This is a genomic window from Lacibacter sp. H375 (assembly GCF_037892425.1).
Taxonomy (GTDB): Bacteria; Bacteroidota; Bacteroidia; order Chitinophagales; family Chitinophagaceae; genus Lacibacter.
In genome coordinates, this window is the sequence record NZ_JBBKTT010000001.1 from 3,805,777 (window position 1) to 3,863,447 (window position 57,671).

Genomic DNA, 57,671 nt, shown 5'->3' on the forward strand with positions numbered 1-57,671 from the left:
CCAGTTTACTGTTAACAATGATGCGAATATGATGCCAATGGGTTTGCCAAACAGACCGATTTGGTGGGAAATGCGAACTCCGCCTATTGTTAAAGGCAAGTATAAAGTATGGATGTGTTACCGCCAGCAAAAACCTTCAGCAAGTACAAATGCTTTATGTCAGGTTTCCGTAAATGGTGAAATCATGCAACGAACTATGAATTTCACTGATACTAGACCAAGCGGTACTGATGCCGAGTTAGAAGCAATAGGCTGGAAACGTTATACAGAAACTACAAGCAACTTATTGTGTGGAAGGCAGGTTGGCGTAATTGAGTTTACTACTACACAACAACAAATAGTAAGAATAACGCCATTAGCAGGAACGATGGATAATTATAATCTGGATATGATCCATTTTATTCCAATTGATGAGAATCAGATATTACCAAGGTTCAGACCGGATGGAACAAAGGTTTATCAATAATGATCATACAAAACGATTCGCTGATTAAAATAAAATAATAGTAAATGAAGAGCAGGTATAAAAATTTGTTACTGGTTGCGTTTGGATTGATGATGCTTTATGGATGCAGTAAAGTAAGAGAAGACCGCAATACCATAACGGATGAATCTTTAAAAGTTACATTGTTTGAATTGGTAAATGCCAACCCGGATCTGAGTACGTTTGCAAAATATCTCGTGCAAACAGGATATGATAAAGTGTTGAGTTCTTCCAAAAATCACACAGTTTATGCTCCGGTTAACAGCGCACTGGCAACATTGGATCCTGCTATCGTTAACAATGCGGCAAAGCTTAAATTGTTTGTAGGCAACCATATCGCAGGTCAGCTTTACCGAATTACAGATGTACCGGTTCTTACAAGAATCAAAATGCTCAGCAATAAGTACAATAACCTGAAGGGCACGCAAATTGGAGACGCCGTAATAAAAGTTGGAGATAAATATGCTGCAAATGGGTTATTGCAAGTGGTTGATAAACCTCTTCCTGCTCTTGATAATTCCTGGGAAGTACTTTCAACGAATGCCGATATCCCGTTAAAGCAAAAGGCATTCATGCTTTCGCTGTTCAGAAATGTATTCGACACAAGTAATGCCGTTGTTATTGGAATTAATCCAACAACGGGAGAGCCAATATATCAACCCGGAACTGATTCAGTTTACACTAATCTTTTCTGGAACCGTGTTCATGACCTTAAAAATGAACAGAAGCAATACACTTTGTTCGTACTAGCGGATGCTGCATGGGATGCTGAGATAACAAAGTTTAAGCCTTACTATACCGTTACGAATAATGCAGATAGTAATACGCTGGTTACAAGCTGGAATGTTGTGAAAGACTTTGCAGTTGACACTTTGTATGGTAATCCGTCTGCAATTCCCGATACTGTATTGTCAGAATTCGGAACAAAACTTCCTGTTGAACGTTCGGCGATCGTAAAGACAATCAAAACAAGTAATGGCATTGTGTACATTATGAACAAGATGAATGTACTTCCTGCTTCAAAAATGAAAACGATTTTGATTGAAGGAGAAAACTATACGTCCACAAGCCACGACAGAAGGGGAAATACGTATTTCCGTGATCGCATTAATACACTCACCGGTAAAGATTTTCGAGATCTTCTTGTATTAGGGCATGGCGTTTCAGCATTCAATGTTCGTTACGAACTAAAAGAAGTGCCCTCTATCAAATACAAAGCTTATTGGATGGCTTATAACGATTTTCAGACAGCGACCTATACACAAAAACTGGCTATTGGTTCAACTGCTTCAGCAACGTTTGCATTAACAAATGTTGTTGCTCTCAACTTCAATGAAATATACCTTGGAGAGTTCACCATGAGTCAATACGCACCGTTGTTTAATATTTATTTAGTCGCTAACGGAACCAATCCAATAGTATGCGATTACATTAAACTCGTACCAAGCTTATAATACCAGGAACAAAAAAAGATATTCGTAATGACAAAAACTAACTTACATAAACTGCTTTTAATATTGTTGCTGTCGGGAGGAGCTGTTTGCACGCAGGAATTAATAGCGCAACAAACTCAAACTGTTAAATCAGATACCACTAAGGCAAAAATAAAATTGCCGTTAACAGGTGTTGTTACAGATGCAGCAACTAAAAAGCCACTTAGTGGAGTGCGTGTTGCCGTAAAAGATTTTTCTGCAGCTATTACAGATGATGCTGGTGCATTTACAGTAAACGTGCCTTCATATACTGTGGACGTGGAAATAGTGGCCGAGGGATTTGCAAAAAAACAAGTTTCCTTAAAAGGGAGCAAGTCAATTTCTGTTGCACTGCTAAGTCAGCCGGCATCCACTTTCCAGGATGAAGTAACACTGCCGTTTGGCAAGATCATGAAACGCAACTTAACCGCAGCAGCTGTTGGTTATGATGCTAACAGTGAGTGGCGTCGTCCGTTTGAAATTACTGATGCTGCATTGCAGGGCAAGGTTAGTGGGTTAAATGTTATTCGTCGTTCAGGCACACCCGGTATTGGTGCTAATCTGTTTTTAAGAGGGTTCAATTCCCTTTATACCAGCAATTCTCCATTGGTGGTGGTAGATGGAATTGTATACGACATTAATGATTATGGAAGCAGCATCATTGCCAACAACTACACAAATCCTCTTGCACTTGTTAATATTCAGGATATCGACAACTATACGGTTGTAAAAGATGCATCTTCAATTTATGGTGTAAAAGGTGCAAACGGTGCCATTATCATTACAACATCAAGAGCTAAAGAAGAAGCGACAGCCATCGACTTTGGTGTATATACCAGTTATAACCAGGCTCCGGATCTTATGCCGGTGATGAACGCCAATAACTACAGGATCTATTTAAGTGAAATCTTACAAAGTAAGGGCTTGTCATCTGCTGATATTGCTGCGTTACCTTATATGAATGACGATACGGCATCAAATTCTTCTTACTATCGTTATCATAACAATACTAACTGGCAACGTAATGTTTTCAATAATAGTGTTAATCAGAATTATTATCTGAAAGTAACAGGTGGAGATAATATTGCTACTTATGCATTGAGCGTTGGCTTTAGCAAAAATGCCGGTGTAATAACTAATACCGATCTTACACGTTACAATACACGCTTTAATGCTAAGTTTAATTTTACAAAGAAATTTACCGGAGAAGCCAACCTGGCTTTCAACTATAATCAAACAAATTTAAAGTACCAGGGTGTGGTTGAAAAGACCGGTGCATTGTACACTGCTTTAACAAAGTCTCCTTTCCTTGGCCCTAATGAAGTAAATGAAAAAGGGGTGCTTTCACCTAACCTGGAAGATACTGATATACTTGGTGTAAGTAATCCTTCTGCATTGATCAATAATATGCAGGCTTATAACAGGTATTACAGGTTCATGGGTTCATATAAATTCAGTTACGACTTTAATAAATCATGGTCAGCTTCAACACTCTTTGGACTTGTGTTCGACAAAGTGCGTGAGAATATTTTTGTGCCCCGTAAAGGTGTAGCCAACGATACATTAAACAGTTTTGTTGCTGACAGCCGTCTTGGCACACAGGTTAAACGCTTGTTCTCTGTGTTCTCAGATTCGAGAATTGAATTCAGAAAAACATATAACGCTCGTCATAGCTTTGCATCAAGATTGGGATTACGCTACCAGCACAATAAAGCACAACAGGATTTTACATTGGGGTATAACTCTGCTACCGATGAGTTAATCAGTGTGCAGAACGGTATTAACGCATTGCGTCAAACAGGCGGTGGCATTGGTGAATGGAACTGGATGAATACTTACTTTAATGTTGATTATGGCTACAGAGATCGTTTGTTCTTCTCTTTTAATGCCGCAATGGATGGTTCTTCAAGATTCGGATCACAAGTAAAAAATGGCGTAAACATTGGCGGAAACAGATATGCGGTAATGCCATCAATTGGTGCAGCATGGTTAATTTCATCGGAAGACTTTATGGCTAACACCACGCTTGACCTTTTGAAGCTTCGTCTTACCTACAGCATAGCGGGCAATGATGATATTGGCAACTACACGGGCCGTCAAACATATGCTTCACAAAACCTTCTTGGCATGCAGGGGCTTGTGCGTAATAGTATTCCTAACCCGGCCATACAATGGGAAACAAACAAGAAGTTAAATGTAGGTGTTGACTTTGCATTCTGGAACGAGCGAATTAACGCAAGTGTGGATGTATATCATAACAAAACAGAAAACATGCTGGTGTATGAACCACTGGCAGCTGCAACCGGTTTTGAAAAAGTGCTTACTAACAGCGGCAGCATGAAAAACAGTGGTATCGAGTTGGCTGTGAATGCAAGACTGATTAATCATGATAAATGGAAATGGGATGCTGGGTTGATGATTGCAAAAAACACAAATAGAGTAGTGTCGATTCCCGGTGGGCAAATGACAACTGAATATTCAGGTGCAACTATTCTTACACAAAACTCTCTTCAGTCAACCCTGTTTTATGGATATGTTGCAAAAGGAGTTTTCAGTACTGAACAGGATGCAGCAAATTCAGGATTGAAGAAAAAAAATGCTGACGGTTCTTATACAAATTTCAGAGCTGGTGATGTTCGTTTCTTTGATGTAAACAATGATAAAATTATCGATGAAAAGGACAGAACTATCATCGGTATACCAACCCCCGATTTCTTTGGGAGTGTAAGTACAAGAGTTGAATACGGTCGATTCTCATTAGATGCCTTATTTACCTTCTCACAAGGAAATGATATTTTCAACTTCTTGCGCTACAGACTTGAATCTGCAAGTGGAATCGAAAATCAATTGAACAGTGTTGCAAACAGATGGAGAGCTGAAGGTCAAAGAACCGAAATGCCAAAAGCTACTTATGGAGATCCGATGGGTAATAACCGTTTCAGCACACGCTGGATCGAAGATGGCTCCTATATTCGTTTGCGCAGTGCCTCTATCACTTACGCTATTCCGTTCAAAGATAAATTCATCAAGAATGCATCTGTATACTTAAGCGGAACCAACCTCTTTACACTTACAAGGTATACAGGATACGATCCGGAATTCAGTGCATCTCCTAGTCTGTTTGCACAAGGTATTGACACGGGTCTTGATCCATTATACAGAAGTATTACGCTTGGTGCAAGGATAGGTTTGTAACAAAGGATGTGTGCCGTTTTTAAAAATTGAATCTAAAATCTTACTTCAGTTATGAAGAATATAAAGTTGATAAAATCTGTTTTGTTTGCAACGCTGCTGTTGAACCTGTCCAGTTGCAAAAAAGTGTTTGACATTAAGCCCGAAGAGCAGCTTGATGCAAGTAATGCTTACCAGAATGTGTATGATGCTGATGCCGCAGTGGTAGGTATTTATGGCAAGTTTATGGGCTTGGCTGAGCAATACGTTGTTTTGAATGAGTTGCGTGCCGATCTCCTTGATGTAACTGTTAACTCGAACGAGAGTCTTCGTCAGTTAAGCACGCATAGTGTAACAGAGAATAATCCTTATGCAAGCCCAAAACCTTTTTATGAGTTAATTCTGAATTGTAACGATGTGCTTGAGAATTTCAAGGTAATGGTTGCTCAGAAAAAAATGACGGAGGACCAGTTTAATCAGCGTTACTCTGATATCGGTGCATTACGCTCTTTTATTTACCTGCAATTGGGTATTCACTTTGGTTCTGTACCATATGTAACCAGTACATTGAAAAATGTGGATGAGGTAAAAAATGCAGGAAATTTTCCCCGTCTCTCATTTAACGTACTGCTCGACAGTCTTGTAAATTTTACCGAAGCACTGCCATTTAAGGATTTATATCCAACAGGCACCAATCTAAATATTACGGTAGACGGATATCCTACAGAAAAGTTTTACATCAATAAGCGTTGTTTGTTAGGTGACCTGTACTTATGGAAGAATGACTTTGTGAAAGCTGCAACCTATTACCGCCAGGTAATGGAATATGCAACTGTTGGTACCCAGGGCGAAAACTATTATTCGCAATACAAATTAGGATGGGCCGGAGGTTTTAACCATTACATTAGTTATGCAAGGGCAGGCGATGCTTCTTCATTGAACTATAGCGATGGTTGGAGAATTATGTTTGAAAGCGCCTGGACGGCGGATGGTTTCCGTAGGGAATGGATATGGGCTTTGCCTTTTGACAGTAAATTCAAACCAGAGAATACACTCATCAAATTGTTTTCTCCTGTAGGCGGACAGTATCTCGTTCGTCCCTCACAGGAAGTGTATGATCTATGGGATGGTGAAACGCAACGTACTGCACAAGGTGGTTCTATACCTTACGATGCAAGAAAATTTTTGAGTACAATGAATATTGGCGGACAGCCGGTGGCAATGAAGTATCTCTATAATTACATTAATTGGTCAACAGGTACTGCACTCAATCCTCTACAAAAAAATGGCAAGTGGTTTCTGTACAGGCAAACACATCTGCACATGCGTTTCGCAGAAGCTGCGAATCGTTTAGGTAAACACAGGCTTGCTTGGTCACTATTAAATAGCGGTTTCGAAAGGGCCTTCCCTCCGCCAAGTGGTGTTACTGACGTAACGAATTACCATAACACATTAAATGAACCGTATCCCTTCAACTTTGATGGAAGAAACAGTAACAACTCTGTACCTTATTTCCGTGCAGATTGGTATCGCAATATCGGTATCCGCAACAGGGCGCTTGTTACAGATATACCGGTGCCGGCAGGTGACAGTCTTAATACCATAGAAACAGGCTTAATGAAGGAGATTGCATTGGAAAATGCATTTGAAGGAACACGTTGGCCCGATCTGTTACGTGTAACCTTACGTAGAAACGATCCTTCATTCATTGCAGATAAAGTTTACAACAAACTGATCAAATCAGGCATATCATCAGGTGCTGCGTCAACCGCAAGAGCAAAACTGTTAGCAAAAAATTATTATCTGCCTTTTAAATGGTAAAATAGCTCTAAGCAAGCAATCGATAGAAAAGGGCAGGGAATAAAGTACCTGTCTTTTTCATTTAACGAATTTCTCACTTTGATCCGTGCGACTAACGAAAACGATTAAGGTGAATACCTGGTTCTATTCGGGAAAGACATGATATATTTAGCGTATTAACAAGAAACCAAATTGCCATGCAAAAAATAATTATGGGTGCATTGTTGCTTGCAGCAACAGTTGCTAATGCACAGGTTAAACCAAAACCAAAACAAAATGATGTAACCACCCCCTTACATGCCATGAAAGTGGACTATCCATCTCCGTATGGCGCTCCTTCTAAAGAAAATGTAAAATCAGTAGTTGACAAAGTTTACAACTATCTCAATGCTGTTACACCTGCAGAGATGATGAACAAGAAAACTGGTGCAGCTGTAACCGATGTAAATGCATTAGATACCAACACTGTGTTGAAGCAAGGTGATTTTCGTTTAACGAGTTACGAATGGGGCGTTACGTATTCTGCTTTTCAACGTGCAGCTGAAACAACAGGCGATAAAAAATATGCAGAGTATGTAAAAACGAGATATGATTTCCTGGCTAAATGGATCCCTGCTATTAAGAATAAATTCCCGTTAGACTATATACGCAAAAAAGGATTGTTATCTCAGCCAATCAATCCACATGCATTGGACGATGGTGGTGCAGTTTGTGCATCCATGATCAAAGCGCAGAACAGCGGCTTAAGTAACAATCTCCGTCCGATCATTGATCATTTGTCTGATTATGTCATTAACAAAGAATACCGTTTAAAGGATGGAACACTTGCACGTATGCGTCCGCAGGCAAATACATTATGGTTAGATGATCTGTACATGGGTGTGCCAACCATGGCGTTTATGGGCAAACTCACAGGCGAAACAAAATATTATGATGATGCCGTAAACCAGTTGCAGCTTTATACCAAACGCATGTTCAATAAAGAGAAAGGTGTGTATATGCATGGCTGGGTGGAGAGTATGGAACATCATCCTGAATTCCGTTGGGCTAGAGCAAATGGTTGGGCTTTGATGACCATGAGTGAAGTGCTGGATGCATTACCTGAAACTCACCCAGGCAGAGCATTTGTGTTGCAACAGTTTAAAGCACATATAAATGGTTTGATGCAATACCAGGATGGAACAGGCTTCTGGCACCAGTTGTTAGACAGAAGTGATTCATATTTGGAAACATCAGCAACAGCTATTTATGCTTACTGCATTACACATGCCATCAACAAAGGATGGATCGACGCAATGACATATGCACCAACTGCCATCCTTGCATGGAATGCAGTAACCACAAAAGTAAATGCAAACGGACAGGTAGAAGGAACATGCGTTGGTACAGGTATGGCTTTTGATCCTGCATTTTATTATTACCGCCCGGTGAATGTATTTGCGGCACATGGTTACGGCCCCGTTATTTTAGCAGGTGCTGAGATGTATCAATTACTCAATCAATTTAAATTCGAGATCAACGACAGTTCGTTGCAGCTTTCGAAAAAATAAACTATGAAGTCTTCTGCTGTTTTAGTCGCTGCATTATTGCTGAGTGTATGTTCAAAAGCACAAACATATAAGTTCGATTTTGGTAACGGTAGAGTGAAGAAAGGTTATACGGCTGTTACACCCGAATCGAAATTTGCGAATGAAAAAGGGTATGGTTTTACAGCTGAATCGGAAGTAACAGCTGTTGACCGTGGAGGTAAAACGGTGAATGATGATTATATCACATCCACCAAGCCGTTTTATTTTTCAGTAAAACTGCCCGATGGAAATTATGATGTAAAAATAATTCTCGGCGATAAGAAAGGAACATCTGCAACAACGGTGCGTGCAGAATGCCGTCGTTTGTTTTTAGAAAATATCCGCACAGCAGAAGGGAAGTTTGGGACTGAAACATTTACAGTGTATGTCAAAGACAGTATGATCCGTGATGCTTCAGGAATGGTGATAAGCCAGGTTCGTTTGAAGCCGAGAGAATCGGAATATCTGCATTGGGATAATTTGCTCACCATTGAGTTTAATGATTCGTTGCCGAAAGTTTGTGCAGTAGAAATTACTCCCAACAAAACAGCAACAACCATCTTTTTAGCAGGCAATTCAACAGTTGTTGATCAAGGCAGAGAACCATGGGCAGCATGGGGACAAATGATTCCACGATTCTTTGCTCCTGGAACAGCAGCAGTAGCGAACTATGCAGAGAGTGGTGAAGCATTGAACTCATTCATGAGTGCAAAACGTTTGGAAAAAATATTGAGTGTTATGAAACCCGGTGATTATTTGTTCATTGAGTTTGGTCATAACGATATGAAACAAAAAGGAGAGGGCATCGGGCCTTTTACTTCTTATAAAAAAAGGCTACATCAATATATCACCGAAGTACGCAGGAGAGGCGGCATACCTGTTCTTGTAACTTCCATGCATCGTAGGAGGTTTGATTCAACAGGGCATATTGTAAATACATTGGAAGAATATCCAGATGCAGTTCGGTTAACCGGAAAAGAAGAAAATGTTGCTGTCATTGATTTGAATGCAATGAGTAAAGTATTGTATGAAGCATGGGGGCCGGAAAAGTCCATTAAAGCATTTGTACATTATCCAGCTAACACTTTCCCCGGACAAACTACAAAGCTGGAAGACAATACACATTTCAATCCTTATGGTGCATATGAACTTGCGAAGTGTATTGTGCAAAGTATAAAAGATCAGAAGCTGCCATTAGCGAAACTATTATGTTCAGATATTCCTGCATACGATCCTGCAAAGCCATTGGCATTTGATAAATTTTATTGGCCCATGAGTTCGTTTGTTACGGCGACAAAACCGGATGGAAATTAAGATCAACTAAAATAAAACTTATGAAACGATTACTGCTTGCACTTCTCCTATGTTCTGAAGCATTCGCACAAACTGCAACCATCAAAGTTGACTTGAAAAAAGAAACTGGTGATATGAAACCCGTTTGGGCATGGTTTGGCTATGATGAACCGAACTATACTTATATGAAGGACGGGAAGAAGTTGCTCACAGAGATTGCAAAGCTCAGTCCTGTTCCTGTGTATGTACGGGCGCATAGTTTATTGGTTACTGGTGATGGCACACCTGCATTGAAATGGGGTAGCACTAATGCTTATACAGAAGATGCAAACGGTAATCCCATCTATAACTGGAAGATCATCGACAGTATTTTTGATACGTATGTTCAACGAGGAATGAAACCATTGGCACAGATCGGTTTTATGCCCGAGGCATTATCAACCAATCCGCAACCATACAAACATGATTGGAAACCCGGGGATCCTTATTTTAAGATCATTACAGGTTGGGCATATCCACCAAAAGATTATAACAAATGGGCCGAGTTGGTTTTTCAATGGGTAAAGCACAGTGTGGATCGTTACGGTAAGAAAGAAGTAGAGAGCTGGTATTGGGAATTATGGAATGAACCAAACGGTTACTGGAAGGGAACAAAAGATGAATTCTTTAAACTATACGATTATACAGCAGATGCGGTAAAGCGTGCATTGCCCACTGCAAAGATCGGCGGTATCAATATTGCAGGCACTGCGAGCAAAGGTGCACAGGAATGGTTACATGCATTTGTAAAACATTGTTACAGCGATACGAATTATGTAACAAAGAAAATCGGTTCACCTGTTGATGCCATATTGTTTCATGCAAAAGGATCACCTCGTGTTGTCAATGGTCATGTGCAAATGAATATGGGAACACAACTGAGAGATATTAATGCAGGGTTCAAATTTGTTGCATCCTATCCGCAGTTAAAAAATCTTCCCGTTATCATTGGTGAATCTGATCCTGAAGGTTGTGCAGCTTGTGGTATGCATACCAATCCTGAGAATGCATATCGTAACGGCACGATGTTCTCCAGTTATACGGCTGCTTCTTTTGCACGCAAATATTTACTGGCCGATTCGTTCAACGTAAATTTTCTCGGTGCTGTATCATGGGCATTTGAATTTGAAGATCAGCCCTGGTTCTATGGCTTTCGTGATCTTGCAACCAACGGTGTAGATAAACCGGTGCTGAATGTGTTTCGCATGTTTGGACTGATGAAAGGAAAACGTGTATTGGTGCAAGGCAACCAGATGTATGACTTGAAAACAATGGTTGACTCCAGTGTAAGAAGAAAATATAATGATGTAGGTGGATTGGCAGCAAAGGATAAACGTTCTGCTACGGTGATGTTGTGGAATTATCATGATGATGATGTAAAAAATGCGGCATTACCAGTTGCAGTAAACATCAACGGAATAACAGCTGCAACTGTAACAGTTACAGAATATCGTATTGATGATGAACACAGCAATAGCTACGAAGTGTGGAAGAAAATGGGTTCGCCGCAAAACCCGACAAAGGAACAGATTGCGACATTAGAAAAAGCCGGACAATTAAAAACATTCGGTGCAGAAAAAAAACTAAAAGTTACAAATGGAATACTGAACATCACAATTTCATTACCGCAACAAGGCGTAAGCTTGTTGAAGTTAGATTGGTAAAGTATTTAAACGAATCAAAATGAAACAGATTTTTATTATTGCAATAGTATGTGTGTCAACGTTTGCATCGGCACAGATCGGCAAACGTTTTCCATCTGAGCGAAAAGAAGTGATTGATCCTGTTACAGGAACAAAACTGTTGTTCTTAACAAGTACTCCTGCAGGTGATTCAAAAATTTATCAAACGCACAATCAATGGACGAGTGATGGCGAGTGGCTTATTTTCCGAAGTAACCGTGCAAGAAACGAAGCCCTGGCTGTGAATGAAAAAACAGGCGACATCGTGCAGGTAACCGAAGGCGGTTACACGGGTATGTTGAATGTGGCTCGCAAAAGCATGAAGTTATATTTTATGCGTTCATCACAACGGGATACTGCAAGAAGAACACCCGGCGATACAGCACGCAGAAGAAATCCTGTTCCATTACAAATCGTTGAAGTTGACCTGGCAAAAGTATTTGCTGATAGCAAAGCTGGTAAGATGAAAGCAGCCAGTGAATATCAACGCATCTGCGGAACAATTCCGTTAGAACTCGAAGGTGGTGGCGATATGGCATTGGATGGTGATGAAGAGTGGGCTTATTTCCGTGTTGGTAAAAATGCAGCAGCAAAACATTTAGCAGCAGGAACAAAACCTGCGGATAATTTCGGGCCACGTAACATGGGTGCAGGGCCAAATGGTATTGCAGCAATGAATGTATTTACAGGCGAAATAAAATATGTTGTGTCTGTTCCGTTTCAGATCGGGCATATACAAACCAATCCGTGGATGCCCGGTGAAATTGTGTTCTGTTGGGAAACGGGCGGCAAATCACCGCAGCGTACATGGACGGTGATGCGTGATGGAACTGGTCTTCGTCCTCTTTACCCTGAATCAGAATATGAATGGGTAACTCATGAAGCCGTGATTGGTAAAGATGAAGTTGCAATAGCGATCATGGGTCACCGTAAGATAAGTGGCGTTGATACAACAGGTACAGCTGTTGGAGGTGCTAATCCCGGGCAGGATCCTGCATGGGGACCAAGTGGTACAAGAGAAAAACCAACCGGTCTGGCGATTGTAAATCTTCGCACAAGAGAAACTTATATTGCAGGACAAACAAAAAGCGGTAGTGGTTTGTGGCATGTGAGTGGCTCACCCGATGGACGTTGGGCAGTGGGTGATGATTTTACAAGAAACATTTATCTCATCGATCGACATACAAATGAAATGATGTTACTATCAACAGGTCATAAAACAACTGCAGGTGATCATCCGCATCCAACGATGAGTCCTGATGGAACAAAAATTCAGATACAGTCAGCGATGTTATCTGCTGATGGAAGATCAATGAACATTTGTATTATTGCTGTACCAGAAGAATGGTTAAAAAGAACATATAAATGAGAGTAAAAATTTGGCAACTGGTAGTTGTAATAAGCTGCTTACTGTTAGAAGCGGGAGCGTTGTATGCACAACAGACAGAGATCCGTTATCTCTCAGGTATAGACAAAGACAAGACTGTCAACTGGGAATTCTTTTGTACAAGCGGCATGAACAGCGGAAAATGGACAACCATACCTGTTCCTTCGAATTGGGAACTGCAAAGCTTTGGTGCATATAATTACGGGCATGATGAAAAAGGCAATGCCAAAAAGAAAAGTACGGAGCAGGGCTTATACAAACATCGCTTTGTAGCAGATAAATCATGGGCCAATAAACAGATCGAAATTGTATTTGAAGGAGTGATGACTGATGCAGAAGTGAAAGTGAACGGGCAATTGGTTGGGCCAATACACCAGGGAGGTTTTTATCGTTTTCAATATAACATCACAAAGTATATTAAACCTGGCGTTGAGAATTTATTGGAAGTAACAGTTAGTAAAGTAAGTGCAGACAAAACAGTGAACAATGCAGAACGTGAAGGTGATTTCTGGGTCTTTGGTGGTATTTATCGACCGGTGTATTTAAAGATTCTGCCGGCTTCTTTTATTCAACGTGTAGCGATTGATGCAAAAGCAGATGGAAAGTTTACAATGGATGTATATGCTGAACAAACAAAAGAAGGGGATGAAATAACTGCACAGGTAAAAACATTGAAAGGTGTTGCATTTGGAAAACCATTCACTGCAACTGTAACAAATACCACTGATAGAATTCAGTTGCAAAACAGTTTTACCAATCCCAAACAATGGAATGCTGAATTTCCAAACTTGTATAAACTAGAAGTAAGCATTCGTCGTAACGGGAAAGTCGTACATGTGTATCATGAGCGTTTTGGTTTCAGAACAGTAGAAGTAAGGAAAGGAGATGGCATCTATGTCAATGGAGTTAAGATCATGATGAAAGGTGTTAACCGTCACAGCATCTGGCCGGAGAGCGGAAGAACACTAAGCCGCAAGATTCATTTGAAGGATATTGAATTGATCAAGGATATGAATATGAATTCTGTTCGTATGTCGCACTATCCACCCGATCCTGAGTTTTTGGACCTGTGCGATTCATTGGGCTTGTTTGTATTGGATGAACTAACAGGCTGGCAGAATAAATATGGAACTCCGGTTGGCGAAAAACTGGTGAAGGAGTTAGTGATAAGAGATGTCAATCATCCTTCTATTTTATTTTGGGATAATGGTAACGAAGGCGGATGGAACACTGACCTCGATGATGATTATGCATTGTACGATCCGCAGCAACGGGTTGTATTGCACCCATGGAATAATTTCAATAACGTTGATACCAAACACTATCCAGATTACAGTTATGTAGAAAAAGCTTTTGATAAGGGAGATGTGTTGTTACATACAGAAATGATCCATGGTTTGTATGATGGTGGACACGGTGCAGGACTGGATGATTACTGGAAACTCTTTCGCAAAAATCCACGGCATGCAGGCGGTTTCTTATGGGTGTTAGCAGATGAAGCTGTTGTACGGAAAGATTTGAAGGATAGTTTAGATACCGATGGCAACCATGCACCTGACGGTATTGTGGGGCCGCATCATGAAAAAGAAGGAAGCTTTTATACCATCAAAGAAATATGGAGCCCTGTGCAGGTTACAAAGCCAACGCTCGATAAAAACTTTACAGGAGCACTTTCGGTTGAAAATAATTATATCTATACCAATCTATCTGCATGTAAATTCAGCTGGCAACTAGTAAAGTTTCCATTGGCAAAAGAGAAGAAGACCGGCCGTACAATTATTCAATCCGGCAAAACATCTGTTGCATTGGCCCCGGGAGAAACAGGAACAGTTCAAATAGCACTGCCTGCCAACTGGATGAATGCAGATGCACTATCATTTACTGCAACAGATCAATACGGTCGTGAATTATATACATGGACATGGCCCATTCAACAACCGGCAGCTATTGCAAAAATAAATTTAGCCGCTACTAAGAAACCGGTAACTGCAATAAAAGAATCAACCGAAGGAAAAACAATTTCAATTCTTTGCGATGGCATCAGCTACAGGTTTGATACAACAACAGGTTATTTAACTACCGTCGAAAAAAATCAACAACCAATCCCTTTTGGTAATGGCCCTGTTATTGCCGACGGAAAGCAAACACTGCAAAAGTTTACACATGCTAAACAAGGCAGCAATACCTATGTTGTGGAAGCTGAATATGGAGGTGATGCTTCGCTTAATGTGAAATGGATATTCACAAGCGGTTTACCTGCTAAACTTGAATACAGTTACACGCAATCAACTGTTGCTGATTTTTACGGTATCACATTCAATGTTGATGAAACAAAACTGAAAGGAATGAAATGGTTGGGTGCAGGCCCATACCGTGTCTGGAAGAATCGGTTAAAAGGAGCACCGCTAAATGTGTGGCAGAAGAAATACAATAAAGCTATAACAGGTGAAGTGATCAGCTATCCGGAATTTTCAGGTTATCATGGAAATGTGTATTGGGTAACTGTTGAAACAGCAGCAACATCTTTCACTGTTTATACTGATAAAGAAGATCTGTTTGTTCAAATGCTGAAACCAGGGAAAGCATCAACCACATTTATTCCGCATGTGAACCCGCCGTTCCCTGAGGGTAATTTTGGATTCTTAAACGCAATTGCGCCAATAGGTACAAAATTCCGGGCAGCGAATACAATGGGGCCGCAAAGTCAGAAGAATGATCCTGTTTCAGGCAGAATAAGCGGGAGGTTGTGGTTTGAATTTTAAAGACGGATGCAATTGAATAAGTATATTGCAGCTCTTACATACTCCAAATTCTTATGAGAAAAGTCATTAATCCGAAATTGTTTACACTGGCACTCACCATCATTGCGCTGGAGTGTACCATGGTCAGGTTTCGCTCAAGACTGCCATTCAACGTAGCTTACGTTATCATAGTCGTAAATTTTCTCTATTTCAATTTTATCTTTTTCCCCGATGTGCGCAAGCGCTACCGAGCGCTGAAACAGGCGGAAAAATAGCAGGACTGTACAGGATAACCGTCCTGCTTTTAAGTCTTTACTTTATAGGCTGTTTAAAAGCTGTATAAATGAAAATCTTCTCAACGGTTGCTTTGCTGTTCGCTACTGTATTGTCCCTGCATGCTCAGGAAGTCCTCGAAACCGGTGGTAAGAAAATGCCGGACGAATGGATCGATAAAGACACCAAACATCGCATAGTCAAATTAACAAGAATGGACGGCAGAAGCAATCTCAGCTTCTACTTTCACAACAACCCCTTCATTGGTAATTCGATGGTGTTTTACAGCAGCAACAAAAACAACGTTGACAGTGTACGCAAACAGGAAATCTCCACTGTTGTATCCGGTAACCGCCAGATTCATTTACTTGATCTCAAAACATTAAAGAGCGAACAACTAACTAATCATCGCCTGCCGATGAACGGAGAGATCGTTGATAATAAAAAAGGAATCGTTTATTACCAGATAAGAGATACTGTGTTTTGTGTAAATGCAAAAACAAAAGAAGTAAAACAGGTATTTGTTTTTCCTGACGATTTTAAAGGAACAGTTACGGCGATCAATGCTGATGGTACATTGTTGGGTGGTGCAAAATCAAGTGATGAAGAAAAAGAACTCTTTAAAAAATATCCCAACAAATCCAGCTACTTCGATATCATTTACGAAGCAAAGCTGCCACGCACGTTGTTCACCATCAATGTAAAGACGAAAGAATTAGACAAAGTACACAGCGATAGTGCATGGCTCAATCATGTGCAGTTCTCAACCACTGATCCGAACTTATTAATGTTTTGTCATGAAGGGCCCTGGCATAAAGTAAACCGCATCTGGACCATTGATGTAAAGACAAAGAAGATCACACAGATTCACAAGCGTATCATGGATATGGAAATTGCAGGACATGAGTGGCCCAGTGTTGATGGTAAAACGATCTGGTACGATCTGCAACAACCACGCAGCACAAAGTTTTATGTGGAAGGTCACAATGTAAACACGGGACAAAAAACAAAATACGAGTTGCAGCGTGATGAATGGAGCATTCATTTCAACAGCAACAAGGATAATACATTGTTTTGTGGTGATGGTGGTAATTCAGGACAGGTAGCAAGAGCAAAAGATGGGATGTGGATCTATTTATTCAAACCTGAAGGAGATAAATTTGTGTCAACACGTTTGGTGAATATGAAACATCATAACTATCGTCTTGAACCAAATGTGCACTTCAGTCCGGATGGGAAATGGGTCATCTTCAGAGCTAACTTTGAAGGCATCGAAAACGTCTATGCCGTAGAGATCAACGAATCAAAATAAACATCAGCTTATCAACATACGAATGAAAAAATTAATCACGCTCCTTTCTTTTAGTTGTTCGATCATCATTGCACAGGCACAATTAAACTGGCCATCTGTAACCAATGTTACCAAACCATGGACACGTTGGTGGTGGGAGGGTAGCGCAGTAAACAAAGCCGATCTTACATGGAACTTACAGCAATACCAGCAAGCTGGGTTAGGTGGTGTGGAGTTAACACCTATCTACGGAGTAGAAGGAACTGAAAAACAATTCATCGATTTTCTTTCGCCGAAATGGATGCAGATGTTTTCGTTTACATTAAATGAATCAAAACGTTTGGGTCTTGGTGTTGATTTGGCAAACGGAACCGGTTGGCCTTTCGGCGGACCATGGGTAAAAGAGGATGATGCGAGCAAAAGTATTTTCTATAAAACATATAAAATTAATGGTAGCGAACAATTAAGTGAAGCTGTTGAATACAAACAGGAAGGCTTTATTCGCACAGCCAATAACAAACCTGCAACATTCGACCAGGTGTTGAAACCTGTCTGGACAAATAAAAATCTGCAGGCATTGGCATTGGATCAGATTCAATATCCCGGCAAACTGCCTTTGCAAACATTGATCGCTTATTCTGATAATAATGAATCGATCGATCTCACAACAAAAGTAGAAGCAAACGGAAAATTAAACTGGACTGCTCCAACCGGTAACTGGACCTTGTATGCATTATTCCAAGGCTTGCATGGCAAGATGGTTGAACGTGCAGCACCCGGTGGTGAAGGTTATGCCATCGATCATTTTTCGTTAAATGCAGCCACCAACTATTTCAAAAAGTTTGACGCTTCGTTTAAAGGTTATGATATTTCTTACCTGCGTTCTTTCTTCAACGATTCATATGAAGTGGATGATGCAAGAGGACAAAGCAACTGGACACCAACTTTCTTTGCTGAATTTAAAAAGCGAAAAGGTTATGATCTGAAAACTCAATTACCTGCATTGTTTGGAAAAGATACACCCGAGAATAACAGTCGTGTGATCTATGATTACCGTTCGGTGATTGATGAACTCTTGCTGGAACATTTTACCATGACATGGAAAAAATGGGCAGGAACAAAAGGAAAGATGCTGCGCAATCAATCGCATGGTTCGCCTGCAAATACATTAGACTTATACAGTGTTGTTGATATTCCGGAGACAGAAGGAACAGATATTCTTCGTTTCAAGTTTGCAACCTCAGCTGCGAATGTATCGGGCAAGCAATTGGTATCGTCTGAATCAGCTACATGGCTGAATGAACATTTCTTATCAAGCTGGGCTGATGTAAAGAAGATTATCGATTTGTATTTCCTTGGCGGTGTGAATCATATATTTTATCACGGTACAGAGTATTCGCCGAAGGAAGCGAAATGGCCCGGCTGGTTATTTTATGCTGCGGTTCATTTTCAACCAACCAATCCGCAGTGGAACCATTTTCATGCATTGAATTCTTACATAACTCGCACACAAAGCTTTTTACAAAAAGGCAAACCCGATAACGATGTGTTACTGTATTATCCAATTGTAGATCGTTATGCAGAACCCGGCAATGTGTTGTTGCAGCATTTCGATGGCATGGAACGGAATTTTGTGAATACAGATTTTGAACATGTATCAAAATGGATGGTGGAAAAAGGCTATAGTTTTGATTTCTTCAGCGAACGACAGTTGCAGAAGTTTACCAACAGCGGTAAGAATATCATCAGCAGTGGAAATGTGTATCGCACCATTATGTTACCTGCAAACAAGCTCATCACTGAAAAAGCATTTCAGCAATTGTTGAAACTTGCACAACAAGGTGCAACGATATTAGTTTATAAAAATCTGCCGAATGATGTACCCGGCTTTAACCAGTTAGATGCAAGAAGAAAAACATTTCAGCAACTCATCAGTCAGTTGAAATTTTCAAAATCAGATAACCTGCAGAAAGCAATTGTGGGCAAAGGTGCGTTCATGATCAGCGATGATCTGGATGTGTTGTTGCTGGCGGCCAAAGCAAGAAAAGAAAGCTATACCGAAAAAGGATTGTCTGTTCTTCGCAGAAAAAATGCAGAAGGCACCATGTGGCTCATCAACAACCGAACAGACAAACCTTTTGAAGAATGGATCGAACTAAATACCAATGCTGCATCTGTTGCATTGTTCGATGCAATGAATAACAAAAAAGGTTTGGCATTGTGGCGCAAAAATAGCAAAGGTGCCGTTGAAGTATTGTTGCAATTACAATCGTATGAATCCATCATTATACAATCGTATACAACAAAGAAAACAGGTGATGCATTTCCTTACAAAGAAAGCATTACTCATCCACAGGAAATAAAAGGAGAGTGGACGATCAACTTCCTCGATGGTGGCCCAACCATTCCTGTTGCTATTAAAACTACCACATTAAAATCATGGACAGAACTCGGCGGCGATGATGCAAAGAATTTTTCCGGTACAGCAAAGTATACGATCTCCTTTGCAAAACCAACGGGTAATGCTGGGTCATGGTTGCTCAATCTTGGTACTGTAGATGAAACAGCCGAAGTAATCCTCAACGGCAAAAAGATCGCAACAGTCATCGGACCGGTTTTTCAATGTGTGATTCCTGCATCTGGCATGCAAGCCAATAATAAACTGGAGATTATTGTTGCCAACTTAATGGCCAACCGGATTACTTATATGGATAAGAATAATCTTCCGTGGAAAATATTTTACAACACCAACATGCCTGCACGTAAACCGGAGAATGCAAAGAAAGGCATATTCACTGCGGCAGATTGGAAGCCATTGTCATCAGGTTTACTTGGGCCTGTAACAATAACGGCGTTGAAGTGATAAGTGGCTCCGTCTGACGCCCTCGTCTGACGGAATAGAATGTGAATGATAAATAATCGGGTTGTTTAATATTCGATAGGGATGAAGCCTTAACTTTCAAGCTGAAATAATTTTAAGCTATGTCTTACTCAGCAAACGAACAACGTTATCAGCAAATGCAATATCGCCGTTGCGGCAAGAGCGGTATACAGTTATCGGCTTTATCATTGGGTCTTTGGCAAAACTTCGGTGATGTGAATGATGAAACAATTTATCGCAAAACATTACACACAGCTTTCGATTGTGGCATTACACATTTCGATCTTGCAAATAATTACGGCCCAACACCCGGCAGTGCAGAAACAAATTTCGGCAGAATACTCAAAGAAGATTTTGCTGATCATCGTGATGAAATGATCATCTCCACCAAAGCCGGCTATACCATGTGGGATGGCCCTTATGGCGACTGGGGATCAAAGAAATATCTTGTTGCAAGTCTTGATCAAAGTTTAAAACGCATGCAACTCGATTATGTTGATATATTTTATCATCATCGTCCCGATCCTGACACGCCGTTAGAAGAAACAATGACAGCATTGGATTTGATTGTTCGCCAGGGCAAAGCATTGTATGTTGGTCTTTCCAACTACAGAAGTGCAGATGCTGCAAAAGCATTTGCGTTGTTAAAAGAATTAGGAACGCCTTGCTTAATTCATCAACCAAAGTATCACATGTTTGAGCGTTGGGTGGAAACAGATGGATTGCTGAATGTATTGGAAGCTAACGGTGTGGGTTGTATTCCCTTCTCACCATTGGCGCAAGGGTTGTTAACGAATAAATATCTCCATGGCATTCCCGAAGGATCAAGAGCAGTAAGAGGAGGATCGTTGAAACAGGAACAGATTACTGAAACTGTACTGGCAAAAATACAATCGTTGAATGCTATTGCCACAACACGCAATCAAACGCTGGCACAAATGGCATTGGCCTGGTTATTAAAAGATGAACGTGTAACATCGGTGTTGATTGGTGCAAGCAGTAGTGCACAGTTGCTTGACTCTGTTGCCTGTTTAAATAATCTTTCCTTTAGCAAGAATGAATTGGCGAAAATTGAAGCGATTCTGGGGTAAGGGAATAACCGTTGTAATTCTTGTTCCCGGCTTCGGCTTGGGCCTGACCACGGGCAGACGTTCGGCCATTATATTTCGATTAACAGTGTTGAAGTTGTTGAATAAATATATTTAGAACTATTAAGTAAACTCAATTGATATGAGAAAAATAAGCTTGCTCCTTCTTGCTTTTCAATGCATCGTCTTATCTGTATTCGCACAGGTAAAAGTTGATCATCTAAAAACTGAAAACCTAACCAATCCCATCGGGCTTGATGTACTGCAACCATACTTCAGCTGGCAGTTAAGTTCCAATCAACGCAATGTGATGCAATCAGCTTACGAAATAAGAGTAGGTGTAGAAGCTGCAGCTTTAGTAAAAGGCGAAGGCATTTGGAAGAGCGGTAAGATCACATCCGATCAATCGATTCATGTGCCGTACAAAGGCATTGCCTTGCAGTCGGGCAAAAAATATTACTGGCAGGTGCGTGTGTATGATAACAAAGGAACCGCATCAGCATGGAGCACAGTTGCATCATGGCAAATGGGTTTATTAAAACCATCAGACTGGAAAGCACAATGGATCGAACCCGGCTATACCGAAGACAAAGAATTTGCAGCACCATTAATGCGCAAAGAATTCAACAGCGGTAAAAAAATAAAATCAGCAACAGCCTATATTACTGCACATGGTTTATACGAAGCACAGATCAATGGCAAACGTGTTGGTGATGCTTATCTCACTCCCGGCTGGACGAGTTATAACAAACGCCTGCAATACCAGGCATACGATGTAACCAACCTGTTGAAAGATGGAGCCAACGCTATTGCTGTTACATTGGGCGATGGTTGGTATCGTGGTAACTTCTCTTTCGATCACCGCAGAAACATTTTCGGAAAAGATATTGCACTGTTGCTTCAGCTCGACATCATTTATACCGACGGAACAACGGCAACCATTGCTTCTGATGCAAGCTGGAAATCATCAACAGGTGCCATCCGCTCAAATGGTATTTATCAAGGTGAAGTGGTGGATGCAACAAAAGAAAAAATTGGTTGGACAGTTGCAGGCTATGATGATAAGAACTGGACAGCAGTAAAAACATCCAACGCATCAAAAGATATTTTGATCGCCACCTATAACGAGCCCATTAAAAAACATGAAACCTTTGCAACACTGAAAGTCATCACCACACCCAAAAAAGAAAAGGTGATCGACTTCGGACAAAACCTTGTGGGTTGGGTACAGGTAAAAGTAAAGGGCAAAGCAGGCGATACCATCAAACTATCGCATGCAGAAGTGTTAGACAAGAACGGAAATTTTTATACCGAGAATCTGCGTAGTGCAAAAGCACAGGCTGTTTATATATTAAAAGGAAACGGCGAAGAAATCTTTGAACCGCATTTCACCTTCTTTGGTTTCCGTTATATAAAAGTAGAAGGTATTGCAACTGAACTGCAGCCGCAAAATTTCACCGCCGTTGCGTTGTATTCTGATATGCAAAAAACAGGCAGCTTCACTTCATCCGATACACTCATCAATCAACTGCAGCATAATATTGAATGGGGATTAAGAGGAAATTTTTTAGACGTGCCAACCGATTGTCCGCAGCGTGATGAACGTATGGGCTGGACAGGTGATGCACAGGCTTTCTTCCGCACCGCCACTTTCTTACGTGGTGTAAATAATTTCTTTACCAAATGGATGAAAGATGTAGCGGCCGATCAAATGAAGACCGGCAGTGTGCCGCATGTTATTCCGAATGTATTGGGCGAAGAAGGAGCGAGTGCAGGCTGGTCTGATGTTTCAACGATCATCCCTTGGGAAATGTACCTGGTGTATGGCGATAAACGCATTTTAGAAAACCAGTACAGCAGTATGAAAGCATGGGTGGGTTATATGCAAAGCCAAAGCACAAATGATCTGTGGAATAAAGGCGGTCACTTTGGCGATTGGTTGTTTTACACCATGGCCGATGATAATGATGGTAACGCAGCCATCACCAATAAATACTTGATTGCACAATGCTTTTATGCATACTCCACGCAACTGCTTATTAATGCAGCAAAAGAATTAGGTAAGGCCGATGATGTGGCCGCCTACACGGCGTTACTGCAAAAAATAAAAACCGCTTTCTTAAAAGAATACACCACGCCCAATGGTGCCACCATGAGCAACACACAAACATCGTATGTGCTGGCACTGCAGTTCGATCTGTTTCCGGAAGAATTACGTCAGCAGGCGGCCGATCGTTTGGTGAACAACATCAAACAATACGGCAATCATTTAACCACCGGATTTTTGGGCACGCCTTATTTGTGTCATGTGTTGAGTCGTTATGGTTACAGCGATGTGGCGTATACCTTGTTGCTGCAAAAAACTTATCCATCGTGGTTGTATCCTGTAACAAAAGGCGCTACTACTATTTGGGAACGTTGGGATGGTATCCGCACCAACGGCGATTTCCAGGCCATCACCATGAACTCCTTTAACCATTATGCATACGGTGCCATCGGCGACTGGATGTATCGTGTAATGGTTGGTTTGGATATCGACAAAGATGGTATCGGTTATAAGAAGATCCGTATACAACCGCATGTGGGTGGAAAGTTCACCCATGCATCTGCCAGCTACCAAACACAATACGGTACACTCAGCAGTGGCTGGAAAATAGAGAATGGTAAACTGATGCTGCGTGCAGAAGTGCCAGCCAATACAACTGCTACTATTTATATTCCTGCAGCTGCTGCAACTGATGTGTTGGAAAGCGGTCAGCCGCTGGCGTTAGTAAAAGATTTACAAGTTGTAGGTAAGGAGAAAGAATATGTGGTTGTGAAAGTTGGTTCGGGGAAATATGAATTCAGTACGAACTACGCTGCCAAATAACTGTACTGCAGTTGCAATATAGTTGTCATCCCGAGGAACGAGGGATCTGTTGGGTTGTAGTGCAAGCGATAGACAGATTCCTCCTGCGTCGGAATGACAAAAAACATCAACGTCCTCTCGAATGCCGCCGGCCCTAGCCGACCCCGGTTGCTTAAAAGGCCTTGGGATACATTAGAAAAGGTCTTTTCATACATGCGAGAAGGACTTTTCATAGTTTACCGAAGGGCTTTGGATAGTTTACCAAAGGGCTTTTCATACATGTGAGAAGGGCCTTTCACAGTTTACCGAAGGGCTTCGGATAGTTTACAAAAGGGCTTTTCATACATGTGAGAAGGGCTTTTCATAGTTTACCGAAGGGCTTTGTATGGTATAGCAAAGCGCTGTGTATAGTACAACAAAGGGGCTTGTATGGTATAGCATAGGGCTTTGTATGGTACAACAAAGGGCCTTTTTCTTCTCTTTAATCCTGCATACTCGCAACCTGTGGTAGACTATCGACCGTTGACCGTTGACTGCTCTCCCATGAACCATGATCTATGAACCATGAACTTTTCCCCATATAAGTATTTTGCCTTACTTTAGAGTTGCGCCAGCAAGTGAACCTGCAACCGTGAACACCGGAACAGCCAGAGCTAACCCAAACTCCACGCTTTACCCCGGACAATTTTATTTTGATTGCTGCGCAGGAGAAGAACAGAGATTATGTGCCGGGATATTCCAGGAAAGTTATTTATGTAAATGTATTACAGCATCGCCTGAGTACAAGCATTTTGAAATGTTTGTACTTGAATAATGAATGAAGAATATTGTATTAACAACAATAAAAAATAAAGCACCGATTATTCAAATATCAATAACACTTATCTTAAATATATGTGTTAAGCGCAATTCTAAATTAGCTTCATATGAATACAAAGCTTTTTAATACCCTACTAATAATACTATCATTAAGTATTATTGCTTGTTTGCTGAGTGTTGCACTCACAGATTTAACACCTAAAGAAACAACTTTGTTAGGGATAGTACTAACTATATTATCATTTATAGCATCTTGGGTTGTTTCAAAATATTTTGCAGATCGTTCACACAAGCAAGCAATTGAAGAAGTGAAAGAGCAGCATCTTTCAAATCTTCGGACATATGCTTTAAATGCAGCTGAAAAAGTAAATAATCTATCTAACGAATTAGCAAAGCTCTCAGTCTATTTACAACAAGAATTAGAAGATGATGATGAAGATTTAAATACTGAGGAACTTTATCTTTCAAGCTATGAAAGAATAGAAAGTGCTATTCATATAATTAACACTTTAAAATCTGTAAATGATACATATTTAAGTGATTGGAAGGGGGTTATTGGAGAAGAGCTTGACGAAAAAATGGAAGAGCAACAAGCTCGGGAAAACGATTTAAAGCAGTTAGTTGAAAGAGTTGAATCGGTTATAAAAGCCAAACCAATCGAACAAAATCAGAATTTGCATGATGTTCAAAATTTAAGCAAGCAAATTACCGACCTTAGAAAAGACTTAAACATTACTTTGAACAGTGTAAGCGGCACATTTGTAAGAACTTCAAGGACACCAGCCAGAGCAAGAAAAGAAGACGTAAAAAAACATTGTCCCAAATGTAACGTATCTGTAGTTTATAAGCAGCGGCCTTCACAAACAAGCTTTAAGTATATCAGTTGCAAAAATTGTTCGTCCAAATTGTCTGCTACTTGGAATGAGTTAGATGGTTTTAAATTAGAGCCAGAAATAAAAAAGCAAGAAATATATAACTGTCCAACCTGTAAATTGGAAATCAAATGCGAATTAAGCAATTTTCTAAATTCTAGGACTCAGAATATTTGCAATAATTGTAAGGAATCTAGTCAAATCATTAGGACAATTAAAGGTTATACAATACATAACATTCCGAAGGTCTCTTTCGTTCAAAAAAATGATACTGGGGAAAAGCAAACTCCCCCTGATAGAATCGAAATCGATGAAACTATATTGGAAAAAGTTAGAGAAATCCTTCCACAACAGCCATGGCCAAAAGGAACACATAAAGAAGTTGCAGAAAAGCTAGGATTGGCAGCAAGTGTAGTTAGTAGATATATTTATGAATTAATTAGAAAAGGCGTTTTTAAGCCTCAGGTCGACGGTGTTCTTTATGAACCAATCAAAAAAGAAGTTCCTTAACTAAAACGCATAAAGGAAACTCCAACAATTAAAAATTAATAAAATGGGCTACAATTTACATATCACAGGGAAAGAAAATTGGTATGATGGAAATGAACAATATGCATGAATTATTTCAAACAACTATTAAGTGAAAAATGAATGAGAATAGAATTTGACATAGCGGACGAGAAAGTCCAAAACTTTAGCCAAGATGCAAAAACTGAATTGCAAAAACAATCTTCGAGAATTGCTGAAGAAATTGTCGATGAAGCAGGACGCATTGAAGCAAGTCGACGGTTACCTGAAACAAATTCAGAAGTTACTCAATCAAATGTAAAAGAGGCAGCCACGCAACCCAGAATGATTGTAGCTAGAAAAAAAAGTTGGAAATCAAAAATAATCCAGATTATAGCATTCGGCTCGTCATTAGTTGCTGGAAGCTTACTTGATACCGAGAAATTTAAGGATACAAATCATGTTATTTGGTTCATTATTATGTCCTTTATTGCTGTTGGGACATTTGTTTACCTAACTTTTAATCAAGAGAACAATGGATAAAACAGTTTACAATAAACTTACAGAGTCAGCTAGAGTTGCTCTTGATGAAACTTCTAACGAAGTTGTCGAAATGATACTCGAAAGGGCATATCAAAATGCGAGTCAAAAGAACACAGCCGATAAAGAAATTTCACTTAGAGACATAATAGAGGCAAAGGAAGAAATTCTTTATAAAAAGGCAGATTTGAATAAACAAGAGTCAAGGAAAAGGCGGATGGTTTTAACATTGTCAATGGCGGGTGCGTTATATTCTATGTTAGGTATATTATTTTACTTGTATCAAAATAAACAATTTGACACTACAAAAGACGTTGGGCTACTAATCGCAGCTTTAGGCATATTGGTTTCAATAGCCTCATACTTCTATTCTCAACTAGCATTTAAGCGAAAAGTGGAGTTGATTAAGGATAATACGGTCGTTGAAAAAGACAATTCCGAATTTGAAATCGTACGCAGGTGGCAGACAATTGAAAAACTTGGAACCGAATTGATGTTAAAAGATGGCATTTCCGATAACAAGGCAAGATCATTTAATTATATCCATAATTATTTGTCTGAAAAACTTTTGGACAATTTAAAATCAGATAGTTTGAAGCGATTGCTGTTGATAAGAAATCAAATAGTACATAGCAGCACGAATTTGACACGAGAGGAGATCGAAGAGATGATTAAAATAGCCGACCAAATCATTGACGAACTTGAAAAACAAATACAGAAGCACTCAGAGTAACAAGATGCCTTTTCGTCTGCCCGGGGTCTGGCCTCAGCCGACCCCAGGGAGTTAGAATACATCTTTTGTATCTTCATAGCAATTCACAAACAATATAAGCAGGAAGCAAACTGAATTTTGTGATCTGCAATTCTTTAATCATTCATCTTGAAATCACTTTTATTTTTATTTTTCATCCTTGCTACTATCGCAAGTTCCTTTATTCTCAGCAACGTCTCCCAATAGATAAAGATGAATATGTGCACTACGTTAAATGGGGAAGTTGCGTACTACAATCGAAACACAGGTCAATCGCAACGTCCTCCTCAGGCATTTGTGCAAAACAGCAGCTAATTACATGGAGAGACGTTGCTAAGAAGTAGGGGCTACTTCCTAAAACCTGAGCAGACAGACAATTAATTGCTTTAACTTTATAAAAGGCACAGATTTGCAATTCATGAGACTAACCTTATACTTTTCGTTGTTTGTGTTAATAGTAAGTTGTAAAAAAGCTACCGATAATACACCCATGTTTGATGGAGTTAATTGTAGCGGCAACTGTTTTATTTTGCGAGGTGTTGTAACTGACACACCAACAAATAAGCGATTGAGTAATGTGGAGGTTCGGTTTTACTTAGGTAAACTCACCGTAGGTCAGATTCAATGGCCACTTCCCGATCCGGACGAAGTATATTACCTGGGTAAGACCTACAGTAACAATAATGGCGAGTATGAATTTAAGTTTAATGGTACCGGGCTCAAGTATGGTTCGTCTCTTTACTATATTCAGGCAACAAAACAAGGATATATCTACGGGCCAACTCCCGCTCATTACAAGGTTCGCAACTTTTACTTAGACAGTAATAATTTTGATATTCCCTTCGTTCAGAATTTTCATCTTTTTTTTCCGGCAACTATGAAAGTTCGTATTAAAACGTCAACCGTTACTAATTATAAGTTTATTGCTTTTGGATATTCTTATGGCAATGGAATAGGAAACGGTATTAATATTGAAGGGGGCCGTCAAATTGATACAACTGTTACTTTTAAAACTGCCGGAGGCATCCAGTCGTTTTTAATGTATGGGATTTACGGCAATGGTATTTCGATTGAAAGAAGAGATACATTGCTGCCTCCTGTTAATGGAGTAAAAGAATACATGGTAAACTTTTAGTTTTGTCATTTCCTTACCGGTTGGTGCCTACAGCAACCGGTAAATAAATTGTTCAATTGCTGCACATGAAAAAGAGCATCGTTTTCCTGTTGTTGTTATCAGCAACCGGATGTAAGAAACTAACCAGTTCCGGCACCTATACTATAAAGGGGCAACTATTGGAGAGCAGCAGTAATCCCATTCCTGTTGCAGATTACACACTGTCATTTTATCAATCATCCATTGGATCGCTGCTTGGTGTGGTAAAGGGATTTGATAAAACAATTAAAACGGACGGTAATGGTTCGTTTACGTTTCGCTATAGTTCATCATCCAACGATGGCACTATTTCGATGACAGGAACTGATACTATAAAATATAAAAATATGTACCCTGAGTGGTTTCCAATATACGGGCTCACCAATGTTGATTTAAAAAAGGTTTACCTGTTTAAGAAAATTAACCGGCTTGTTCGCAAGGTACAGTTTACTAATTCTCTTAACAGCGGTGAAGTTTTAGAAGTTATAACAAGTGACTCATCGGGGGCAAGTTATAGTTCTATAAGCGGTCCTGTAAATGCAGGAACCCTGCTAACGGTTGATACGATTGTGGACTGTAAACTTTCGAGATTAAATATTTTAACAAGAACGTATGTGCTATGGGCTGTTCTAAAAAAGCCCTCTTACCAGAAAAACTTCGATGTTGTATTAACAGAAGGGGATGAACAGTATAGAGAAGTTCTGATGATTTATTGATTGTTTCGTCGGCCCGGGGTCTGGCCTCAGCCGACCTCAGTGAATTAGAATACATCTTTTGTATCTTCATAGCAATTCACAAACAATATAAGCAGGAAGCAAACTGAATTTTGTGATCTGCAATTCTTTAATCATTCATCTTGAAAACACTTTTATTATTATTTTTCATTCTTGCTACTATCGCAAGTTCCTTCTCCCAGCAAAAGGACTTTAAATGTGCATGTTCACAAATAGGAATCGATTCCTTATGGGCAGACAGTAATAAGATTGCATGCTATTCAATTCCTGTAGTGCGGGATGTTTCAAATAAGGCAGCCGGTAAATTTTATTTATCTGTAGTGGTAGCACCTTCCATCAATAAAACCAATGACGACCCATTGTTGTACCTGCATGGCGGACCGGGAATTGCCACATTAGAAAATGTGCCCCGTTATTTAAAATCAAAAACATGGAAACTGATAAGAGAAAACAAATCACTTGTTTTTTTTGATTACAGAGGAACCGGATTTTCAGAGCCGGCCTTATGCCCTGGCTTACAGGATTCACTGGCTGAATTTTCAAAAAATAACAATTCGCTGCAGGCAAGGCAGTCTTATAAAACAGCTTTGTATAAACGATGTCGTTCACAACTTTTATCAACCGGAATTGATGTTTCGGTCTTTAATTCCTTTCAACTTTCAGAAGATGCCGAAGCGATAAGACAAACCTTACAAATAAAAAAATGGAACGTTTATGGTGTTTCCTATGGCACTACAGTTGCACTAAACCTGTTACGTAATCATGGAAAGCCGATCAGCGCTATGATCCTGGATTCCCCTTATCCACCAAATGCACCATGGCTTGATTTTGTTCGCCCGTTTGATACTTGTTTTAAAGTATTGGAAGCTAAAATAGCATCCGACCCGGTTGCTTTTTCGCATTTCCCTTCTATTAGAACTGATTTTGTAAACGCTGTAACACGTTTGAATAAAAACCCCGTCAAAATAAAAAACAAGAATAGTGAATATGACTTTACCGGAGATGACTTTGCCTGGAGCGTTTGGACTGCCCTGTTAAAACCTGATGCCATTCCTTTAGTTCCATTGGCGATTAGTGAGGTTGGAAAGGGGAGTGATTCCATACTTTCAAAATGGGTTGTTGCATTTAACGATCCTAATGCTCATGGTACGTTTTCAGAGGTACAGAGCAAAGCAATCTTATGTTATGAAGGAAAGCCAAGGACACAGGCAGATACGAAAGCATCACTGCTTGCAAAGTATCCTGATTTTTCTTCATTCAATATCGATTTTGAAGGAGATGTTTGCGAAGCATGGCAACCAAATAGTGCCGGGGAAAAAGTATTTGAGCCTGTAGTAAGTAATGTGCCCGTATTAATATTGTCTGGCGAGTATGATCCTGTGTGTCCGCCTTTCTTTGGAGAGATCACGGCGAGAACGTTATCAAAATCTACGTTTATTAATGTTCCATCTGCATCTCATGCAGCGATTCATGCAGATGAATGTGTTCAGAATATTGCCGTTGCTTTTTTAAACAACCCGCAAAAGAAACCGGCTGTTGATTGCGTGAACAATCGGCCACAAATAAAATTTGTTACTGACAGTTTAATGACAAGACTGGTGAACTTTAATAAAAAGTAAATCTTTTGAATCTCCCGAACGGTACAGGACGTTCCTTTGTCCCAACAGCATTATTTTTATCCGATTGCTACAGCACGCTGTATGAAAAGTTTTTATCAGCTCAGGGTCTGGCCTTAACCGACCCCGGGAGTTAGCATACTCTTCCTTCGCTGCCTAGTCTCCCGTACTTCACAGGCGATCCCGCATAGACGGGACAAGTTGTGTCAGATAGCTTGTGCGTTGGCCATGTGGCACTCGTCGTCATCAATAAACAAAAGCTCTATTTATTTCTGCTCAAATAGTCATCGTATTCCAAACCAATATATCCTGTTGAAGTAAATGATGATTATATTGCTTATTGCAAAACAAGCCTTTTTAATTAGAAACCCACCTGATACTGATTTTTATGAATGAAAATACTGTAACAACCGTAAAGCCATTTCTTACCGTAAACAATGGAGCGAAAGCAGTTGAATTTTATGGAGCTGCATTTGGAGCCATTGAAACAAAACGATTTGAAATGCCGGATAATAAACTGTCGGCTGTAATTGAAATTGATAAAGCAGAATTTTATGTTGGCGATGAGGAACCGGGTAATGACAATTTTAGTGCAACCCAATATGCTGGCAGCCCCGTTAGAATAATCTTACACACTAAAAATGCTGACGAATTATTTAAAAATGCACTGAAGTTTGGTGCAACAGAAATTTGTCCCATGACAACAGAAGACAATTGGCGAATCGGAAAACTGAAAGATCCATTCGGGCACATTTGGGAAATCGGTTACACTTTGTAAAATTGAAATGATGTTCTCCTCTCTGGCGCAGGTTTCCGACCTGTGTCCAGCGTCACTCATCTAACCACAACATACTTTTCCAAAATAAGTACCGGATAGGTACAGGTCGTGAGAACTGCACCAGTACAACCGACATTTTCATTGCAGGACACCGCAGGATAGCTTAGCAGCACAGTAGTTTAAATTTACATGCTGTTTTCAAACGATTGTGTATGCTGAAGATGTTTAAGTCCTTGTTCTGCTGTCTGTTTTTTCTTGTGACTATTTGCAGGGCACAAACCAATACACTCGTTGTTTCTGAAAAACCTTCGTCCTTTTCTTTATTTACGCCTTCAACTGTTGCAAACATCTGTACCGATGAGCAGGATGCCAAAGTGGTGAGCATTGCTGCAACTGCATTTGCAAACGATATTCAGTTGATCAGTGGAAAACAGATGCAGGTGTTGCATACGGTTCCTGCAAAAGGATTCAGCATTGTTGCCGGTACCATTGGTCAGTCGAAACTGATTGATGACTTGATCAAATCAAATAAAATCAATGTTGCTTCCATTAAACATAAGTGGGAGCGTTTTTTCATTCAAACAGCGGGTGATAAACTGTTGATTGTTGGGAGTGACAGAAGAGGAACAGCATTTGGTATTTTTCATTTGTCGAGACTAATGGGTGTATCGCCTTTTGTGTGGTGGGCCGATGTAACGCCACAGAAAAAACAGCAATTGTTTGTTTCCGGTTCTTATATTTCAAATGCACCTTCAGTACAATACCGTGGTATTTTTATTAATGATGAAGACTGGGGATTGCAACCCTGGGCTGCAAAAAATATGGATACCGATATGAAAGACATCGGCCCAAAGACCTATGCCAAAGTGTTTGAGTTATTATTGAGGCTGAAGGCAAATTATATATGGCCGGCCATGCATCCCTGCACAAAAGCATTTTATTATTACAAGGATAACCCGAAAGTAGCAGATGATTATGCAATAGTGGTTGGCGGAAGCCATTGCGAACCCATGCTCCGCAACAATGTTTTTGAATGGGCCGAAAACTATGAACATGAGTATGGGAAGAAACCGGGTGAATGGCGATACGATTTAAACAAGAGCGAGATCTTCAATTACTGGGATGATCGTGTAAAAGAAGCGGTGAATTATGAATCGGTGTACACCGTTGGTATGCGTGGCGTACATGATGGAAGTATGCCCGGACCGAAAGACCCGAATGAAAAATTAAAACTGCTGCAAACAGTCATCAACGATCAACGTTCGATACTTACAACACGTTTAAACAAACCTGCATCAGAGGTGCCGCAAATTTTTGTTCCGTATAAAGAAGTGTTGAGTTTGTATCGAAGAGGTTTGGAATTGGATGATGATGTAACGATCATTTGGCCCGATGATAATCATGGTTATATCCGCCAGTTACCCAATGCAACAGAAAGAGAGAGAAACGGTGGACATGGTGTGTATTATCATTTATCGTATTGGGGTGCTCCGCAGGATTATCTCTGGTTATCATCTATATCACCTTCGTTGATTGCTTATGAAATGGGAAAGGCCTATCGTTATGGTGCACAAAAATTATGGGTGTTTAATGTGGGGGATATTAAACCTGCCGAAATGGAAATGCAGTTTGCATTAGATATGGCTTGGGATATAAAACGATGGAATGCGTTAACAGTAAATACATACATTGGAAATTGGGCTTTTGAAACGTTCGGAAAGGAATATCGAAATGATATTTATGTGATCAAGTATCTCTATTATCAATTGGCAGCAGGAGGAAAGCCGGAACATCTTAATTCAATTCCGTTTTTAATACCGGAGATGCACAACCGTTTGAGAACATACAAGGAGTTAGCAAATAGAACACAAAAACTGGGAGCAAGAATACCCCCTCACTTACACGACGCTTTTTATCAACTAATATTATATCCCGTACTTGCGGCCAAACTGATGAATGAAAAATTCTTTTATGCCAGGATGAGTATTGCACAAAGTGATACTGCATTGGCTACGCAAGCTAAACTTGCCTATGATTCTATCCAGCTTCTTACAGATAAATACAATCAACAGATCAGCAATGGTAAATGGAATGGGATGATGAGCTGGCACCCACGTGAACAGGCGGTATTTAAAATGCCTGAAACATTTTTAACTATTGATGGCAAGAAACGGGATTCGCTTAAAACTGTATATACTGTTTTAAAATATCCCAGAATTTCAATGACGGCCTCTTTGTTTAAGAAGAAAAGTGAATCCAAAAGTTTTGGATTCAGCGTTATCTATGGGTTGGGTATCAAAGGAAGTGCATTGACAATTGCCAATTTAAAGAATGATTTGTCAGATATCCCGTCATCTCAACAGCCTTATGTTGAATATGATGTTTCAATTTCAAAAGACAGGTTGATTGAGCCGGGCAATTATGAAATTGTAGTCAAATGTTTACCTGTGTTTGATGTAAATCAGTCAAAGTATTTGCAGTATGGCATTTCTGTTGGAGAAGATGATATACAAACGGTGAATGTACATGCAGAAGCAGACAGTAAAGCATGGCGTGAAAATGTATTGAAAGGATATTCAGCCGGAACAACCACTCATACCATCAAGACCGGACTGGAAAAGATCAGGATCTATTTTAAAAATAAAGACATCGTCATTACGAGTATCGAAATTTATAAAGCGAACAAATAAAACGAACATGAAGTTATTCAAACTGGCATCATTCATCGTAACGGTATTGTTGCCATTTAGTTTCACCATCGCACAGCAAAAACAAATTCAATATCTCTCCGGTACCGATGCAAAGAATACGGTGCAATGGGATTTCTTTTGCACAGCCGGTCGTAACAGTGGCGAATGGAAAAAGATACAGGTGCCGAGTTGCTGGGAGCAGCAGGGCTTTGGTAATTACAACTACGGTCGTGATTACAAAACCAACGGCAAGAATTTTCGTTTCTATGATGAGAAAGGGATGTACAAATATCAATTCAAGGTGCCTGCATCATGGAAAGGAAAGAACATCAACATTGTGTTTGATGGCAGCATGACGGATACGGAAGTAAAGATCAACGGGAAAAGTGCAGGGGAGATTCATCGTGGTGCATTCTATCGGTTTAAATATGATGTAACGTCGCTGTTGAACTTTGATAAAGCCAATACGCTTGAAGTAACCGTAAGCAAAATGAGCAGCGATGCCAGTGTAAACAATGCAGAACGCCTGGCTGATTACTGGGTATTTGGCGGCATCTTCCGTCCGGTGTTTTTAGAAGCAACACCGAAACAATACATCGACTATGTGGGTATTGATGCAAAGCACGACGGCAAGTTCGCCATGCAGGTATGGACAAAAGGTCTTGTACAAAATGCTGCTGTTGTTACAACCATCACCGATGTTAATAAGAAAGTAGTTGCCACAACAAAAACAGCTGTTGCAAAGTCGGCTGAAAATGTGATTGTATCTGCACAAGTAAATAATATCAACGCATGGACTTCTGAAACACCAAACCTGTACACGGCGACTGTAGTATTGCAGGATGCGGCAGGTAAGAAGTTATATGAACTGAGTGAGAAGTTTGGTTTCAGAACCATTGAAGTAAAACAAGGGTTGGGAATTTATATCAACGGCACACAGGTGAAGTTTAAAGGTGTGAATCGTCATTGCTTCTGGCCGGAAACTGCACGATCATTGTCGAAAGAAAATGAATTAAAAGATGCCTTGCTGCTGAAAGAGATGAACATGAATGCAGTACGTTGCAGTCATTATCCACCTGATAAATATTTTCTTCAGTTGTGCGATTCATTGGGCATTTATGTGTTGAATGAATTGGCAGGTTGGCAAAAGGCATACAGCACCAAGGCAGGTGAGCCATTGGTAAAGGAATTGGTGTTGCGTGATCTCAATCATCCTTCGATTGTTTTCTGGAGTAACGGAAATGAAGGTGGACATAATAAAGAACTGGATGATGATTATGCGAAGTATGATTTTTCGAAGAGAACGGTTATTCATGCACATCATAAACCTGGTAATGCATTCAACGGTATTGATTGTAATCATTATGAAGATTATTACAGCACACAAAAAATATTGAATGATTCGATGATCTATATGCCCACCGAAATGTTGCATGCACAGGATGATGGTGGCGGTGGTGCAGCGATGGAAGATTTCTGGAACCTGCATTGGAAATCGCAGAAGAGTGGAGGTGTATTTATTTGGGTGATGGCTGATGAAGCCGTAATGCGGACTGACCTGAACAATGTACTTGATGCAAATGGTTTGAATGCCAATGATGGTATTCTTGGTCCGCACAGGGAGAAAGAAGGAAGCTTCTACGCACTACGTGAAATTTTTTCACCGGTACAATTGAATTTGTCTGATGCATTACCTGCTTCGTTTAACGGTGAAATAGAAGTGGAGAACCGTTTTCATTTTCTCAATACCAATCAATGTACATTCTATTGGGCCCTGGTTGATTTCAGTAAACCATTCGACCGTTTTGATGGATACGTAGTGAAACAAAAAGGCACTGCAACTGCACCAAATATTGCTGCCAAACAAAAAGGAATCTTGAAAATTCCACTGCCTGCTGATTATAAAAATTATGATGCACTTGTGATCGTTGCAAAAGATAACAATGGCAATGAACTGTACAAATGGACATCGAAGATCAAAAGCAATGCATCGCAGCTCACTGGTTTTGTAACAGTAAAAAATGATGCAACTACCATCAAAGAAACAGATACCGTGTATGCGATAACAGGTGGCGATGTAACCGTTGTGTTAGATAAGAAAACAGGAAATCTTGTTACCACAAAAAATACAGCCAACGATTATGTACTGTCGTTCAATAACGGGCCGGTGCTGGTGAAAGGTTCAGCAACCGTTGTTTCATCAAAAACATATAAAGAAGATGCAAATACCGTAGTTGAATTTTTATACAGTGGTGACATGAAATATGTTCGCTGGAAGATCAATGCAAGCGGCTGGACAACGATGGAATATGAATACAGTGCAGAAGGTGATCAGCCGTTTACAGGTATCAGTTTTAATTATCCGGAGAATTATGTATTGGCAGCACGTTGGTTGGGCAAGGGCCCTGTTCGTCAATGGAAAAACCGCATTGCAGGAACACCTGTAAATGTGTGGCAGAATTTATATAACAACACACATACGGGATATTCACCCGTGGCATATCCTGAGTTCAAAGGTTATTATGGCGAAGTGAACTGGATGGAGCTGAGTACAGTGGAAGGGAAATTTTATATTGCATCACCTGACAGCGGTTTGTTTGTGCGTTTGTTTGATGTCTATGCATTCATCACTGGCACAAAACCACATCCTGAAGTTCCAACTGGCAATATTTCATTTCTTGATTGTATTCCTCCTATTGGGACTAAACTGGCGAATACGTTTACCACTAACACAAGAGTATATGGTCCAATGAGTGAGTTGAATCATGTAAGCGGAAGCAAGAAACGAGTATTGCAATTCTATTTCGGACTGCCAAAGACAACTGATTCAAAAGAGAATTACAGTCGTCCGGCAATCGACAATGTATTCTGATTTTTACCACAGAGACACAGAAGCACAGATACATTCTGTGTCTCTGTGTTTTGAGTGGAATAAAAACTATTAAAATGAAATGGATTTTTTCTTCTTTTCTTCTCTGTGTACTCTGCGTCTCTGTGGTTCAATCACAAACCATCAACCGTGAAGCAGTGGTGAAGCGCCACAATGTAAAAGTGAATAAAGTTGATTCGCTTTCTTCACTCACAGTAGGCAATGGCAATTTTGCTTTTACTGTGGATGCAACCGGTATGCAGAGTTTTCCCGAGGCGTATGCAAAGGGTGTTCCGTTGGGTACTCAATCAGCATGGGGCTGGCATAGTTTTCCAAATACAGAAAACCTGAACGTGAAGGATGCTTTAAAAACCTATGACCTCGAAGGAAGAAAAATTTCTTACACCGTGCAGGTAAAAGAACCGGAGCTTGGCAGAAAGACCGTTGATTATTTTCGTGTGAACCCACATCGGTTGCAGCTTGGCAATATCGGTTTGGAAATAAAGAAGAATGATGGCACACTTGCAACAGCAAAAGATATTCAAAAGATCAGCCAGGAACTAAATGTCTGGACAGGTGTCATCACAAGTAATTTTTCAGTTGAGGGCGTGCCGGTGAAAGTAACCACTGCTTCCCATCAGGTACACGATGCTGTTTCATTTCGTATTGAATCCCCTTTGTTGTTTAAGAATCGCATTGCTGTTCGTTTGCGTTTCCCTTATCCCAATGGACAGTTTAAAGATGTGGGCGATAATTTTAAGAGTGATGATAGACATAGTTCATCTCTATCAACAAACATCGGTTCTGGACTCATCAAACGTATGCTTGATACAACTAATTACTATGTAGATGTGAACTGGACTGCTTCTGCAACTATCAAAAAAACAGGCGCACATTATTTTATCTTGCAACCAACGGCAAAAGGTTTGTTTGAATGCAGTTTCAGTTTTTCGGAGAAGAAGCCTGTAACAAAAATCACCAATTTTTTCAAAACAAAACAAAGCAGTGAACTAACCTGGAAGAAGTTCTGGTTAAGCGGTGGTGCTGTTGATTTTTCTGCAACAAAAGATCCCCGTGCATTTGAAATGGAAAGGAGAGTGGTGTTATCACAATACCTCACTAAAGTAAATTGTTCTTCTGCTTATCCACCGCAGGAAACAGGATTAACGTATAACAGTTGGTTCGGCAAACCACATTTGGAAATGCATTGGTGGCATGCGGTACATTTTGCACAATGGGGCAGGCCTGAGCTGATGGAAAAAAGTTTAGACTGGTATTTCTCTGTCGCTGAAAAAGCAAAGCTCATTGCAAAGCGCCAGGGCTTTGAAGGTGTACGTTGGCAAAAGATGACGGACAATAACGGTGATGAAGCGCCATCATCTGTTGGTGCATTTCTCATTTGGCAGCAACCGCATTTTATTTATATGGCGGAGTTGCTGTATCGTCATAGCCCCAACAGTAAAACATTAAATAAGTATAAAGAATTGTTGTTTGCTACAGCCGATTTCATGGCATCGTTTCCTTCTTACAATGCAGCAACAAAAAAATATAATCTTGGTAAAGGCTTGATCCCTGCGCAGGAATGTTTTGATGCAGTATCAACATTCAATCCAACCTATGAATTATCGTATTGGAGTTGGGCATTGGAAGTGGCACAACAATGGAGAGTTCGTTCGGGTTTGCCAAGAGAAAAGAAATGGGATGAGATCATTAACAATCTTGCACCATTGCCACAGTTGAATGGTGTTTATCTTGCTGCAGGCAATACACCCGATTGTTATGAGAAAGGTTCGAAGTATTTAACCGATCATCCTGCCGTGTTAGGAGCATACAGTACGATCCCTGCTGCAAACGGATTGGATACTGTGGTAATGAAGAAAACCTATTTTACCGTATTGGAAAAATGGGATTGGAATGAAACATGGGGTTGGGATTATCCGCTGATGGCGATGACGGCTGCACGTTTGCACATGGGCGAAGAAGCAGTGAATGCATTGCTGATGCCGGTCAGAACAAATACTTATTTAATTAACGGACATAATTTCCAGGATGATCGTTTAACGATTTATCTTCCCGGTAATGGTGGGGTGCTGAATGCAGTGGCGTTGATGTGCACCGGTGCAGATGCAGATAAAGGAATCAATATCGGTTTTCCGAAAACATGGAATGTGAAATGGGAAGGGTTAAAGAAAATGTTTTAATGAAGAGATTTGTTTCAGTTATAATTAGTTTGTTTTTTTTGTTAACTGCAAGTGATGCGCAGGAAACAAAAAAGCTATGGCATGGTATTGAACGGGAGTTACGGTATCGTCCTGAAGGAAATGATATTGTCATTGAAAACGGAACAAGACGTTTCAATCGTGCGTTGTATGGCGGCAATACGGCGTTTCGTGCAGAAGCAGGTGATTTGCCTGAGTTTGCATTATATATGCCGGGCATGGGTGGTAATCTGAAGTTTGGCATTCTTGTAAACGGTAAAAGTAAATGGCTGATCGAGTGTAAAAAGATCAAAGCGATCTATCGTGCAGGCTCGATGCTGTACGAAATAAAAGATGAGTTGCTGGGTGAGGGTATTATTCGTCTGCATATAATCGCCTTATATGCAAGCGAAGGAATGATCGTTCAACTGCAAACAGAAAATATTTCAACTGCTGTACAGTTAGTGGCCGTATATGGTGGTGCTACAGGAAAAAAGTTTTCACGTGATGGTGATATTGGTGCTGACCCTGAGTCTTCGTTTTATTTGAAACCTGAGTATTGCAAGGATAATATCTACAAGATCAATAAAAATAATTTCAGCCTTCTATATGGTTTTGCAAAACCGTTGAGTGAAGAGGAGCGATACGAAGTGCAACATCTTCCTGCAAATACAACTAATTCTTCAGCAGCTGAAAAAGGAAAAGAACTTATTGGAATTTTTCCAAAATCATCAGTACTGAAAATTAAGGATGCCACTCAGCAGCAATCGCCTGCAAAATTATTACAGGCTGATACTAATGTAACAGCGCCAATAGCAACCGCAACTCTTCAATTGAAAAATAAGGAAATTTATTACTTCACAGTACAAAAACCTGCAAAGAATACAATTGTTTATTATGATGTATTACCACAATTGTTTCAGCAGGCAGAAGCAGCAAGAAAGAAGCTCGCAGATCGCATTAAAGTATCAACACCTGATCCGTTCATCAATACATTAGGTTCCGTATTAGGCATTGCTGCTGATGCGGTGTGGGAAGATCCAACCTTTATGCATGGTGCCATTGCATGGCGTATGCGTTTGAATGGTTGGCGTGGTGCTTATATTGCGGATGTGTTTGGCTGGCACGATCGGGCTAAAAAACATTTTGACAGTTATGCATTATCACAAATAACCACGCCTGCAAAAACGGGAGTAGTGATGGATACTGCTTTACATCTTGCCCGGCATCAGGAAAAAGTGGGCACACAACTATTCAGTGATGGATATATCACACGCAATCCAAATGGTTATGTTGGTGCACATCATTACGATATGAACCTCGTGTTCATCGATCAGTTGCTCAATCATTTTAACTGGAATGGTGATACAGCTTATGTTAGGCAAATGTGGCCATTGCTTGTTCGTCATCTTAATTGGGAGAAACGAAACTTTGATGCAGATGGCGATGGCTTGTATGATTCGTATGCAGCGATATGGGCAAGTGATGCATTGCAATACAGTGGAGGAGGTGTTACACATTCGTCGGCGTATAACTATCGTTCAAATAAAGTGACTGCACAGCTTGCAAAGATTGTTGCTGTTGATGGCAGCAAGTATGAAGCAGAAGCAACAAAGATTTTAAAGGCCATCAATCAACAATTGTGGATGAGGAATAAGGGCTGGTATGCTGAGTATAAAGATCTGTTGGGAAATAAACTGCTGCATGAATCGGCTGCATTGTGGACGATCTATCATGCGCTTGATGAAGGTATTGCTGATCCGTTTCAATCGTATCAATCATTGCAATATGTAAACTATTACATTCCGCATATTCCTATTGTTGCGAAGGGATTGAAAGATTCATCGCTTTATACATTGTCAACCACTAACTGGCAACCTTACACCTGGAGTTTGAATAATGTAGCCTTGGCTGAACTGCTGCACACTGCATTGGCTTACTGGCAGGGTGGAGATAAAGAAGAAGCGTATCGTTTGTGGAAGAGTTCGTTAATGGAGAGTATGTATCTCGGTGCAAGTCCGGGGAGTATTCAGCAACTAAGTTTTTATGATGCGATAAGAGGAGAGTTGTACAGGGATTTTGCTGATCCGATCGCCATGGCCGGCAGAACATTGGTGGAAGGTTTGTTTGGTGTATTGCCCGATGCGTTGAATGATCGGTTGGTTATTAAACCGGGCTTACCGAAACAATGGAATAATGCAGCACTCACGACACCCAACATTCAGTTTGTGTTCAAACGCACACGCTTAACCGAAGAATATATATTGCAGCCAAACTTCAGTAAGCAGCTGAAGCTGCAATTGATCATTCCTGCTTACAGAGAATCTGTCGAATCTATTACGGTAAATGGTAAGCCAGTACAATGGAAAGTCGTTGACAGTGTTATCGGCACACCATCTCTACAGATCGATGCTGCGCCTGCAAAATCCTATGTGGTTGTTATTAAATGGAAGGGAGAAGGATTTGAAAAACCCGTTCATGAACAAGCATACAACAGCAAAGAACTGGTACAGGTGAAATTGAATAGGGCGATCATCACAAATACCTATCAACCGGTGGAAGTGCTGCGGAATTTAGTGCGTACACCAAATGCGGTATCGGGTAACCTGAACAATGCAGGTTTAAACAGTTTGTACCTGCAGTTGAAGCAAGGCGATTTCAGTTGGTTTGAGCCATTAAGTTTTTCATTGTTCGAAGATGAACCATTTGTTGAAACTGTAACGATCACTCCCGAAACAAAATTCGAAACAGTTGATATTACGCAGCATTTCAATGATGCAGTCACAAATATTTTTAAGAATGAATATTTATCGCCCCGTCCAACTGTTCCAACGTTGCAATTGCCAACACAGGGCATTGGCAACTGGGCTTACCCACTAACAACGGCCAATATCAATGATAGTGGTTTGCGTGTAAAAGCAGGGGTGAAGAATGAATTGCTGATCAACAAGATTCCATTTAAAACAACCTCCACCGAAAAAAAGAATATCGTGTTTACATCCATGTGGGATAATTATCCTGATTCTGTTGTACTGCCGTTGAGCGGAACTGCATCGTATGCGTATTTCTTAATGGCAGGCAGTACCAATCCTATGCAGAGCAGACTGGTGAACGGAACGGTTGTTGTGAAATATACCGATGGTACATCTTCAGTGCTTGAATTAAAAAACCCGGAGAACTGGTGGCCAATTGAACAGGATTATTTTGTGGATGGATTTGCATTCACTACTGATGCAGAAAAGCCAACACGGGTTTTATTAAAAACAGGAGAAGTGATGCCGGCAAATTACAGATACACGGGCATCAAAGGTTTTTCCAACTTTGGTATTGAGGGCGGAGCAGCAACTGTGCTGAATTTAAAACTGAATCCTCACAAACAATTAAAAAGTCTAACACTGAAAACCATTGCCAATGATGTGGTGATTGGGTTGATGAGTGTTACATTAGTTAAAAGATGAAACGATTAATTTACTTCTTGCTGATCTTGTTGCCCGTTGTGGTAAATGCGCAGAACGATTCTGTGTACATCTTTGCTTATTTCAAAAACAACGGACAGGATGGATTGCATCTTGCTTACAGTACTGATGGTTTTACATGGATTGCATTAAAGAAAGACAGTTCATTTCTCAAACCAACTGTTGCAAAAGATAAACTGATGCGTGATCCCTGCATCATCCGTGGTGCAGATGGGTTGTTTCATATGGTATGGACAGTTAGCTGGAACGATAGGGGCATTGGTTATGCTAATTCAAAAGACCTGATCAACTGGAGTGAACAACGTTTTATTCCTGTAATGATGCATGAAGATTCAGCACGCAACTGCTGGGCACCTGAAATCACTTACGATTCAAAGAGCAAGCAATACATGATATATTGGGCAACGACAATCGCTGGCAAATTCAAAACAGATCCGAAAGTAGAGAATGGTTACAATCACCGGATGTATTATGTACTGACGAAAGATTTTTCAACTTTCAGCAAAACAAAAATGCTGTACGATAAAGGCTTTAATGTAATTGATGCAACAATTGTTCCCGATGGAAAACAGTTTGTAATGTTTCTCAAAGATGAAACCAGAGAGCCCGTACAAAAGAATTTGAAAATTGCTATGAGTAAAAAGATCAACAAGGGTTACAGCAATGCATCTGTACCCATCACCGGTAATTATTGGGCTGAGGGGCCAACTACGTTGAAGATCAACGGTACTTGGATCGTTTACTTTGATAAATACAGGGATCATAAATATGGTGCGGTACAATCAACTGATTTAAAAAACTGGACAGATGTTTCGGATAAATTAACTATGCCCAAAGGAATTCGTCATGGAACGATCTTTACGATCAGCAAAGAAGAGTTTGAATTGTTGCCGAAGTAGGATAGTTAGAAAATATTATAGTTATTAAAACACCTAAAACTTACTTATGAAGAAAAGCAGTTTCTATCGTTCCGTTTCTCAAACCTTATTTTTAGCAGGAATACTTTCAGCGGTTATCATAGTCAAGTACCCACTTACAATTTTTATTTGGGTTTTGATGTTACTTATTGCAGCGGAACAACTGATCATTTACAAACAACTTTACGTTGTCGAGAATAAAGTTTCGGAAAGTGAATCAAAGAAAATGGTGAGTACCCAGAGGATGGTTGCAAGAATTATACAGATTGTTATTTTGATCAGTGGCGTTTTAATGGCAAGTCAAACTTTTCACAAGATCAAATTCTGACAGGCTACGTAAGTTTTAACTTGCTGATCATATAACTGATCACCAAACCCAGCAATGCAATCACTGCAAACGAGGCACGCAGTCCTGCCAGTTCAGCTATATAACCAATCAATGGAGGCCCCATCAAAAAGCCTAGAAAGCCCACACCGGAAACTGTTGCAATGGCAATCCCACTCGCCACATCTTTTACTTTGCCTGCTGTACTATATACTAAAGGAATAATGCTGCTTACACCAAAGCCGACAATTAAAAAGCCAATGGTTGACATGATGATGTTCGGGAATAAAACCGCTGTCATCATTCCTGTGAAGATCAGCACCCCACTTATCTGTACCATTTTTGTTCGGCCAAAACGTTCGGCAAGTTTATCGCCTGTAAATCGTCCCGTAGCCATCATGATCATAAAAGAAGCATAACCCAGCGATACCAGTTCGCCTTTTACTTCTACCACTTCTTTAAAATACACACCGCTCCAATCGAACATACAACCTTCTGCACTCAAACAACAGAAAGCGATCAGTCCTAGTTGCAATAACAAACCTTTCGGCATCTGGAATCGTTTAAGCGACGAAGCTTTGCGACTGGTTGGCGTAAGGATTAGATATTTCTGAAAAAAGATGTTCAGTGTAATTACCATTGCGGCAACGATCATGAAGTGATACATCGGCACTAATTCCAAACGCATCATCAATAAGCCAACTAATGCCCCGGTAAAACCGGCAGTGCTCCATACACCATGAAATGATGCAAGAATGGATCGTCCATACAATGCCTCAGCATTCACGGCTTGTGTGTTCACTGAAATATTACAGAGGTTACCAGTTAATCCAAATACATACAAACATAAAGCTAACAACCAAGGTGAGTTGGCCATGCCGATCGTGATCAATGTTAATGCATAACCTACAGCAGCAAGGCGTAAAATATATTTACTGCCAAACCGTGTCACTAATTTTCCACTGAAAGGCATCATGGTTAATTGCCCGGCAGGCAATGCCAACAAAATACTTCCTAATGCTGCTTCTGATAAATGTAAAGTTGTTTTAATGTCGGGTATTCGGCTTGCCCAACTGGCAAAGCAAATGCCCTGGCAGAAAAAGAATACAGATACGGCAATGCGCATCTGAAGATTTGTGTAATGGTTGGTTGCTGTTGAAATAGTAGTCAAATTCTGTAATAAGTGACAAAATTACCCCAAAAACAACGGTTAGTCGCTGCATAATCGTAATAAAATCAAGTAAACGTTTTCGCAAACGTTTGTACAGGATGAAGCAGGATAGATGTGGCTCATTCAGTGGCTAATTTGTGAACCAAAGATTGCTATGCTGCTTGTTTGTAAAACAAAAACTGTCTGTTTACTTCTGTTCTGTTGTATTGTATTGCAATTATCAGCACAACGGAAAATGGAAAAACTAAACCGTGGCACCGTTGCAGTTCGTGTAAACAGTTCGGAAGTTTTTCTCAGTTGGCGATTGATGGGTACAGAAACATCAACCACTTCCTTTAATATTTATCGTGACGGCGTAAAGATCAATGCAACACCAATTACAGGTGCAACCAATTACAAACATAGTACAACAACAAATGGTATTTACATGGTTAAGGCCGTGATAGATGCTGTTGAAGAAAGTAATAGTGTGGAAGCTTCTGTGTGGGCGCAACAATACAAACAGATACCGATACAACAACCGGCTGGTGGTACAACTCCCGATGCAGTTGCCTATACTTACACAGCAAATGATGCCAGTGTGGGAGATCTTGATGGTGATGGCGAATATGAGATCATCCTGAAATGGGATCCTACTAATTCAAAAGACAATTCACAATCAGGTTATACAGGCAATGTATATCTCGACGCCTATAAAATGAACGGTACCAGGTTGTGGCGTATTGATCTTGGCATTAACATTCGTGCAGGTGCACACTACACACAGTTTCTTGTTTACGATTTTGATAGCGATGGTAAAGCCGAAGTGGCCTGTAAAACTGCAGATGGCACAAAAGATGGTATTGGATCAATCATTGGTAATGCATCTGTTGATCATCGTAACAGTAATGGTTATGTATTAAGTGGCTCAGAGTATTTAACGGTGTTCAATGGAATAACAGGTGCTGCAATGGATACCAAACCTTATACACCAGCAAGAGGAACTGTAAGCAGTTGGGGTGATAGTTATGGTAATCGTGTCGATCGTTTTATTGCAGCTGTTGCATATCTCGATGCTGTTCATCCAAGTATGGTGTTTGGTCGTGGTTATTATACACGGCTGGTACGTAGTGCCTGGGATTTTAAAAACGGGCAATTAACACAACGCTGGATATTTGATAGTAATACAAGTGGCAATAGCAATTATGCCGGTATGGGTAATCATCAAATGACAGTGGGTGATGCAAATGCTGATGGAAAAGATGAAGTGTATAATGGATCAAGTGCAGTGAATTATGATGGTACAGGATTTTTTTCGAATGGTTTAGGTCATGGAGATGCATTACATATGAGTGATATGGATCCAGATAGACCTGGATTAGAGTTATGGCAGTGTTACGAAGAACCATCAAAGTATGCAGGTAAGGGCTTGCGTTTGTTTGCCGCTGCAACAGGTGTGCCTGTGTGGGGTGTAAATGCAACCGGTGATATTGGCCGGGCCTTAGCAGCGGATATTGATCCCCGTTATAAAGGATATGAATGTTGGGGCTCTGCCGGTTATCTCTACAATGTAAAAGGCGATTCTATTGGTCCGTCAAGACCAACCATCAATCATGCTGTATGGTGGGACGGTGATCTGCTAAGAGAAATACTGGATGATGAGAAACTGGAAAAGTGGGACTATCTCAATAACAGGCTCAATCGTTTATTGACCTTATATCTTGCAAATCTGGGTTCAGCATCAAGTAATAATTCCACGAAAGCAAACCCTGCATTAACAGCAGATATATTGGGCGATTGGCGGGAAGAGATCATCATGCGTAGCGGCGATAATCAATTCCTCAACATTTATACGACTGTAAATGAAACAACACATCGTATTTACACACTTATGCACGATCCACAATATCGTTTGGCCATTGCATGGCAAAATGCAGCATACAATCAACCGCCGCATCCGGGTTTTTATTTGGGAGATGGTATGAATGCAGCGCCAACACCCAACATTCAACTGGTGAATGCTATAACAACTCCGGTTAGCGATCAAACTGTTTCTGCAATAACTGTTGATGTATTTCCTAACCCTTCCGTAAAAACTTTTTTCATCAGAGCAAACGGAAGCTTTAGTTTTCACATCTATGATGTTAATGGGAAACTGCAGCAACAAGGTTGGGCTGTAAATCAAACCGAAACAGGAGCAGGGTTAGCGGCAGGTGTGTATTTCGTGAAAGTAACAGCAAAGAAGCAACAAACAACAATTAAGATCATTAAACAATAACATGACTACAAGTAAGCAAGGCAATTTGATCGTTCTCTTTTTATGCGCAGTGCTATCTGTCACGGCACAAACATCACTTGCGCCGGAGTGGACAAAGAACGTTGGTGCAAGAAGTTTTCCTTCAGGTAAAACAATTTATTATGTGAACAGCTATGGAGCCGTTAGTGATACAGTAACGGTTAATACAAAAGCCATTCAAAAAGCAATTGATGAATGTGCCGCAAAGGGTGGTGGTATTGTTGCATTTAAACCGGGCACGTATGTAATGGGTGCTATCTTTTTAAAGACTAATGTCCATTTGCGAATTGATAAAGGGGTATTGATCCTTGGTTCACAAAACTTTGATGATTATCCGGATATGGATACTCGTATTGCAGGATTAGAAATGAAATGGCCTGCAGCATTGATCAATGCACTCAACGTAAAGAACGTTGCGATCACAGGAGAAGGAATTATAAATGCAAGAGGAAAGTTCTGCTGGGATAAATATTGGGCGATGCGTAAGGATTACGATACAAAAGGTCTGCGATGGATCGTTGACTACGATGCAAAACGTGTTCGTACACTGCTTGTGCAAAATTCATCTGATGTTTCTATAAAAGGGTTAACGTTTAAAAACGCCGGCTTCTGGACTGTGCAGTTGCTCTATTCTTCATACCTAACAGTAGATGGCGTTGTGATCAAAAATAATGAAGATGGAAGTGGGCCAAGCACGGATGGTATTGATGTGGATTCATCGAGCTGGGTGTTGATTGAGAATTGTGATATTGATTGTAATGATGATAATTTTTGTTTGAAAGCCGGTCGTGATTGGGATGGCTTAAGAGTAAACCGTCCGACAGAATATGTTGTGATCCGTAAGTCGATTGCACGAAGAGGAGCAGGGCTAGTTACGTTGGGCAGCGAAACATCGGGCGGCATCCGTCATATTTATTGTACTGATCTCTATGCAAAAAATACAGATAATGGTTTACGGATCAAATCTGCAACAACACGTGGTGGTACCATTGAAGATATCTACTTCGTGAATTCTGTTTTAGATTCTGTTCGCAACGCCTATCAATTCAATTTAAACTGGTATCCTGCTTATAGTTATTCTGAATTGCCGAAAGGCTATACTATGGAAACGGTGCCTGCCCATTGGAAATCGATGTTGCAAAAAGTTACACCTGCTGAAAAGGGAACACCTTATGCAAAGAAATTCATCATTCGCAATGTGAAGATCACAAACGCACAAAAAGCATTTGAAATAAATGGCTTGCCGAAATCATTGCTGGAAGATTTTCAGTTCATCAATTCGTTTATTTCAGCCGGCACAATCGGCAGCATGGAATACACGAAAGGCTGGAAGTTCATCAACACAACCATAGATATTTCAACCAAACCTGTTGAAAAGAAGAAAGAACCAACAGGAATTGAAGAACAGGAGCGTCTAAAAGGATAATCATTTTATTATGAAACGATTTGTATCATTCACTGCTGTTTTTGTTTGCTTAAGTATGTGTGTGTTTGCACAATACCAGATGGAATTCCTTACCCGTGGTGTGCATGCAGTGCCGGCAGGTAACGGAAAAGTATTTGTGAGCTGGCGCTTGCTGGGAACAGAAGATCAGTCGCTTCCATTTAATCTCTATAAAACCGTTAATGGTAAAACAAGTAAGTTGAACAAAGCTCCATTGCTGAAAGCAACGGGCTTTACTGATGAAGCGGTTGATACAAATGCAGTAAATGTTTACACTGTAAAAGCCATCATCAACAAAAACGAAGAAGCAAAGGGTGAATCATTTACGCTTGCGGCAAATGCAAAGCCCTATGTGTCTATTCCATTAAAAACCCCAACAGGCTATTCAGCGAATGATGCCAGTGTTGGTGATGTGGATGGTGATGGTGTGTATGAGGTCTTTATTCATATGACAGGAAGAGGAAGAGATAATTCACAAGCCGGCTTGACTGATCCGCCGATTATTCAATGCTATAAACTCGATGGAACATTTTTATGGGAGATCAATCTTGGAAAAAATATTCGTGAAGGTGCACATTACACACAGTTCATGGTGTATGATCTTGATGGCGATGGTAAAGCAGAGATCGCTATGAAAACGGCAGATGGAAGTATTGACGGAAAAGGAAAAGTGATCGGCGACAGCACAAAAGATTACCGCAATCAACGTGGATATATTTTAAGTGGTCCTGAATTTCTCACTGTGTTCAATGGAGAAACAGGTGCTGCTATTTCAACAGTGAGTTATGATCCTCCAAGATTTCCAACTTCACTCAACCCAACAGAAGCTGAACTAAAAACAATGTGGGGTGATGGCTATGGCAACCGTATGGATCGTTTTATTGCAGCCATTGCCTATCTCGATGGCAAGCATCCATCGTTGGTGATGTGTCGTGGTTACTATACAAGAACTGTATTAGCTGCATGGGATCTCAAAGGAAATCAATTAGTGAAACGTTGGGTATTTGACAGCAATGAACCGGGTAACAAAGAGTATGCAGGACAAGGCAATCATAACATCAATGTATCTGATGTTGATGGCGATGGAAAAGATGAAATCATTTATGGTCAAATGACGATTGATGATAATGGGAAAGGTTTATACAGCACAGGTATTGGTCATGGTGATGCATTGCATACGAGTGATATGGATCATGAACGTCCGGGATTGGAAGTATTCGGCATACAGGAAAAATTTGGTGATGCGGGTGCAAATTTCCGTGATGCAAAAACAGGTGAGGTAATCTGGAAGAAAGCATCTGTAAAAGCAGGTGATGATGGTGAAGGCCCCGGTCGTGGGTTGGCATTGGATATTGATCCACGTTATCCCGGCTTTGAATGTTGGGTGGCAGGTGCAGGCATCGCCGGTTTGTTTGATAATAAAGGGAATAAGATCGCAGATAAAACACCACCCTGCAACATGGGTATTTATTGGGATGGAGATGCGTTGAGTGAAATTTTGAATGGTGTGAACATCAGTAAATGGGATTATGTCAACAGTGCAATGATCAAATTATTTGATGGCAGAGATTTCGGTTGTGTAAGTAACAATGGCAGCAAAGCAAACCCCTGCTTGAGTGCCGATCTGTTTGGTGACTGGAGGGAAGAGATCATTTGTCGTACAACCGATAGTAAAGAGTTGCGTATTTATTCAACTTCTATTCCAACAGAAATAAAACTGTATACGTTGATGCATAATCCGCAATACCGATTAAGTATTGCCTGGCAGAATGTGGCTTACAATCAACCGCCACATGTAAGTTATTTTATCGGTGAAGGAATGAAGATGCCACCTAAACCGAATATCACAATCATTACAAAAAAATAAAATGACCAGCGCATGAAATGGATCAAAGCAAATGCACATATACTTCGATTGCTGTTATTGTTTTTTGTGATGACTTCGTTTGTTGTTTTCAGCAACAATAAACCAACCATCTATATTATTGGCGATTCAACGGTTCGAAATACAAACCGTCCGCAATGTGGCTGGGGAGAAATGATCGGCGAGTTCTTTGATTCAACACAGATCAACATTAGTAACCAGGCAATGGCAGGAAGAAGTACAAGAACCTTTATCAAAGAAAAACGTTGGGATAAAGTAATGTCAACGCTTACAGAAGGTGATTATGTGATTATGCAGTTTGGCCATAATGAAGGAAGCAAACCGGATACGTCAAGAACTGGCTACCGTGGTGTGTTGAGAGGAACCGGTGACGAAACGGTTGAACTGACATGGAAAGATGGAACTGTTGAAGCCGTACATACCTATGGTTGGTATTTGAAGAAGTTTATCAAGGATGCAAAGAGTAAAGGAGCAAGACCCATCATCTGTTCTATGATTCCACGTAATCAATTTGCAGATGGCAAAGTAAAACGTGCAAATAATGATTTTGGTAAATGGGCAAAAGAAGTTGCAGAAAGCGAAGGTGTTTTCTTTATTGACTTGAATGCAATAACTGCAGATAAGTATGATGTGTTGGGGCCGGATGAAGTAAAGAAACTTTTTCATGGTGATCACACGCATACCAATGTTGATGGGGCAAAGATCAATGCGGCATCAGTTGTAGAAGGTATCCGCAACCTGAGTAAAGAATTGCCGCTGGTAACATATCTTAAAAAATAACTCTATCATATAAACTTGTAGTATGAAATTAAGTAAGTTGTTAGCACTTGTTGTTGTTCTTGGGATCATTTCATTCACCATGATGCAAACCAAGCCTGTGTTTTATATCATTGGCGATTCAACAGTTCGTAATGGTGATGGTAGCGGAAGAAATGGTCAGTGGGGTTGGGGTAGCTTTATGGCTGAGTATTTTGATACAACAAAAATATCTGTACAGAATCATGCCATTGGCGGAAGAAGTAGCCGTACATTTATCACGGAAGGGCGTTGGGAAAAGATTACTGCCAATTTAAAGAAAGGTGATTATGTAATTATGCAGTTTGGTCATAACGATGCGAGTCCGTTAGATGATACTGCAAGAGCAAGAGGAACCATACGTGGTATTGGTAATGATAGTTCTGCGATTTATAACCCTATTCGCAAGATCAATGAAACAGTGTACAGTTATGGTTGGTACATGCGCAAATATGTTCGTGAAACAAAAGCCAAGGGCGGCATTCCGATTGTCTGTTCATTGATTCCACGTGATAACTGGAAGAATGGAAAAGTAACACGTTCGACAGATAACTATGCATTATGGGCTGAGCAAGTTGCCAAAGAAGAAGGTGCATATTTTATTGATCTCAATAAACTGGTTGCAGATAAGTATGATGTGTTGGGGCAGGAAGAGGTGAAGAAACTTTTTCATGGTGATCATACACACACCAGTCTGGATGGAGCAAAGATCAATGCAGATGTTGTTATTCAACAATTGATCTTACAGCATCCCGGTGAATTAACCCGGTACATCATCAAAAAATAATTCCACAACTAAACTAAGTTGATATGCCACGCATTGCATCACGCATGAAAATATTTAAAGGCCAGGAAGAAGAATACAAACGTCGTCATGATGAACTTTGGCCCGATCTTGAAAAATTACTTCATGAAACAGGCATCAGCGATTACAGCATTTTTCTGGATGAATCAACTGGCGACTTGTTCGCAGTATTACAAGCTGAAGATCCTGCAAAGTTGGGCGATCTGCCCAATCATCCGGTCATGCAAAAATGGTGGGCGTATATGAAAGATATCATGGAAACAAACCCGGATAACTCACCTGTGAGCACGCCGTTAAAGGATGTGTTCTATATGAAGTAATCCAAAAGCCGATTACTTCTCTACTTCCAGATGATTATTCAGGTTGGGAATGAATTTCAGTACCGAATGGAAATTCTTCTTGTAATGCTTTTTATCAAGCTTATAATAGAAGGCGCCTTTTTTTGAATTCGTTTTATCCTTGTCTTTTTGTTTGATCAAGAGACCGGTTGAAATGATCTTACGACTGAAGTTGCCCTTATCAAAATTTGTTTCATACACATCTTCAAACAAACTCTGCAACAACGGTAAAGTGAATTTTGCAGGCAACAATTCAAACAGCAGGGGATGCAAGGCTGCTTTATATCTTAATTTCTCTCTTGCCATTGCTACCATTTGTGAGTGATCAAAGATCAGCTCGGGTATCTGATCGAGCTGGAACCATTCAGCATGATATTCTTCGCTGATCTGCTTTTCATATTGATGAATATCAATTAAGGCGAAATATGCTACAGAAATAGTACGTTCGATGGGGTCTCTGTCTTTTGCTGAAAAGGTATAGAACTGTTCCAGGTAAACGCCATCGAGCCCCGTCAATTGTTTTAATACCCGGTTAGCCGCCTCGTCGGTACTTTCTGCGGGTTGCACGAAACCACCCATTAAACTCCAGTGGTCTTTCTTGGGTTCGAGGCCTCTTTTAATCAATAAGATCTTGAGTTTATTACCATCAAATCCAAAAATGATACAGTCAACTGCAACAAGCAAGCGGGTCTGGTTTTGATACTTCAGCATGGCTTCGAAGTTAAGGAAGTAGAAATGAGGATAAAAATAAATGTAAAAATGACAATTACTATCAAAAAAGTATTTATTTTCATTTTTTAAACCAAAAGGCTTCCGGCCAACTGCTGAAAAATTGCTGATCAGCAGGGAGGCTTTCAAAAAAACTTGCTATCATGATTGTTGCCATTTGCAAAAGAAAGTATGCTCCATGCAGCACATCCGGGCTTAATCTGCCAGGAAACTTCATTAAATCTTTATTCGTTGTCGCTCTTGTCTTTACGCAACTGACTACCAGTGCGCAGAATTCTGTTGTTATCAACGCCGATTTAGGAAAAGACAAGATCAGTAAACATATCTACGGTCACTTTGCTGAGCATTTAGGAACCTGTATTTACGGAGGTTTTTATGTTGGAGATACCAATAAAGTGATACCCAATACAAATGGTGTGCGCAATGATATTGTGGACGCATTGAAGAAACTGAAGGTGCCCAATCTTCGCTGGCCCGGTGGCTGTTTTGCTGATACCTATCATTGGAAAGATGGTGTTGGTCCAAAAGCAAATCGTCCGGCAATTGTTAATCGCTGGTGGGGTGGTGTTACAGAAGATAACAGCTTTGGAACACACGACTTCCTTAATATGTGTGAGATGATTGGAGCAGAGCCCTATCTCGCAGGAAATGTTGGAAGCGGAACCGTTCAGGAACTTGCTGATTGGGTGCAATATGTAAATGGTAAACCCAATACAAGTCCGATGACCACATGGCGTGTAAAAAATGGCCGTGAAAAAGGATGGAATGTAAATATCTGGGGTGTTGGAAATGAAGCATGGGGTTGTGGAGGAAACATGAAGCCCGAGTATTATGCAAATATCTACCGTCAGTATGCTACTTATATGTCTGACTTTGAAAACGAGGCTAATAAATTCAGAGTAGCATCGGGCGCAAACGGTAATGATTATAACTGGACAGAAGTATTGATGCGTGATATTCCACATAATATGATGGAAGGTGTTGCATTGCATCATTATGCAGTGATCAACTGGAACCAAAAAGGTCCGGCAAGAGATTTTACTGAACAACAATATTTTGCTACCATGAAATCGGCCTGGCGCATGGAAGAATATGTTACACGCCACAGTACTATCATGGATAAATATGATCCGAATAAGCGTGTAGCGTTGGTGGTTGATGAGTGGGGTGGATGGTACGAGGTGGAGCCTGGTACAAATCCCGGATTTTTATTCCAGCAGAATACAATAAGGGATGCGATGATTGCAGGTATGACGCTGAATATCTTTAATAATCATGCTGATCGTGTACGCATGGCTAACCTGGCACAAACAGTAAATGTGTTGCAGGCGGTGATCCTTACAAACCAGGAGAAGATGTTGCTTACACCCACTTACCATGTAATGGAAATGTATAATGTTCACCAGGAAGCTACGATGCTTCCCCTGCAACTAAAAACAAATGACTATGTTTTAGGCAATGAAAAACTGCCGGCTGTTTCTGCATCCGCTTCAAAAAATAATAATGGAACAACACATGTATCACTTGTAAATATTGATGCATCGAAAACACAAACCGTAACAATTGATGTGCGTGGATTAAATATCAAAACGGTATCAGGCAGAATTCTTACATCAAAGAAACTGCAGGATTATAATTCATTTGATCAACCAACAAAAATTCAACCAACGGCTTTCAACGGTGCAAAACTGAATGGTAATTCATTAGAAGTTCAGTTACCTCCTTTTTCAGTAGTAGTTCTTGCCCTTAAATAATTTTTATCGATGCAGTATCAATTCAATAAGATATTCAGCAAGAGGATGATCATTGCTATAGCAGCAGGGTTTATTTTCTCGGCTACTTCATTCGCTCAGCAGAAAAAGACATTTGTCATTAAGGTCAACCAACCGGCTGCAGAAATACAACCTACCATGTGGGGTGTGTTTTTTGAAGACATTAACCTTGGTGCAGACGGTGGTATTTATGCTGAACTAATCAAGAACCGTTCATTCGAATTCTTTAAACCATTGATGGGATGGAGAGTGGATCAACGTCCTTTTGTTGAAGGCGCAGTTACTGTACAGAACAGGCAGGGAGCAAATCTCCCTAATCCACGTTTCCTGCGTGTGCAATTAAACAATGCAGCAAAAGGAAACCTGAGCATGACGAATGAAGGTTTTCGTGGCATGGGTATTAAAAAAGATCTGCGTTACGATTTCTCGGTGATGTATCGCACTGCAGGGAATGTAAAACTGCATGTTGAATTACTGAATGCGAAGAACCAGGTGATCGGCAACAGTGTTGTTGATGCAACAGCAACAGGGGATGGATGGAAGAAATTAGCAAAGAGTTTTCAATCAACTGATACAGCACAAAAAGGACAGTTCAGAATCTGGTTTGAAGGAACAGGCACAATAGATCTTGATATGATCTCTTTGTTTCCTGAAGATACTTGGAAGAAGCGTCCCGGTGGAATGCGTGCTGATATGATACAGTTGCTGGCAGACATGAAGCCTGGCTTTATCCGTTTTCCCGGCGGTTGTATTGTAGAAGGTTTTGATCTTTCGAATCGTTATCAATGGAAAAAAACGATCGGGCCAATTGAAGAACGTCAGCTCATCATGAACCGTTGGAATATTGAATTCCCTCATCGTCCTGCTCCTGATTATTTCCAAACATTTGGTTTAGGTTTCTTTGAATATTTCCAATTGTCAGAAGATGTAGGTGCAGAAGCATTGCCTATTCTCAACTGTGGCATGGCTTGCCAGTTTAATTCTGCTGAGCTTGTTCCGTTAGATCAACTCGATCCGTATGTACAGGATGCATTGGATCTCATCGAATTTGCCAATGGCGATGTAACAAGCACATGGGGAAGGAAACGTGCAGAGATGGGACATGCAGCTCCATTCAACTTAAAGTTCATTGGTGTTGGTAATGAGAACTGGGGCCCGCAATACATTGAACGTTTAAAGATTTTTCAAAAAGCAATCAAGGATAAATATCCGAACATTAAAATAGTTGCAAGCTCAGGTACAGGACCTGATGGTGATCGTTTTGAATTATTGAATACAGAATTGCGTAAGATGAATACCGATCTTATTGATGAACATTATTACCGCAGTCCTGAATGGTTTTTCAGCAGTGTAAGACGTTACGATAATTATCCAAGAACAGGTTCAAAAGTATTTGCGGGTGAATATGCATCGCATGTTGATAAAACAAATGGTGCACAACGCAACACCTGGCTGGCAGCGATCAGCGAAGCAGCATTCATGACAGGTTTGGAGCGCAATGCAGATGTAGTGAGCATGGCATCTTATGCGCCCCTGTTCTCACATATTGATGGATGGCAGTGGGCACCTGATATGATCTGGGTTGATAATCTCCGCTCTTACGGGTCGCCTACTTACTATGTCCAAAAACTGTTCTCCTTAAATAAAGGTTCAAAAGTTGTTCCGCTTACTTTGAACAATGATGTTGTTGCCGGACAGGATAGTTTGTATGCATCATCTGTAATTGATGCTGCAACAAATGAACTGGTGATCAAGATCGTTAATGCATCAAACATAGAACAGGCAACTATATTATCTGTTGAAGGCGTGAAGAAGTTAGCAGCACAAGGAAAGTTAACGGTGTTGCAAGGCAGCAGTTTAACAGTGGTGAATTCATTCGATCAACCTACAGAGGTATCACCAAGGGAATCAACCATCACAATTAAAAATAAAAAGTTCGATTATACAGCAGCTCCTTATTCATTTTCGGTATTAAGAATAAAACTGCCGTAAGAAAAAGAATGAAGCTTTTTGCAACGATAGTATTTGTGTTAAGTGCGTTAATGATTCATGCGCAGGGCAGGGGCGATTCTGTTGGTACAATTAAACCAATGCGTCAAACATCCGTGCATGATCCGGTGATGATCAAAGAAGGAAACACCTACTATTTGTTTTGTACGGGCTTTGGTATTTCTGTTTTCTCATCAACCGATCT

At 40.3% G+C, this 57,671-nt stretch carries 37 protein-coding genes (2 of these 37 only partly in view); 35 read left to right on the forward strand and 2 right to left on the reverse strand.

The genetic code is table 11. From position 1 onward, the window contains the following. From WG954_RS16300 to WG954_RS16425, 26 genes are all read left to right on the forward strand, one after another. Positions 1 to 466, forward strand: the end of a protein-coding gene (locus tag WG954_RS16300; protein WP_340437784.1) for a fasciclin domain-containing protein. It extends 1,226 nt beyond the left edge of the window; the window shows 466 of its 1,692 coding nt (coding positions 1,227-1,692); its start codon lies off the left edge, out of view; it ends in the stop codon at positions 464 to 466. A 44-nt stretch (positions 467 to 510) separates the two neighbouring features. After that, positions 511 to 1,938, forward strand: coding sequence for a fasciclin domain-containing protein (locus WG954_RS16305; RefSeq protein WP_340437785.1), 1,428 nt, complete (start codon positions 511 to 513; stop codon positions 1,936 to 1,938). Between the two features lie 27 nt (positions 1,939 to 1,965). Beyond that, positions 1,966 to 5,151 carry a SusC/RagA family TonB-linked outer membrane protein gene (locus WG954_RS16310; RefSeq protein WP_340437786.1) on the forward strand — a complete coding sequence of 1,062 codons (3,186 nt, stop codon included), beginning with the start codon at positions 1,966 to 1,968 and terminating at the stop codon, positions 5,149 to 5,151. A 51-nt stretch (positions 5,152 to 5,202) separates the two neighbouring features. Next, positions 5,203 to 6,948, forward strand: coding sequence for a RagB/SusD family nutrient uptake outer membrane protein (locus tag WG954_RS16315; protein WP_340437788.1), 1,746 nt, complete (start codon positions 5,203 to 5,205; stop codon positions 6,946 to 6,948). A 176-nt stretch (positions 6,949 to 7,124) separates the two neighbouring features. Continuing rightward, a complete protein-coding gene (locus WG954_RS16320; RefSeq protein WP_340437789.1) occupies positions 7,125 to 8,477 on the forward strand; it encodes a glycoside hydrolase family 88/105 protein in 1,353 nt (450 codons plus the stop codon). Positions 8,478 to 8,480: 3 nt separating this feature from the next. Next, positions 8,481 to 9,809: a rhamnogalacturonan acetylesterase gene (locus tag WG954_RS16325; protein ID WP_340437790.1), complete on the forward strand. Its 1,329-nt coding sequence runs from the start codon at positions 8,481 to 8,483 to the stop codon at positions 9,807 to 9,809. A 20-nt stretch (positions 9,810 to 9,829) separates the two neighbouring features. Further along, entirely contained in the window at positions 9,830 to 11,491 is a 1,662-nt protein-coding gene (locus WG954_RS16330) for a GH39 family glycosyl hydrolase (protein WP_340437791.1), read from the forward strand. A 19-nt stretch (positions 11,492 to 11,510) separates the two neighbouring features. Further along, positions 11,511 to 12,878, forward strand: coding sequence for a TolB-like translocation protein (locus WG954_RS16335; RefSeq protein WP_340437792.1), 1,368 nt, complete (start codon positions 11,511 to 11,513; stop codon positions 12,876 to 12,878). Further along, positions 12,875 to 15,658 carry a glycoside hydrolase family 2 protein gene (locus tag WG954_RS16340; RefSeq protein ID WP_340437793.1) on the forward strand — a complete coding sequence of 928 codons (2,784 nt, stop codon included), beginning with the start codon at positions 12,875 to 12,877 and terminating at the stop codon, positions 15,656 to 15,658. The genes WG954_RS16335 and WG954_RS16340 overlap by 4 nt, the downstream gene beginning before the upstream one ends. A gap of 322 nt (positions 15,659 to 15,980) precedes the next feature. Further along, positions 15,981 to 17,222, forward strand: a complete 1,242-nt coding sequence (locus WG954_RS16345) for an oligogalacturonate lyase family protein (protein WP_340437794.1) — start codon at positions 15,981 to 15,983, stop codon at positions 17,220 to 17,222. A 22-nt stretch (positions 17,223 to 17,244) separates the two neighbouring features. Then, complete coding sequence (locus WG954_RS16350; RefSeq protein WP_340437795.1) at positions 17,245 to 20,064, forward strand: glycosyl hydrolase; 2,820 nt, start codon at positions 17,245 to 17,247, stop codon at positions 20,062 to 20,064. Between the two features lie 119 nt (positions 20,065 to 20,183). After that, a complete protein-coding gene (gene mgrA / locus WG954_RS16355) occupies positions 20,184 to 21,173 on the forward strand; it encodes an L-glyceraldehyde 3-phosphate reductase (RefSeq protein ID WP_340437796.1) in 990 nt (329 codons plus the stop codon). Positions 21,174 to 21,312: 139 nt separating this feature from the next. Beyond that, the gene (locus WG954_RS16360; protein ID WP_340437797.1) at positions 21,313 to 24,039 is read left to right on the forward strand and encodes a family 78 glycoside hydrolase catalytic domain; all 2,727 of its coding nucleotides are present in this window, start codon (positions 21,313 to 21,315) and stop codon (positions 24,037 to 24,039) included. 905 nt (positions 24,040 to 24,944) lie between these two features. Beyond that, entirely contained in the window at positions 24,945 to 26,219 is a 1,275-nt protein-coding gene (locus WG954_RS16365) for a hypothetical protein (protein WP_340437798.1), read from the forward strand. Positions 26,220 to 26,360: 141 nt separating this feature from the next. Then, positions 26,361 to 26,759, forward strand: coding sequence for a hypothetical protein (locus tag WG954_RS16370; RefSeq protein WP_340437799.1), 399 nt, complete (start codon positions 26,361 to 26,363; stop codon positions 26,757 to 26,759). Then, complete coding sequence (locus tag WG954_RS16375; RefSeq protein WP_340437801.1) at positions 26,752 to 27,489, forward strand: HEPN domain-containing protein; 738 nt, start codon at positions 26,752 to 26,754, stop codon at positions 27,487 to 27,489. The genes WG954_RS16370 and WG954_RS16375 overlap by 8 nt, the downstream gene beginning before the upstream one ends. A 436-nt stretch (positions 27,490 to 27,925) precedes the next feature. Then, a complete protein-coding gene (locus WG954_RS16380; RefSeq protein WP_340437802.1) occupies positions 27,926 to 28,642 on the forward strand; it encodes a hypothetical protein in 717 nt (238 codons plus the stop codon). 65 nt (positions 28,643 to 28,707) lie between these two features. Continuing rightward, positions 28,708 to 29,376 (forward strand): hypothetical protein, encoded by a 669-nt coding sequence (locus WG954_RS16385; protein WP_340437803.1) that lies wholly within the window; start codon positions 28,708 to 28,710, stop codon positions 29,374 to 29,376. 140 nt (positions 29,377 to 29,516) lie between these two features. Beyond that, the gene (locus WG954_RS16390; protein WP_340437804.1) at positions 29,517 to 31,013 is read left to right on the forward strand and encodes an alpha/beta fold hydrolase; all 1,497 of its coding nucleotides are present in this window, start codon (positions 29,517 to 29,519) and stop codon (positions 31,011 to 31,013) included. Positions 31,014 to 31,398: 385 nt separating this feature from the next. Next, positions 31,399 to 31,788 carry a VOC family protein gene (locus tag WG954_RS16395; protein ID WP_340437805.1) on the forward strand — a complete coding sequence of 130 codons (390 nt, stop codon included), beginning with the start codon at positions 31,399 to 31,401 and terminating at the stop codon, positions 31,786 to 31,788. Between the two features lie 212 nt (positions 31,789 to 32,000). Continuing rightward, positions 32,001 to 34,478: a glycosyl hydrolase 115 family protein gene (locus tag WG954_RS16400; protein WP_340437806.1), complete on the forward strand. Its 2,478-nt coding sequence runs from the start codon at positions 32,001 to 32,003 to the stop codon at positions 34,476 to 34,478. Between the two features lie 7 nt (positions 34,479 to 34,485). Then, positions 34,486 to 37,350 carry a glycoside hydrolase family 2 protein gene (locus WG954_RS16405; protein ID WP_340437808.1) on the forward strand — a complete coding sequence of 955 codons (2,865 nt, stop codon included), beginning with the start codon at positions 34,486 to 34,488 and terminating at the stop codon, positions 37,348 to 37,350. Between the two features lie 74 nt (positions 37,351 to 37,424). Next, positions 37,425 to 39,548 carry a hypothetical protein gene (locus tag WG954_RS16410; protein ID WP_340437809.1) on the forward strand — a complete coding sequence of 708 codons (2,124 nt, stop codon included), beginning with the start codon at positions 37,425 to 37,427 and terminating at the stop codon, positions 39,546 to 39,548. After that, the gene (locus WG954_RS16415) at positions 39,548 to 43,003 is read left to right on the forward strand and encodes a DUF4450 domain-containing protein (protein WP_340437811.1); all 3,456 of its coding nucleotides are present in this window, start codon (positions 39,548 to 39,550) and stop codon (positions 43,001 to 43,003) included. The genes WG954_RS16410 and WG954_RS16415 overlap by 1 nt, the downstream gene beginning before the upstream one ends. Next, a complete protein-coding gene (locus WG954_RS16420; RefSeq protein WP_340437813.1) occupies positions 43,000 to 43,920 on the forward strand; it encodes a glycoside hydrolase family 43 protein in 921 nt (306 codons plus the stop codon). The genes WG954_RS16415 and WG954_RS16420 overlap by 4 nt, the downstream gene beginning before the upstream one ends. 46 nt (positions 43,921 to 43,966) lie before the next feature. Further along, positions 43,967 to 44,266 (forward strand): hypothetical protein, encoded by a 300-nt coding sequence (locus tag WG954_RS16425; RefSeq protein ID WP_340437814.1) that lies wholly within the window; start codon positions 43,967 to 43,969, stop codon positions 44,264 to 44,266. A 4-nt stretch (positions 44,267 to 44,270) separates the two neighbouring features. On the opposite strand, the gene WG954_RS16430 is transcribed toward WG954_RS16425, so the two are convergent. After that, complete coding sequence (locus WG954_RS16430) at positions 44,271 to 45,389, reverse strand: MFS transporter (protein ID WP_340437816.1); 1,119 nt, start codon at positions 45,387 to 45,389, stop codon at positions 44,271 to 44,273. Between the two features lie 280 nt (positions 45,390 to 45,669). Here WG954_RS16430 and WG954_RS16435 point away from each other — a divergent pair, with 280 nt between their 5' ends. Genes WG954_RS16435 through rhaM form a run of 6 tightly spaced genes read left to right on the forward strand, consistent with a single transcriptional unit; the run spans position 45,670 to position 52,958 of the window. Then, complete coding sequence (locus WG954_RS16435; protein ID WP_340437817.1) at positions 45,670 to 47,691, forward strand: rhamnogalacturonan lyase family protein; 2,022 nt, start codon at positions 45,670 to 45,672, stop codon at positions 47,689 to 47,691. Position 47,692: 1 nt separating this feature from the next. After that, positions 47,693 to 49,135, forward strand: a complete 1,443-nt coding sequence (locus WG954_RS16440) for a glycoside hydrolase family 28 protein (RefSeq protein ID WP_340437818.1) — start codon at positions 47,693 to 47,695, stop codon at positions 49,133 to 49,135. Positions 49,136 to 49,145: 10 nt separating this feature from the next. Then, on the forward strand, positions 49,146 to 51,020 hold the full coding sequence (locus WG954_RS16445) for a rhamnogalacturonan lyase (protein ID WP_340437820.1): 1,875 nt from the start codon (positions 49,146 to 49,148) through the stop codon (positions 51,018 to 51,020). 12 nt (positions 51,021 to 51,032) lie between these two features. Next, the gene (locus WG954_RS16450) at positions 51,033 to 51,818 is read left to right on the forward strand and encodes a rhamnogalacturonan acetylesterase (protein WP_340437821.1); all 786 of its coding nucleotides are present in this window, start codon (positions 51,033 to 51,035) and stop codon (positions 51,816 to 51,818) included. Positions 51,819 to 51,840: 22 nt separating this feature from the next. Further along, the gene (locus WG954_RS16455; protein ID WP_340437822.1) at positions 51,841 to 52,620 is read left to right on the forward strand and encodes a rhamnogalacturonan acetylesterase; all 780 of its coding nucleotides are present in this window, start codon (positions 51,841 to 51,843) and stop codon (positions 52,618 to 52,620) included. Between the two features lie 23 nt (positions 52,621 to 52,643). Beyond that, positions 52,644 to 52,958, forward strand: a complete 315-nt coding sequence (gene rhaM / locus WG954_RS16460) for an L-rhamnose mutarotase (RefSeq protein ID WP_340437823.1) — start codon at positions 52,644 to 52,646, stop codon at positions 52,956 to 52,958. A gap of 12 nt (positions 52,959 to 52,970) precedes the next feature. Here the strand turns inward: rhaM and WG954_RS16465 are convergent, their stop codons facing one another. Beyond that, positions 52,971 to 53,687, reverse strand: coding sequence for an NUDIX hydrolase (locus WG954_RS16465; RefSeq protein ID WP_324230921.1), 717 nt, complete (start codon positions 53,685 to 53,687; stop codon positions 52,971 to 52,973). A 161-nt stretch (positions 53,688 to 53,848) separates the two neighbouring features. Between WG954_RS16465 and WG954_RS16470 the strand changes: the two genes are divergently transcribed. The 3 genes in view from WG954_RS16470 to WG954_RS16480 are tightly spaced (at most 9 nt apart) and all read left to right on the forward strand, a layout consistent with a single transcriptional unit that may run on beyond the window. Beyond that, positions 53,849 to 55,459 carry an alpha-N-arabinofuranosidase gene (locus tag WG954_RS16470; RefSeq protein WP_340437825.1) on the forward strand — a complete coding sequence of 537 codons (1,611 nt, stop codon included), beginning with the start codon at positions 53,849 to 53,851 and terminating at the stop codon, positions 55,457 to 55,459. Between the two features lie 9 nt (positions 55,460 to 55,468). Then, complete coding sequence (locus WG954_RS16475; protein ID WP_340437827.1) at positions 55,469 to 57,469, forward strand: alpha-L-arabinofuranosidase family protein; 2,001 nt, start codon at positions 55,469 to 55,471, stop codon at positions 57,467 to 57,469. Between the two features lie 8 nt (positions 57,470 to 57,477). Further along, positions 57,478 to 57,671, forward strand: partial view of a family 43 glycosylhydrolase gene (locus WG954_RS16480; protein ID WP_340437828.1) — the start only. Its footprint extends 811 nt past the window's final position; 194 of the gene's 1,005 nt are visible here — the first part of the coding sequence; the start codon lies at positions 57,478 to 57,480; its stop codon lies off the right edge, out of view.

Excerpts from the sequence above, each read along its gene's own strand:
- WG954_RS16365 (WP_340437798.1), top strand. The coding sequence starts at position 24,945 with ATGAATACAAAGCTTTTTAATACCCTACTAATAATACTATCATTAAGT.
- WG954_RS16375 (WP_340437801.1), top strand. The coding sequence starts at position 26,752 with ATGGATAAAACAGTTTACAATAAACTTACAGAGTCAGCTAGAGTTGCT.
- WG954_RS16415 (WP_340437811.1), top strand. The coding sequence starts at position 39,548 with ATGAAGAGATTTGTTTCAGTTATAATTAGTTTGTTTTTTTTGTTAACT.
- WG954_RS16425 (WP_340437814.1), top strand. The coding sequence starts at position 43,967 with ATGAAGAAAAGCAGTTTCTATCGTTCCGTTTCTCAAACCTTATTTTTA.
- WG954_RS16305 (WP_340437785.1), top strand. The coding sequence starts at position 511 with ATGAAGAGCAGGTATAAAAATTTGTTACTGGTTGCGTTTGGATTGATG.
- WG954_RS16440 (WP_340437818.1), top strand. The coding sequence starts at position 47,693 with ATGACTACAAGTAAGCAAGGCAATTTGATCGTTCTCTTTTTATGCGCA.
- WG954_RS16450 (WP_340437821.1), top strand. The coding sequence starts at position 51,033 with ATGAAATGGATCAAAGCAAATGCACATATACTTCGATTGCTGTTATTG.
- mgrA (WP_340437796.1), top strand. The coding sequence starts at position 20,184 with ATGTCTTACTCAGCAAACGAACAACGTTATCAGCAAATGCAATATCGC.
- WG954_RS16340 (WP_340437793.1), top strand. The coding sequence starts at position 12,875 with ATGAGAGTAAAAATTTGGCAACTGGTAGTTGTAATAAGCTGCTTACTG.
- WG954_RS16405 (WP_340437808.1), top strand. The coding sequence starts at position 34,486 with ATGAAGTTATTCAAACTGGCATCATTCATCGTAACGGTATTGTTGCCA.
- WG954_RS16470 (WP_340437825.1), top strand. The coding sequence starts at position 53,849 with ATGATTGTTGCCATTTGCAAAAGAAAGTATGCTCCATGCAGCACATCC.
- WG954_RS16345 (WP_340437794.1), top strand. The coding sequence starts at position 15,981 with ATGAAAATCTTCTCAACGGTTGCTTTGCTGTTCGCTACTGTATTGTCC.
- WG954_RS16315 (WP_340437788.1), top strand. The coding sequence starts at position 5,203 with ATGAAGAATATAAAGTTGATAAAATCTGTTTTGTTTGCAACGCTGCTG.
- WG954_RS16380 (WP_340437802.1), top strand. The coding sequence starts at position 27,926 with ATGAGACTAACCTTATACTTTTCGTTGTTTGTGTTAATAGTAAGTTGT.
- WG954_RS16400 (WP_340437806.1), top strand. The coding sequence starts at position 32,001 with ATGCTGAAGATGTTTAAGTCCTTGTTCTGCTGTCTGTTTTTTCTTGTG.
- WG954_RS16395 (WP_340437805.1), top strand. The coding sequence starts at position 31,399 with ATGAATGAAAATACTGTAACAACCGTAAAGCCATTTCTTACCGTAAAC.
- WG954_RS16430 (WP_340437816.1), bottom strand. The coding sequence starts at position 45,389 with ATGCGCATTGCCGTATCTGTATTCTTTTTCTGCCAGGGCATTTGCTTT.
- WG954_RS16445 (WP_340437820.1), top strand. The coding sequence starts at position 49,146 with ATGAAACGATTTGTATCATTCACTGCTGTTTTTGTTTGCTTAAGTATG.
- WG954_RS16330 (WP_340437791.1), top strand. The coding sequence starts at position 9,830 with ATGAAACGATTACTGCTTGCACTTCTCCTATGTTCTGAAGCATTCGCA.
- WG954_RS16410 (WP_340437809.1), top strand. The coding sequence starts at position 37,425 with ATGAAATGGATTTTTTCTTCTTTTCTTCTCTGTGTACTCTGCGTCTCT.
- WG954_RS16420 (WP_340437813.1), top strand. The coding sequence starts at position 43,000 with ATGAAACGATTAATTTACTTCTTGCTGATCTTGTTGCCCGTTGTGGTA.
- WG954_RS16455 (WP_340437822.1), top strand. The coding sequence starts at position 51,841 with ATGAAATTAAGTAAGTTGTTAGCACTTGTTGTTGTTCTTGGGATCATT.
- WG954_RS16465 (WP_324230921.1), bottom strand. The coding sequence starts at position 53,687 with ATGCTGAAGTATCAAAACCAGACCCGCTTGCTTGTTGCAGTTGACTGT.
- WG954_RS16320 (WP_340437789.1), top strand. The coding sequence starts at position 7,125 with ATGCAAAAAATAATTATGGGTGCATTGTTGCTTGCAGCAACAGTTGCT.
- WG954_RS16385 (WP_340437803.1), top strand. The coding sequence starts at position 28,708 with ATGAAAAAGAGCATCGTTTTCCTGTTGTTGTTATCAGCAACCGGATGT.
- WG954_RS16335 (WP_340437792.1), top strand. The coding sequence starts at position 11,511 with ATGAAACAGATTTTTATTATTGCAATAGTATGTGTGTCAACGTTTGCA.
- WG954_RS16310 (WP_340437786.1), top strand. The coding sequence starts at position 1,966 with ATGACAAAAACTAACTTACATAAACTGCTTTTAATATTGTTGCTGTCG.
- WG954_RS16360 (WP_340437797.1), top strand. The coding sequence starts at position 21,313 with ATGAGAAAAATAAGCTTGCTCCTTCTTGCTTTTCAATGCATCGTCTTA.
- WG954_RS16435 (WP_340437817.1), top strand. The coding sequence starts at position 45,670 with ATGGAAAAACTAAACCGTGGCACCGTTGCAGTTCGTGTAAACAGTTCG.
- WG954_RS16350 (WP_340437795.1), top strand. The coding sequence starts at position 17,245 with ATGAAAAAATTAATCACGCTCCTTTCTTTTAGTTGTTCGATCATCATT.
- WG954_RS16325 (WP_340437790.1), top strand. The coding sequence starts at position 8,481 with ATGAAGTCTTCTGCTGTTTTAGTCGCTGCATTATTGCTGAGTGTATGT.
- WG954_RS16475 (WP_340437827.1), top strand. The coding sequence starts at position 55,469 with ATGCAGTATCAATTCAATAAGATATTCAGCAAGAGGATGATCATTGCT.
- WG954_RS16370 (WP_340437799.1), top strand. The coding sequence starts at position 26,361 with ATGAGAATAGAATTTGACATAGCGGACGAGAAAGTCCAAAACTTTAGC.
- rhaM (WP_340437823.1), top strand. The coding sequence starts at position 52,644 with ATGCCACGCATTGCATCACGCATGAAAATATTTAAAGGCCAGGAAGAA.